Here is a 55,951-nt window from a genome sequence, read left to right as displayed (position 1 = left end):
TCAATTTGCATGCGGTACGCGGTGTGCCGCTTCTGGTCCGGAACCGCACCGCCCGGCCTGTTGCCGGACGCGACCAAGGCTTCACCGGAGTGCCTGGTCAATTGCGAAGGCGCGCCTTTGGCCGCGAAGCGCGTGAAAGTCAACCCTTGGGCAGGTCTTTGGTGCCGGGCCGCCGCGGCCCCTTGCGCAAGGCGGACAGCACGCCGCGGAAGGTGCGCACCTCAAGATGGTTCCAGCCGGGCTTGGTGAGCAGGGTCCGCAAGGTCCGGCGCGTTGCAACGGCGCGCTTTTCGGGCAGATAATAGCCGGTTGGCGCCAACATCTCCTCCAACTGACCGATCAGGCCTTCCAGCTCTTCCTGCGGTGCCGGGGGCAGAAGCTCTTCGATTGGGGGCTGCTCCAGCGCGACATGTTTTGACCACTCATAGGCCAGCAGGATCACCGCCTGGGCAAGGTTGAGTGAGCCGAATTCCGGATTGATCGGCACCGTGACGATTGCCCTGGCCAGCGCAACATCTTCGGTCTCCAGCCCCGAGCGTTCCGGCCCGAAGATAAAGGCCGAGCGGCCCTGGTCGGTATGGACCGCGCGGGCAGTCTGCTCGGGGGTCAGAACCGGCTTTGTCACCCCGCGCTTGCGCACGGTGGTGGCATAGACATGGGCGCAGTCGGCGACTGCATCGGCCAGCGATTCGAACACCTCGGCCTTTTCCAGTACCAGGTCGGCGCCGGCAGCCGCGGGACCCGCGCTGGGATTGGGCCAGCCATCGCGCGGGGAAACCAGCCGCAGTTCGGTCAGCCCGAAATTGAGCATCGCCCGAGCCGCCTTGCCGATATTCTCACCCAGCTGCGGGCGGACGAGGACGATGATTGGTTCACTGACGGTGGCCAGATTTCGCTCATCCTGAGGAGGGGAAGAGACTGAGCTTGTCGAAGGCTCTTGCCCGTCTCGAAGGACCCGCGCTCGGCTCGCAAGCTGACGGATCACATCCCACTCACCACGGATCAAGGCCTCCTTCTTTGCCCGGGACCAGCCCTTCAACTTGCGTTCGTTGGCAAAGGCGGTGTCTCGATCGGCACAAAGATCCGACCAGACCAGCTCAACCGGTCTGCGATTGTGGGTGTAACCGGGATAGGTTCCATCATTATGCTGAGCCAGGCGGACATCGATGTCATCGGTGTGCCCGATGTAATAGCTGCCGTCGGAGCAGCGCAGCATGTAAGTCCAGAACTGCAAGGTCATCGCGTGGCAACAGGTCCTTCGAGACGCGAATGAGCCTTCGACAAGCTCAGTCTCCTTCGCTCCTCAGGATGAGCGAGCAGGGAGTTTGCATATTGGCGAGAACGACCAGTGGCAAGTAGCTATGCTTTGCCCGCATCCCTTACCGTGCTGGCGAAATCCTCGAAGTCCTTGGCTTCGGTAAAGTCGCGATAGACGCTGGCGAAGCGGATGTAGGCGACGCTGTCGAGCCCGCGCAGGCCTTCCATCACCATTTCCCCGATCCCCCGGGTAGTGACTTCGCTTTCGCCCATGGTCTCGATCTGGCGCTGCACGCCAGAAACCAGCTGATCGAGCCGCTCCTGCGCCAGACCGCGCTTGCGGCAGGCGAGGGCAACCGACTGGTCGATCTTGGAACGGTCGAAGCTTTCGCGCGTACCGTCAGACTTCACCACAGTGATTTCGCGCAGCTGGACCCGCTCGAAGGTGGTGAAGCGCGCGCCGCAGCTGTCACACTGGCGGCGGCGGCGGATCGCCGTGTTGTCTTCGGTTGGGCGCGAATCCTTTACCTGGCTGTCATCATGAGCGCAGAACGGACAACGCACTTACGGGCGGACCCGCTTGTAGAACATGATGCCTGCACCAATGACCAGACCAGCCGGAATCGACAGCACCGGAAGCAGCAAGCCTGCCGCTGCGCCGACTGCCGCCCCGGTCAGCACCGGCTTGGTCGATGGGTGCCGCATGCCTTCCTTGGCCATGCCGCTGATTTCCGCCTTGGCGTCGTCCACGAAGTTGTCGCTCATGATCAGAGTCCCGGATAGATCGGAAAGGCGGTGCACAGTTCGGCCACACGGTCGCGGACGCGCTGTTCCACCTGACCGTCGCCTTCATCGCCGTTGCGGGCCATGCCGTCAACGACCTCGGCGATCAGCTGGCCGATCACGCGGAACTCTTCCTCGCCGAACCCGCGGGTGGTTCCGGCCGGCGTGCCGAGCCGGATCCCCGAGGTGACGAAGGGCGAACGGGTATCATAGGGAATGCCGTTCTTGTTACAGGTCAGCCAGGCCCGATCGAGGCCCTTTTCGGCAGCCTTGCCGGTAACGTTTTTGGCCGAAAGGTCGACCAGCATCAGGTGATTGTCGGTCCCGCCCGAAACCACCCGCAGCCCCTGCTCGGTAACGCTGGCGGCGAGCGCCTTGGCATTGGCTACAACCTGCGCGGCATAGGCCTTGAATTCCGGCTTCAGCGCATCGCCAAAGGCCACCGCCTTGGCCGCGATAACGTGGACCAGCGGCCCGCCCTGCAGGCCGGGGAACACCGCCATGTTCATCTTCTTGGCGAGATCCTCGTCATTGGTCAGGATCACGCCAGAGCGCGGTCCGCGCAGGCTCTTGTGTGTGGTGGTGGTCACGACATGGGCGTGGGGGAAGGGCGAGGGGTGCGCGCCTCCGGCGACCAGGCCGGAGAAGTGCGAGATATCGGCCAGCAGCCAGGCGCCCACCTCGTCGGCGATTTCGCGGAAGCGCTTGAAATCCCAGTGGCGCGAATAGGCGGTGCCGCCGCAGATGATCAGCTTGGGCTTGTGCTCACGGGCGAGGGCCGCAACCTCGTCCATGTCGATCTGCTCGTCTTCCTGGCGCACGCCATAGGGGACGGGGACGAACCACTTGCCGCTCATGTTCACCGGGCTGCCGTGGGTGAGGTGCCCGCCGGCGTTGAGGTTGAGCCCCATGAACTTGTCGCCCGGGCTGAGCAGCGCCAGGAATACTGCCTGGTTCATCTGGCTGCCGGAATTGGGCTGGACATTGGCGAACTGGCAGCCGAACAGCGCCTTGGCCCGTTCGATCGCCAGGTTCTCGACCACGTCGGCATATTCGCAGCCGCCATAGTAGCGCTTGCCTGGATAGCCTTCGGCGTACTTGTTGGTGAAGACCGATCCGGTCGCCTCGAGAACGGCCAGACTGGTGATGTTCTCGCTCGCGATCAGTTCGATGTTGTGGCGCTGGCGATTGAGTTCGTTCTGGATCGCGGCATGGACCTCCGGGTCCGCCTCGGCCAGGTGAGCGGTGAAGAAACCGGCTGAACGCACCGGGGCAGTGGCAAGGGTGGTGGTCACGCGGGGGGGTGCTCCTCAGCAGGAAGGGTTGGTCAGTTTGGCGACGCGGCCAGCATGGCGGCCGCCACCGAAGGGGGTCGAAAGGAAAGCGTCGAGACAGGCCTTGGCCATGTCGCTGCCGGTCAGCCGCGCGCCCATGGCGATGACATTGGCATCGTTGTGTTCACGGGCGAGGGCGGCCGACAGCGGTTCGGACACCAGCGCGGCCCGGCAGGAGGGGTTGCGGTTGACCGCGATTGAGATCCCGATCCCGCTGCCGCACAACGCCACGCCATATTCGGCGGTCCCATCGGCGACCACTGCGGCCAGCTTGTAGCCATAATCGGGATAGTCGACCCGGTCGGCGGTTTCCGGACCCAGGTCGGCAACCTCGTGGCCCAGCCCGATCAGGTATTCGCGCAGCTCGGCCTTGAGGTCGACAGCGGCATGATCTGAGGCAATGGCGATGCGCATGGCTGGGCGGGCCCCGCTATTGGTGAGAATCGTTCGCGCCCCCCTTAGTCGCGAGGGCGCGCCAAGGCCAGCGCGGGCCACGCACTATTCGCAATCCTGATGGGAAATTGCACCGGCGGAGCGATAGACACGCTTCCACCGGTGCGATTGGGCTTATTGATCGAGGAACGAACGCATCTTCCTTGACCGGCTTGGGTGCTTGAGCTTGCGAAGCGCCTTGGCTTCGATCTGGCGGATACGTTCGCGGGTGACCGAGAACTGCTGGCCGACTTCTTCCAGCGTGTGATCGGTGTTCATGCCGATGCCGAAACGCATGCGCAGTACGCGCTCTTCGCGCGGTGTCAGACTGGCGAGCACGCGGGTGACCGTTTCCTTGAGGTTGGCCTGGATCGCCGCATCGACCGGGATCACCGCGTTCTTGTCCTCGATGAAGTCGCCGAGGTGCGAATCTTCTTCGTCCCCGATCGGGGTTTCGAGGGAGATCGGCTCCTTGGCGATCTTCATCACCTTGCGGACCTTTTCGAGCGGCATCGAGAGGCGCTCGGCCATTTCCTCAGGGGTAGGCTCGCGGCCTTGCTCGTGGAGGAACTGGCGGCTGGTGCGGACCAGCTTGTTGATCGTTTCGATCATGTGGACCGGGATGCGGATCGTGCGGGCCTGATCGGCGATCGAGCGGGTGATCGCCTGGCGGATCCACCAGGTGGCATAGGTGCTGAACTTGTAACCGCGGCGGTATTCGAACTTGTCGACCGCCTTCATCAGCCCGATGTTGCCTTCCTGGATCAGGTCGAGGAACTGCAGGCCGCGGTTGGTGTATTTCTTGGCGATCGAGATCACCAGCCGCAGGTTCGCTTCTACCATTTCCTTCTTGGCGATCCGCGCTTCGCGCTCGCCCTTCTGGACCATGTTGACGATCCGGCGGAATTCGGTGAGCGCCATGCCGGTGGCTGAAGCGATATCCGAAACCTCGGCGCGGATCCGTTCGACCGCGTCGGCTTCCTGATCCGCAAAAGCGGCCCACTTCTTGTCCTTGCTGGCCTGCGCGGCCAGCCAGGCATCGTCGAGCTCGTGCCCGACATAGCTGTCTAGGAAGTCCTTGCGGTTGACCTTGTGGCGTTCGGCCAGCCGCAGCATCTGCCCGCCCAGCGCGGTCAGGCGACGGTTGAAGGCATAGAGGTTGTCGACCAGATACTCGATCTTGGTCGCATGGAATTGCACGCTTTCTACCTGCGCAGTGAGGTCTTCGCGGAGCTGCTGGTAGTTCTTTTCCTTGGTCGGCGAGAAGGCCCCGCCGCCGGCCATCACTTCGAGCCGATCGTTCTGGATCTTTTCGAATTTCTTGAACAGCGCGGTGATTTCGGCGAACTTTTCAAGCGCGTGCGGCTTGAGCTGGGCTTCCATCTGGGCGAGCGAGAGGGTGTTGTCCTCTTCTTCTTCCTCGACCGGACGGCGGGCGCGGCGTTCAATGCCGTCCTCGTCCTCTTCGCCGTCGGCCGCTTCTTCTTCCTCGATGTCCTCTTCCTCCTTGTAGGAGGGGCCGGCGGTTGCTTCGGTGATTTCCCCGTCGCCTGCTTCCTCACCGTCTTCGGTCAGGTTTTCGGGCGCAGGCTCCTTCGAAAGCATCGCGTCGAGATCGAGGATTTCGCGCAGCTGCATTTCGCCGGCGTTGAGCGCTTCGGACCACTGGATGATCGCATGGAAGGTGATCGGGCTTTCGCACAGGCCCAGGATCATCGTGTCCCGGCCGGCTTCGATCCGCTTGGCGATGGCGATTTCGCCTTCGCGGCTGAGCAGTTCGACCGCGCCCATTTCGCGCAGGTACATCCGCACCGGATCGTCGGTGCGGTCGATCGTTTCCTTCTTCTTTATCAAGTCGGGACGCTCGGCCGCGCCCGAATCGGGCTCGTCGATCTCGTCGACTTCCTTCTCGTCCGGATCGACCGCATCCTCGTCGCTTTCGACGATGTTGACGCCCATCTCGCTGATCGCGGACATGATGTCCTCGATCTGGTCGGTGGTCATCTGGTCCTGGGGCAGGGCCTCGTTAAGCTCGTCCATTGTGATCACGCCGCGCCGCTTGGCGCGCGCGATCAGCTTCTTGATCGAGGCTTCGTTAAGGTCGATCAGCGGCGCATCGCCGCCGTCCTTTTCGCCACCCGAGATATCGTCTTCGTCCATCATTCCGCCGTCTTTTGAGTGGCCGCCCCGTCAAGGGCGGCGGTCCGCGCGCTGGCCATTTGCCGCAAGCGCGCATCGAATTCCAGTTTTCTCTTCAGCAATCGCTGCTGCTCTGCGTAGGCCCCCTCGGACAGATCGCGCTCGAACCGGGTGGTAGCCTCTGCCAGGGCCGCTTCCAGCGCCGGACGCTCGACCAGCAGGCCGATCGCCTGAGCCAAACTATCCCGGGCCAGATCCGGTTCCGCATCGTCAGCCAAAAAGCCGAAACGCAGCGAGGCATATTCCACAGGGTCCGGGACAGCGAGTCCCCGAGCTGCCAATATGGTGGACATATGCCCGGTTTCAAGCGCTTCGCCCGCATCGAGCGCATCAACCAGCGCGGCGAAACGCGGATCGGCGAGGTCGGCATGGGCCAGGGCATCGCCGTGGCGCGCCAATTCCTGCGGAAAACGCATCAATCCGGCCAGTACCGCGGCCGACAGAGCATCGCGCGAACCCGTGCTTTTGCGCAGCCGCGCCATCATTGCCGGATCGCTGCGCTGGACCGGCGCCTTGCCGCGCACGCCCGGCTTCCACTCGCGCCGTTCGCGTTGGGGAAAGGCGAAGGACGAGAACCGGTCGCTCAGTTCGCGCCGATATAGCGCCTGAATATCCCTGTCGGCGATCATCTCGACATGGGCCATCAGCCGCGCCTTCAGCCCGGCCTTGTCCTCGGGACTGGCGAGGGGGAGGGCATCGCGCTCGTGCTCCCATAGCTGGTCGAGCAGCGAGCGGGGATTGGAGAGCAGGTTTTCCAGTGCGGCCACACCGTCGCGCTTGATCAAGTCGTCGGGGTCCATGCCCGGGGGCATCCGCACGATCTTCAGGCTGTGAGCCGGGCGCAGCATTGGCAGGGCGCGGGTGATCGCGCGCATGGCGGCGCGCTGGCCGGCGGCGTCGCCGTCGAAGCACAGGATCGGGGTCTCGACCAGCCGCCACAGCATCTCGAGCTGCCGTTCGGTCAGCGCGGTGCCCATCGGCGCGACGGCTTCCTCGATCCCCGCTGCGGCGAGCGCGATCACGTCCATCTGCCCTTCGACCACCACGATCCGCCCGCTCTGGCGGCTGGCCGGCCCGGCGCGATGCAGGTTGAACAGCGTGCGGCCCTTGTCGAACAGCGGGGTATCGGGCGAGTTGAGGTACTTGGGCGCGTCCTTCTTGTCGGCATCGAGGATCCGCGCAGCGAACCCGATCACCCGGCCGCGGGCATCGTGGATCGGCATGGTCAACCGGTCGCGGAAGCGGTCGTAGGGTTCCTTAGCCCGTCCTGAACTTGTTTCAGGATCGACCGCGATGCGCATGCCGCCTTCGATCAGCATCGCCTCGGGAAACTGCTTCAGCGCGGCTTTAAGTGCCTGCCGGCCGGAGGGGGCATAGCCGAAGCCGAACCGCTCCATCGTGTGCGGATCGAACCGGCGAGAAGCGAGGTAGGCCCGCGCCTTCGCGCCTTCGGGCGTATCGAGCTGCGCGCGGTAGAAATCCTGCGCCGCCGCCAGCACCTCGTGCAGCCCGGCCTGCTGTTCAGCCTTGGCCGCCGCGCGGGGATCGGGGGCGGGGACTTCCATCCCGGCTTCGCTGGCCAGTTCCTTGACCGCATCCATGAAGGCGAGTCCGCGCTGGTCGGTCATCCAGCGGATCACATCGCCATGCGCGCCGCAGCCAAAGCAGTGATAGAAGCCCTTGCTGTCGTTGACGGTAAAACTGGGGCTCTTCTCGTTGTGGAACGGGCAACAGGCCTTGAACTCATGCCCCGCCTTGGTCAGCCGCGTGGTCCGGGAAATGACGCTGGACAGCGTCACCCGGGCACGCAGTTCATCAAGCCATTGCGGGGTGAGGGTCATGGTCTTCTATTGCGCGTGTTGGGCGATAAGTCGAGCGGTGGGCGGGGAAATCGAGGCTGATAATTGCTCTCGCAAAGGCGCAAAGGCGCTAAGATGTCGCGCAAGGTGGCGAAGCCGCATTCCCGATTTGCCGTCGCGCTTGGCCGAGCCGTTAAGATCAATCGCAAGCCTGCGGCTTGAGGAACATCGTTGCGCCTTTGCGCCTTTGCGAGAGAATATCGATCCCGAGCCTCAGCTCAGCGCCCCCTTCACCAGCCCGCTGGCCTTGCCCATGTCGATCTGGCTGCCATGCTTGGCTTTCAGCGCGCCGACGACCTTGCCCATGTCCTTCATGCCCTCGGCGCCCACTTCGGCGATGATGCTGGCGATTGCGGCCTTTACCTCGTCTTCGCCCATCTGCTGGGGCAGGAATTCCTCGATCACCGCCAGTTCGGCCTTTTCGACCTCGGCCAGTTCCTGGCGCCCGCCCTGTTCGTAAAGCGTGATCGATTCGCGGCGCTGCTTGGCCATTTTCTGGAGGACATCGACCACCAGCACGTCGTCATCGGGCACAGCGGCGGCGGTGCGCAGTTCGATATCCTTGTCCTTCAGCTTGGCCAGGATGAGGCGCACGGCGGCGAGGCGCGATTTGTCGCCGGCCTTCATCGCAGCGACCTGCGCAGACTTGATCGAGTCGCGGAGCATGGTTTTCCTTCGAATAGGTTTGCAGTTGGGGAAAGTTGGAACCTAGCCCAAAGAATCCGGTTTTCATAGGTTGACGGTGGGGGGCATGGGGTCTAGCGGCGGTGCCTTAGCGACATTGCTGGAAACCAACCAAACGGAGCGCCCCTTCATGGCCGACGCCGCCACCTCGCACGCGCAGCAACCAGCTGGCGCGACGGGAGTCCTCGTGCTCGCCGATGGGCACGTCGCCTGGGGCAAGGGCTTTGGCGCGGAAGGCGCTGCGGTGGGCGAAGTCTGTTTCAACACCTCGATGACCGGCTATGAGGAGATCATGACCGATCCCTCCTATGCCGGGCAGGTCGTCACCTTCACTTTCCCGCACATCGGCAATGTCGGCGTGAACGAGGAAGACGTTGAAAGCCACGTCGATGGCGCGATCGGCTGCGTGGTCCGCGAAGACGTTACCGCACCGAGCAACTTCCGCGCCGCCGGCACCTTTGGCGATTGGCTGGCGGCCAAGGGCAAGATCGGCCTGGCCGGGATCGACACCCGCGCGCTGACCCGCCGGATCCGCCTGTCGGGCGCACCCAACGCGGTGATTGCGCACAGTGCCGATGGCCGGTTCGACATTCCCGCACTGCTGAAGCGCGCGCAGGAATGGCCGGGGCTGGAAGGGATGGACCTCGCCCGCGTGGTCTCACGCTCGGCCCAGCAGGACTGGGAAGGCGGCACATGGGCGCTGGGCAAGGGCTATGCCCGTTCTCGCTGGAAACGCGCTCATGCTGAGCTTGTCGAAGCACCGCACGTGGTGGCGCTGGATTTCGGGGCCAAGGACAACATCTTCCGCAGCCTTGACCATGCCGGGGCGCAGGTGACCGTGGTGCCGGGCAATACCGGGCTGGACGAAGTGCTGGCGCTGAAGCCGGCGGGCGTGTTCCTCTCCAACGGTCCGGGCGATCCGGCTGCGACGGGCACCTATGCCGTGCCGGTGATCCAGGGCCTGCTCGAACGCGACATTCCGGTCTTCGGGATCTGCCTCGGCCACCAGATGCTGGCGCTCGCCGCCGGGGCCAAGACCACCAAGATGCACCAGGGCCACCGCGGCGCCAACCACCCGGTCAAGCGGCTGGAAGATGGCGTGGTGGAGATTACCAGCATGAACCACGGCTTCGCGGTCGATAATGCGAGCCTCCCCGACGGCGTGGTGGAGACCCACGTTTCGCTGTTCGACGGCAGCAACTGCGGCATCGCGATCAAGGGCAAGAAGGCCTTCGGGGTGCAGTATCACCCGGAAGCGAGCCCGGGGCCGATGGACTCGTTCTATCTGTTTGAGCGGTTTGTGGGGATGTTGGGGTGAATAGGGAGTCCAGCATTGCCGTCCGTGAACTACTGGTAGCGATGCTATATGAACAGGGACAGTCTGATCAGCGGAGTGTCGCAGTCAGCGTTCTTCGTGACTCGTTTATGTTTGGTGATGAACTAGATAGATTGATTCAAAGCTCTTTGGACTACGGGTACGTAAGACCATCGATCTATGATGATCGAAATAAGAGTATCGCAATCGGCCTTACTGAAGATGGAATACGCGAGGCAACCTTGTTAATTCGAGATGGACACAGCGTTGAGAAAAAATTGGGACCAAGGGATGCCGACTGGAGTTATTCAAAAGCAAGGGTACCGCCAGACGGGGCACAGTTCCTTGTCGATATTGGCGTCGATAGTCCACAAAGTAGCTTCCGCTGGATGGATGTTGAACCGCCACTAGACGATGAGCGTCATCCTGAACTGAAGGTCAACAGCGCATCGTGGACCGGCCTTCAAACTGAAGGGACGTTAAGCGGAGAGGCACTGGTTAGGCTGAGGATGGCCCTTTCCGTCGTCGATGATGCCGTTGAGAAATCGAACATTAGCAATCAAGAGAAATCTCAGGCGAGAGCATATGTCTTGGCAATACATGCTCTTGCTGATGCGCCAGACCCTCCTGCGGACTTGATCTGGCAGATCGTGCAAAGGGTGGCTGCCCTAGCGGGAGTCGCCGCCCTTTTTGTAGCCCTTATCGACCTCTATAAGTGACCTTACATGCCCAAATGCACTGACATATCCTCGAACCTCGTCAGCTCCCTTCCCCTTGGGGAAGGGTTGGGGATGGGGGTTCGGCGGTGAAGGGGCAGCGCTGCCAGTCCGGCGTGGTACACCCATCCCCAACCCGTTGGCGCTTCGCGCCAGCTTCGCTCCCCCTCAAGGAAAGGGGCTATGGTTGCGTCAAAGCTGGGGGCTCAAGTGCGATTTCTAGCGATCTTCAGTTCTTCGAGGATCGCGATCAGCACGCCGTCGGTGTTCTGCAGGACATCGTTGTTCCAGAAGCGGATTACCCGGTAGCCGTGCGCCTCGATCACCTGCGTGCGGGCATCGTCGGCGGGGTTGTCGGCATGCTGGCCGCCGTCGAGCTCGATGGCCAGCCTGGCGGAGCGGCAGGCGAAATCGACCACGAAGTCGCCGATCGGATATTGCCGCGTGAATTTCACCCCTTCAAGCTGACTGGCGCGCAGGTGCGTCCACAATCGCCGTTCGGCATCGGTCATGTCGCGCCGCAGCTTGCGCGCGATGCCGGTCAAGCGCTTCTCAGCCACTCAAACTCTCCTTCAAGCTCCCCTCCCCGAGGGGAGGGGTGGGGGTGGGGGCTCTCACCTTTCAAGCAAGCGCCGAACCCCCATCCCAACCCTTCCCCAGGGGGAAGGGCTTTCGCAGTTCAATTAGCAAAGTAGAGCTAAATGCCCAAACGCACTGACATCTCCTCGATCCTCGTCATCGGCGCTGGCCCGATCATCATCGGCCAGGCTTGCGAGTTTGACTATTCCGGAACCCAGGCGATCAAGGCGCTGAAGGAAGAGGGGTACCGGGTGGTCCTGGTCAACTCCAACCCCGCCACGATCATGACCGATCCGGACATGGCCGACGCGACCTATGTCGAGCCGATCACGCCCGAGATCGTTGCCCGGATCATCGAGAAGGAGCGCCCCGATGCGGTGCTGCCGACGATGGGCGGGCAGACCGCGCTGAACACCGCGCTGGCGCTGTTCAACGATGGCACGCTGGAGAAGTACGGGGTCAAGATGATCGGCGCCGATGCCGATGCGATCGACAAGGCCGAGGACCGGATGCGGTTCCGCGAAGCGATGACCAAGATCGGGCTGGAATCGGCGCGCAGCGGCATTGCCCACAACGTCGACGAGGCCTTTGCGGTGCTCGAACGCACCGGCCTGCCGGCGATCATCCGCCCCAGCTTTACCCTCGGCGGCACGGGCGGCGGCGTGGCCTACAACAAGGCCGAATTCGAGCATATCGTCCGCACCGGGCTCGATGCCTCGCCCACCACCGAAGTGCTGATCGAGGAATCGCTGCTCGGCTGGAAAGAGTACGAGATGGAGGTCGTCCGCGACCGCAACGACAACTGCATAATCATCTGCTCGATCGAGAACCTCGACCCGATGGGGGTCCATACCGGGGATTCGATCACCGTCGCCCCGGCGTTGACGCTGACCGACAAGGAATACCAGATCATGCGTAACGCATCGATCGCGGTCCTGCGGGAAATCGGCGTCGAAACAGGCGGTTCGAACGTACAGTTCGCGGTCAATCCCAAAGACGGCCGGCTGATCGTGATCGAGATGAACCCGCGTGTTTCGCGCAGTTCGGCGCTGGCATCGAAGGCCACCGGCTTTCCGATCGCCCGGGTCGCGGCCAAGCTGGCGGTCGGCTATACGCTCGACGAGATCACCAACGAGATCACCGGGGCGACCCCGGCAAGCTTCGAGCCGACGATCGACTATGTCGTCACCAAGATCCCGCGCTTCGCTTTCGAGAAGTTCAAGGGATCGGAGCCGCTGCTTTCCACCGCGATGAAATCGGTCGGCGAGGTGATGGCGATCGGCCGCAACTTCAAGGAATCGGTCCAGAAGGCGCTGCGCGGGCTGGAAACCGGGCTCGACGGGTTCAACCGCGTGCTGTGGCTGGAAGGCCGCGGGCGCGAGGCCGTGGTCGAGGCGCTGTCAAAGCAGACGCCCGACCGGATCCTGATCGTGGCCCAGGCCTTCCGCGAAGGCTTCACGATTGAGGAAGTCCAGGCGATCACCCATTTCGATCCCTGGTTCCTGCGCCACATCGCCGAGATCATCGCCGAGGAAGAGGCGATCATGGAGAACGGCCTGCCCAACGATGCGGCCGGGCTGCGGCGGCTGAAGGCGATGGGCTTTTCCGACAAGCGCCTGGCGATTTTGGCGGTACGCGGAGTCCATGTTGCCGGCGGGCTGGGCGAAACGCTGGCCGCGCGGCGCTCGGGCCTGCTCCACGATGCGCTGCGGGCGATGGCCGGGGCGACCACCGAGGAAGAGGTCCGCGCGCTGCGCACCAAACTCGGCGTCTACCCGGTATTCAAGCGGATCGACAGCTGCGCCGCCGAGTTCGAGGCGGTGACGCCGTACATGTACTCGACCTACGAAGGCCCGCTGTTCGGCGCGCCGGAGTGCGAAGCCGCGCCGAGCGACCGCCAGAAGATCGTGATCCTGGGCGGCGGAGCCAACCGGATCGGGCAGGGGATCGAGTTCGACTACTGCTGCTGCCACGCCTGCTTCGCGCTGGAAGAGGCGGGCTATGAAACCATCATGATCAACTGCAACCCGGAAACGGTCAGCACCGATTATGACACCTCCGACCGGCTCTATTTCGAGCCGCTGACCGGCGAGGACGTGCTGGAAATCCTGCGGGTAGAGCAGCAGAACGGTACTCTGGTGGGAGTGATCGTGCAGTTCGGCGGGCAGACCCCGCTCAAGCTGGCGCAGGTGCTGGAAGATGCCGGGATCCCGATCCTCGGCACCTCGCCCGATGCAATCGACCTCGCCGAAGACCGCGAACGGTTTGCCGCGCTGGTCAACAAGCTCGGCCTGAAGCAGCCCGCAAACGGCATCGCCCGTAGCCGCGACGAGGCAGTCGCGGTGGCCAATCGGATAGGCTATCCGGTGCTGATGCGGCCCAGCTATGTGCTCGGCGGTCGGGCGATGGAAATCGTCGACAGCGAGGCGCAGCTCGACAATTACATCAATACGGCGGTCTCGGTTTCGGGCGACAGCCCGGTGCTGATTGACCAGTACCTGCGCGATGCGATCGAATGCGATGTCGATGCGCTGTGCGACGGGGATCAGGTCGTGGTTGCCGGGGTGATGCAGCACATCGAGGAAGCCGGGATCCATTCCGGCGATTCCGCCTGCACCCTGCCACCTTATAGCCTCCCGGCCGAGATCATCGCCGAGATGGAGCGCCAGGCCGAGGCACTGGCGCTGGCGCTGGGCGTCAAGGGGCTGATGAACATCCAGTTTGCGGTCAAGGACGGCGAAGTCTTCCTGATCGAGGTCAACCCGCGCGCCAGCCGGACCGTGCCGTTCGTCGCCAAGGCGATCGGCCAGCCGGTGGCCAAGATCGCGGCGCGGGTGATGGCCGGGGAGAAGCTCAGCACCTTCCCGCCGTTCAAGCGCGAGTTCGATTACATGGCGGTCAAGGAAGCGGTGTTCCCGTTTGCCCGCTTCCCCGGGGTCGATCCGGTGCTTTCGCCGGAGATGAAATCGACCGGCGAGGTGATGGGGATCGACGATACCTTTGCGGTGGCCTTCGCCAAGAGCCAGCTCGGCGCCGGCACCCGCCTGCCCGATGGCGGGGTGGTGTTCGTCTCGGTCAAGGACAGTGACAAGCAGGTGATCCTGCCGGCGGTCAGCCAGCTGGTCGAACTCGGCTTCACCATTATCGCCACAGGCGGGACCCAGCGCTATCTTGAAGAGGCCGGTCTGCCGGTCGAACGGGTCAACAAGGTGGCCGAAGGCCGCCCGCATATCGTTGACCGGATCATCGATGGCGAAGTGGCGCTGATCTTCAACACCACCGAGGGCTGGCAGAGCCACAAGGACTCGCAATCGATCCGCGCTTCGGCGCTGACGGGCAAGGTTCCGTACTATACCACCGCGGCCGCTTCGGTCGCGGCGGCGCAGGCGATTGCTGCATTGCGGCACACCAGCCTTGAAGTGCGATCATTGCAGGACTATTATAGCCACTGATCAATCGCGCTTTCCCCACATCGCGACTGGACAGGCCCGTAGCCGGATGCGGCACGGGGCAGGGTTCTAGTCGCTGCGGAGGGTGCGGCAGGAGGACGAGGAACGATGGCGAGTGTCGAAAAGCTGCCGATGCTGGCGGAAGGCTATGAACGCCTGATTGCCGAGCTGAGGGCGCTGCGCGAAGAGCGGCCCAGGATCGTCGACGCGATCGAAGAAGCGCGCGCCCATGGCGATCTTTCCGAAAACGCCGAATACCATGCCGCGAAAGAGCGCCAGGGGCAGGTCGAAATGTCGATCGCCGATCTTGAGGACAAGGTCAGCCGCGCGCAGATCGTCGATCCGACTTCGCTTTCGGGAGACCGGATCATCTTCGGTGCCACCGTGACCCTGCTGGATGATGACGACAAGCCGGTGAAGTACCAGATCGTCGGCCCATACGAGGCAGACGCCCGGATCGGCCGGATCAGCTACAACTCGCCGCTGGGCAAGGCCCTGATCGGGCGCCGGGTGGAGGACGAGATCGAGGTGACGGTCCCGGCCGGAGACCGGTCCTATCTGGTCCAGAAGATCGAGTTCGTCTGACAAACAAAGGCCCCGGAAATCCGGGGCCTTTTCGTTTCAGCGCTTCAGCAGATCGGGCTGGAGCAAGCGGTGCAGGTGGACCACCACATATTTCATTTCGGCATCGTCGACTGTCCGCCGCGCGGCGCTGCGCCAGGCTTCTTCGGCGCTGGCATAGTCGGCAAACATCCCGACATAGTCCATGCTTTCAAGATCGACGAAATCCAGCGTCTGCGGGTCTTTGACGCGCCCGCCGAAAACAAGGTGAAGTTTCTGTTCGCTCATCGTTGGTAACACCTGGGAGGGAGGAAAGGCGCCGCATAATCGCGCCCATTCCCTAAGGCAAGTGCCACCTAAGTCTTAGGCAGAGCTACTTCCTGAGCCGAGCGGCCAGCTTTACCGCTTCGCCGGCCAGCCGCACCCCGGTGCTGCGAGCGTTGCGCGAGGCCGACCCAGCCATTTCACCGGCCCGGCGACGCAACGGGGCGGTGCTGTCATCCAGCCGGGTGAGGCCTTCGCGGGCGCCGTCGCTGGCGGCTTCGCGGGCATTGCGGCTGAGCGCGATGGCCAGTTCGGCCCCGGCAGCAGCCAGGCCCAGCGCGCGCGATGCGGTCTTCGATCCGGCCCGCTTGGGCAGCAAGGCACCGGCCAGCAGGCCGATCCCGGCTCCGGCGGCGACCAGCAACCAGGGATGCTCGTTCGCCAGCCCGCGCCAGTCTTCCGGCGGATAGGCATCGGCGGGGGCCCGGCGCACAGGCAAGGCGGGCAACGCGCTGCTTTCGCGCGAAAGGCGTTCCTGCGATTCCTCAATCCGGGTCCGGATCCGGTCGCGCTTTTCGTCGGTCTCGCTCACGAGTCATGCTCCAGTTGGTTCGTTTCGTCGGCACTATCGTCCTGTTCCTGAACCGGGGATTTCGCGAACCAGCCGCCGAAGCTGCGGATCAGCGGTTCGCGAAACACCCAAAGCGCGATTGCCCCGGCCGAAGCGGCAATAATGCCTTTGCTTTCTTTCGCGACATCAATCGCCAGATCGGCCGCCTTGAATACTTCGTCCTGGGCCTTGGCCTTGATCCGCTGCGGGACCGAACGGGCCGCCAGGTCTTCCTTGACCCTGGCCAGGCGCCGGTCGAACAACCCGCGCGCGGCATTGCGGTTCCCCCGATCAGCGGAAAAACGACCTTCAGCGTCGCTCACGACCCTTTCTCCGGCTCGGCCATCAGCGCGGCGGCGCGTTGCCAACGGCGCACCGCAACCCATCCGGACAATGCACCCATCGCCAGCAGCCCAAGCACCACCGCCACCGTCGCCCAGATCGCACCAAGCGCCGGGACGAGCGTGAGTATCAGCCCGAGCACCAGCGCCATCAAGGCAAAGAACAGCAGCGCCAGGGCCAGCGCCATCCATCCGGCAACGCCTTTCGCAGCCTGCCCGGCGACCATGGCGCGGCTCTTTTGATAAGCCAGTTCGGCTTCCAGCAAGGTGCGGCCATCCTCGACCAGTTGCCGCACGTCGGCAACCAGCGAGCGCTCGGCCGCATCCTCTTCGATCAGGGGTGGTGATTCATCGGCCATGACCGCGGTGGTAGCCGCGCTCAGGCTTCGTTGGAACCGCCCTTGAACAGGCGCGAAAGCAGGAAGCCGGCGACCGCCGCGATTCCCAGCGCCAGCGCCGGGCTCTTGCGCACGAATTCCTTGGCGTCGTCACCCAGCTCGTTCAGGTCCTTGGCTTCGATCTTGGCGGCGGTTTCCTGCATCGAACGGGCGGCGGTGCGGGCATAGTCGCCGTACTTGGCGCCGAGCTTCTCGTCGATCGTCCCGGCATTGTCGGCGACAATCTTGCCCAGGCTGGCAATGGCATCGCTGGTCTTGGCCTTGCCTTCCTTGGCGAGGTCGCCCGCGCGGACCTTGGCCTGATCGGCCAGATCCTTGGCTTCATCGGCCCAGTCGCCGCTTCGGGCAGTGAGCTGGTCCTTGTAGGCGCCGGCCTTGGCCTGGGCGTCCTGCGACAGCTTGTGCGCGCGGGTCTGGGCTTCGCTCGCCAGTGCCTGGGCGCCGGCCTTGGCTTCCTCGATCGCCTTGGCGAACTTGACCTTGGCTTCGCCGGTTGCCGCAGAGGCTTTGGCGGCGGGCTTTCGTGCCGCCGAAGCCTTGGTCGCAGCGGGCTTTTTCGCGGCAGTGGTCTTGACGGTTTCCTTGGTGGTCTTGGCCATGGAGTATTTCCTTATCTAGCCCCCGATGCGGGCCCTTGAACTCATGTGGTAACGCGCACGGCGATCTGCAAGTTCCCCTTATGCGTGGCAAAATGCTGCGTTGCAATGCAATGCATGTTGCCTGACCTTACGGCACTGCTAAGGAGCCTCGCGATATATCCGCCAGGAAGGTGCTGCGCCATGACCGCGATCATTGACATCCATGCCCGTGAAATCCTCGATAGCCGGGGCAACCCGACCGTCGAAGTCGACGTCCTGCTCGACGACGGTTCGTTCGGCCGCGCGGCGGTGCCTTCGGGCGCCTCGACCGGCGCCCATGAAGCGGTCGAACTGCGCGACGGCGACAAGAAGCGCTATCTCGGCAAGGGCGTGCTCAAGGCGGTCAAGGCCGTGAACAGCGAAATCAGCGATGCGCTGCTGGGCTTCGATGCGGAGGATCAACGCGATATCGACGCACTGATGATCGAACTGGACGGGACCGAGAACAAGGCCCGGCTGGGTGCGAATGCGATCCTTGGCACCTCGCTGGCAGTGGCCAAGGCTGCGGCCAATGCCCGCGGTCTGCCGCTTTACAGCTATATCGGCGGCGTCTCTGCCCACGTCCTGCCGGTGCCGATGATGAACATCATCAACGGCGGCGAGCATGCCGACAATCCGATCGACTTCCAGGAATTCATGATCATGCCGGTTGGCGCGCCGAGCCTGGCCGAAGCGGTGCGGTGGGGCAGCGAGATCTTCCACACGCTGAAGAAGGGCCTGCACGACAAGGGCCTGGCTACCGCGGTAGGCGATGAAGGCGGCTTCGCCCCGAACCTTTCCAGCACCCGCGCCGCGCTCGATTTCATCATGGGATCGATCGCCAAGGCCGGCTTCGAGGCCGGGACCGAGATCAAGCTGGCGCTCGATTGTGCCGCGACCGAATTCTTCAAGAACGGCAAGTATGAGATCAGCGGCGAAGGCCTCTCGCTCAGCCCCGTTGAAATGGCCGATTACCTCGCCGCGCTGTGCGCCGACTATCCGATCGTCTCGATCGAAGACGGCATGGGCGAAGACGATTTCGAAGGCTGGAAGGCGATCACCGACAAGATCGGTCACCAGGTCCAGCTGGTCGGCGACGATCTGTTCGTGACCAATCCCAAGCGCCTGACCATGGGCATCGAAAAGGGTCTGGCGAATTCGCTGCTGGTCAAGGTCAACCAGATCGGCTCGCTGTCGGAAACGCTCGACGCGGTCAGCATCGCCAATCGCCATGGCTATACCGCAGTGATGTCGCACCGTTCGGGCGAAACCGAGGACGCAACCATCGCCGACCTGGCGGTTGCCACCAACTGCGGCCAGATCAAGACCGGCTCGCTTGCCCGTTCGGACCGGCTGGCGAAGTACAACCAGTTGATCCGGATCGAGGAAGAGCTGGGTGATGCGGCGCGGTATGCCGGGGCAGGAGCTTTCGGCCGGCTCGCCTGAACAGGTCAACGATTTGAATTGCATGGCGCTGTAATTCGCGCATAGTTCGCCTCTGGGTCGCGACCAGGGGGAACTATGGCGACCAATACGGACAGGCGCGGGCAGGACGGCTGGCAGAACCGGTTTCTCGACCGGGTCGAGCGGTTGGGCAATGCCTTGCCCGATCCGGTTGCAATCTTCGTGGCAATCATCGTTGTGCTGATGCTGGTCTCGGCGCTCGCCGCCGCGCAGGGCTGGAGCGTGACCAACCCGGTGACCGGGGAAGTGCTTGCCGCCAGAAGCCTGTTCTCCGAAGAGCTGATGCGCCAGCTCCTGACCGAGGTTCCCAAGACCTATACCGGCTTCACGCCCTTGGGCTTCGCGCTGACGATCATGCTGGGGGCAGGGGTGGCCGAGCATTCCGGGCTGCTTCCCGCGCTGCTGCGCCGGATGATGCAAAGTGTGCCGCAGAGGCTACTGGTGCCCGCGACGATCCTGCTCGGCATGCTGACAATCCATGCCTTCGATTTCGGTTATATCGTCTTCGTGCCGCTGGCCGGGATGATGTTCGCGGCGGCGGGTCGCAATCCGCTGCTTGGCTGCATCCTGGGCTACGTCGGCTGCTGCACCGGGCTGGTCGGCAACCTCCTGCCCGGTCAGTACGACGTGCTGATTTTCGGGATAACCCAGACCGGTGCGCGGCTGCTTGATCCGCAGTGGGAGATGAACCCGTTCGGCAACTGGTGGTACATGATCGCGATCGCCGTGACCTATATCCTGATCGGCTGGTATCTGGCCGAGCGGGTGGTCGGGCCACGGCTGGGTTCGTGGCAGGGGCACGAAGACGGCAGCTATGAGCCGCCGGAGCCGCTCACCGCGATCGAGAAAAAGGCGCTGAAGCGGGCCGGCATGGTGCTGGTCCTGTTTGTGGCGACGGTGCTCGCCCTGATTTACCTCCCCGCCTATGCGCCGCTTTACGATGCCAAGGCGGAACCGGCACAGCGGATCCTGCCGTTCTACCGCGCAACCGTGCCGCTGCTGAGCGGATTGATGCTGATTGCAGGCTGGGTTTATGGCCGGACCACCGGGACGATTTCGACGCACCGCGAGGTGGTGACGATGATGGGCAAGGGTCTGGAAGGGATGATTCCCTACCTCGTGCTGGCCTTCTTCGCCGCGCATTTCGTGGCGATGTTCGGTTGGTCAAACCTTGCGCCGATCGTGGCGATCGAGGGCGCGGCCGCGTTGCGCGACCTGGATGCGCCGCCAGCGCTGCTGTTGCCGCTGCTTGCTTCGGCCTCGGCCTGGCTCGACTTCCTGATCGCGTCGGGCTCGGCCAAGTGGACCGCGATGGCCCCGGTTGCAGTGCCGATGCTGATGCTGCTGGGCGTCTCGCCGGAAATGACCACGGCAGCCTACCGGGTGGGGGATGTGGTGACCAACCTGATCTCGCCGCTCAACGCCTACTTCATTCTGGCGCTGATCTATTGCCAACGCTTCGTCCCCTCGTTCCGGCTTGGCTCGCTGCTTTCGGCGACACTGCCGATAGCGATCGCCTATTATCTGGCGGGAATGGCGCTGACCGCAGGCTGGGTGGCACTGGACCTTCCGGTGGGGCCGGGCGTTTCGGTGGGCTACCACCTGCCCGAGCGCTGAGAGCTCAGCTCTTCGGCAGGATCGGCGCGAAGATCAGGCCAAGCAGCGCGCTCACCACCCGCAGCGGCGGGTGGAACAAAGCGTTGCTGAAGCCAGTGAGGCGCCGGGCCCAGGCCGGTCCGTCCTTGCGCCAGTCGACCGGCTGCGGCGGGCCGGAGAAGCCATAATTGCCGTTCCATTTGTCCGGCTGCCACATCGGGCCGACCGGTCCTGAATTGTCAGCCACCGTGCCCATCAGCCGCGCGCCGGCCCCGCCGCCCAGCAGCAGCGGCGCGAGTGCGAACAGGATCGCCGTAAGTCCCAGCGTAACGAGATGAAGCAGGAACACGGTCGTTGCCATCCGCCCCTCCATCAGGGCCTTGGCGCCGTCGACCAGCTGGCGCGAAAAGCGTCCGCCCTTGGGCGCATAGGCTCCCCAGCGATAGGGAAAGCGCAGCCATGACGGTTCGCGAACCACCGGGTCTTTCCATGAGGTTGAAATCAGCACGTGGTTAAGCGGATCGCCCAGGTTCCAGGTCCGTCCGCGTTCGATCCGGTCGACCAGCCCCAATTCGATTCCGATATGGACGAATGGCCGCCACAGGTAGAACAGCGTGCGTTCGTGGACATGGGCATAGGTGGCATGGCCATAGAGTGAGGAATAGAGCTGGATACGGCCGGTCTCGTCGCGCTCCAGCCGGGCCATGGCATCGGGCCCGAGATGCATGTCACCATCGCGGTGTTGCGAAAGGATCACACCGCAAGGCTCCAGCGTGGCATGATCGATCCGGATCACCGCCAGTTCCCAGTCGGCCTCGTGCATGCCGCCGGGCCACAGGCTAAGTACCTGGTCGGCGCGGGTCGCCCCCAGTTCAACCGGGCGGACCCGCGCAAGGCCTGGACCGTCGTAGGGATAGAACATCCAGAACTGCAGGTCGGTTACGCCCTGATCGGGCAAATGGACCGCGCGGACATAGGCCGGGGCATGATCGGGATCCCCGCGCCGGGGATCGTCTTGCGGGGCAATGTGCGGCTCGAGCGCCGGCCCGGCGAGCTTCTCGTCAAAGCTCAGCCACAGCCGTTCGGGGTTTGCCGGATCGGCTGCGTCCGTGGGGAGCTGGGCAAGACTGGGATGCCAGATCAATGGCTGCCCAGTGGCGCCATGGATCAGATTGGCGCGGTCTAGATACCATTCAACGCTTGATGGGAAATAGGCTTCTTCCGGGTGAAAGTGAATCACCGGCGCATGACGGGCAATCAAGGCGTGCAGCAGCGTATTGGACAAAGGCTTGTCACCCGCCCAGTGTGAGGCGAGCTCGACTCCTGTTGGAGTCTCTTCTGATTCAGGCACCGGTTTGCTTCCCTTGTTCTACGAGGCGCATAGATCGCCTTGCGAACAAATACTTGCTGAAATTCGCCAAGTTAAGGTTGCTTCCAGGTTGCCAAGTAAGGTCGGGACTGATTAATCGTACGATTAAGAAGAGAACGAGGAGAGGGCATGGCCGGGTTCCCAACGCATCCAGCAGACGTTTCGCCCGCGTGGATGACGGAAATGCTGCGTTTGGCGGGCCAGATCGATGGAGCGAGTGTCAAGGGTGTACGCTGGGAACCGATCGGCACTGGACAGGTTGGAGACAGCGCCCGGTTCCATCTAGAATACGAATGCGCAGGTGCCGGGCCCGCGACTGTCGCAGGCAAGTTCCCTGCTGCCGATGCGATGAGCCGTGGCACGGCAGCTGCATTCGGACTCTACGCCAAGGAAGTTGGCTTCTACCGAGAGATCGCGCCGCAACTGGGGGTGCGCGTTCCCGGTGTCTTCGCGGCTGAGATCGCAGACGACGCCGTCGATTTCATCCTGTTGTTCGAAGACCTTGGTCCGGCCCGCGGCGGCAACCAGCTCGCTTCCTGCTCCGCCGCCGATGCCCGGGCCGGAATTCGCCAGGCTGCGGCGATCCATGCCCCGAGCTGGAACAATGAGGCACTGACCGGGATCGAATGGCTACATCCGAGGGAAGGCCACGTTGATCAGGTCAAGGCGCTTTACGGCAATGCTCAGGTGATCTTCCGTGAACGCTATGGCGAACTGCTCGAGCCCGAATTCATGGCGCTTTGCGAGGAATTGAACGAGGGCCGCGATCAATGGTTTGGTCGTCAGGGCGGGCCGAGATCGATTATCCACGGCGATTTCCGGCTCGACAATATGCTGTTCGATATCAAGGGCGGGGCAGAGGAAATCGCCGTGCTCGACTGGCAGACGGTCGCTGCCGGGAACCCCCTTCTCGATATCGGTTATTTCCTTGGCACCGGGATCGGCGACAGGCTCCGGCGTGCGCATGAGGACGAACTGCTCAATCTCTACTGCGAAGAAATGACCGGTCGCGGCGTGCCGCTCAGCCGCGACGCGATCTGGGACGATTACGTGCTGGGCGCGATCCACGGTATTTCCACCGCCGTATTCAGCGCCGCCTATGTCGAGCGTACCGAGCGCGGCGATGCCAATTTCCTCTCCATGGCCAGGGGGGGCTGCGCGCTGGCGCTGCAACACGGCAGCATGGCCAAACTGAAAGGTTGATCCGATGGTCCTGACCAGGGGCGACGACTATCCGCTGCATCAGACACCGGAACCGGTGGCCTATGCGGGGACCGACCGGAACTTCTACGATCGCTATTTCTTCAATGGCTATGCCCCCGATGGCTCAGGCTTCTTCGCTGCGGCGCTGGGGGTCTATCCGCATCTCAACATCATGGACGCGCATTTCTGCGCGATCCGCGACGGGGTGCAGTACAATCTCCATGCCAGCCGCGAGCTGGGGATGGAACGGATGGACACGGCTGTCGGGCCGATCCGGATCGAGATCATCGAGCCGCTGAAGATGCTGCGGGTGGTGGTCGATGGTGAGGGGCTGAAGGCCGACGTGACCTTCACCGGCCGGGCCTTTCCGATCGAGGAGCCGCGCTTCATCCACCGGATCGGGCCGCGCACCTTCATGGACTATACCCGGCTGACCCAGAACGGCCATTATACCGGCTGGATCGAGATCGATGGCGACCGGCAGGATTGTGCCCCTGGCACGGTCGGCACCCGCGATCGCAGCTGGGGCGTGCGCCCGGTCGGTACGCGTGACGAGCAGCCGCACGGCACCGGGGTGATCCCTGGCTTCTTCTGGCAGTGGACCCCGCTCAATTTCGCGGATCGCAGTGTGTTCTTCCACGTCAACGCGGATGCCAAGGGCAACAAGTGGAACACCCGCGCGGTCATCGCACCCGACGGCGCCGATGCCGCCGCGCTGATCGACACCGATGGTGAGATGGCATCGCCGCTCACCACGGGCACCCGCTGGCCGGAGAAGGGCACCTTGGTTATCGAAGGTCAGGACGGACCGGAGACGTTGACCTTCGAGCCGGTCGGACGGTTCCAGATGCGGGGGCTGGGCTATACTTCCCCCAAGTGGAACCATGGCCTGTGGCACGGCCCGCTGGTGGTGGAGCGCGAGGATTTCGGTCTTGAACAGTGCAACCCGGGTTCGATGGACAATTATCACGTCCAGCTGCCCTGCCGGGTGGTTTCGGACAAACATGGCGCGGGTTTTGGCGTGTTCGAGCAACTGATCATCGGGCCTTACCAGCCCTATGGCTTGAAGGAGTTCATGGACCTTGGCTGATCTGCAGAAACCATCGCGCTGGGCTGTCGCTGCCACCATTTCCGGGGGCTTGATGGTCGGGCTGCTCAGCGGCTGGTGGGCGATCACCGGCGGGATGGGCGGGCAGAACTATTCGGGCTGGTATGGAAGTTCCGTAACTGGATCGACCGATGCCGGGCCGTGGCTGCGTGCGCGCGTTGCGATCAGCGGATTGCTGGCGCTCAACAAGAGCCAGGCGATCTACTTCACCCGCAAGACCGACGATGGCGGGCAGCCGCTGCGCGAAGATTGCAACTACCGGGTCAACGGCGGAGCCATGCCGGGCCAATGGTGGTCGATCACGGTTTATGCCGCGGACAACTACCTGCCGCTCAACGATGACGATGCGCTGTCGTTCGATGCCACCGAAGTGCAGCCCGATGCCCAGGGGAAATGGACCGGCGTGCTTTCTGCAACCAAACCGGCGGAAGGGGCCTGGGCCTCAACCCGCAAGGCCGGGAATTTCGACATCACCTTGCGGATCTACCAGCCAAGCAAGTCCGCCCAGACTAATTTCGCCGCGATCCCGATGCCAACGGTGACGCGGCTTGAATGTGGAGGCAAGGCATGAAGCGTCCGGTCAAGCTCGCGCTGCTGTTCGCCGTGGCGGCGGCCGTCGGCCATGTCGGACTGGTTTACGTCACGCCGCACTTCCTGATGAATATCGCGATGAAGCGTATTTCGCAGGATGGGAAGCTGATCAACCAATTCTACTTCGGGCCGCGTACCACGCAGAATTCGCGTGGGGTGGTGCGACCGTCGCCGGATCTGGCCTATTCCAGCTGCGCCTATGACCTGTCCGGCGGGCCGCTGCTGATCGAAGCGCAGCCCAGTCCGGACAATGGCTATGTCTCGATCTCGGTCTTCGCTGCCAATACCGACAACATCGCGGTGTTCGACAGTGCGATCAACCCGCAAGGCATTCGTTTTGTCCTTGCGCGGGAAGGGCAGGCGACCCCGGCCGGTGAGAAGGTCGTGATCTCGCCATCGGACAAGGGGATTGTGCTCGATCGGCGGCTTGCGCCAAGTGCAGAGCGCTTTGCCGCAATTGATCCTGCGCGCCGCGGCGACAAGTGCCAGCCTATTTGAGCAGGGTGACGTGACCGGTTTTGGTATGCTTCATCTGGCCGCCGGTAATGGTCATCGTAACCGGACCGGCCAGATCGCAGTCGGCCGCCGAGCACACTGCTGCCCGTCCGCTGGTCTGGCGCGGGCCGGATAAGCAGGTCACTGTTGCATCGGTGATCTCAAAGAGGTCGCCGGTGCTGCTGGAGCGCAAGGTCGCCTTGTCGAAATGCTTGCCGTTGCAGACACCGCGCCATTCGACAGTAATCTTCTGGAAGGTGAATGACAGGTTGCTGACTTCATTCTGAGCGCCGGCGAAAGCCAGATCGGCCCGGCCATCGCCATCGACATCACCGACCGCGACATTGACCCCGCCAGCCGTGCGGGCGCCCTTGTTGGTCGCCAGATCCCAGCTGGTGCTGCTTGGCTTGCCCTTGCCGTCGGTCTTGCCGGTGGCCAGCCCGCTGGCGGAATCGCGCGGGGCGACGATTTTTGTGCATTGACCGGCGTTGCAGGCCCTGAACGACCAATCGTCGACCGGCATCGGCGCTGCCTTCGTTTCGCCTTTGATGCCTTCAATTTCGAGCAGATAGTCGCTCGCGGCAAGCGCTGGGGCAGCGCTGAACAATGTTCCAACGAGTACGATGATAGAGTTTGTGAGTTTCATTTGCCCTCTCCCTATTGACACGTTCAGGAATGCTGCGTTCAACCTGAGCAGAACATGCGCGTCCGGTTGCCTTCCTGCAAGGTCCAACTGGCGGTCACGCTGCGGCCAGCAGCATTGCCGCCCCACTGGCGATCAGCCCGGCTCCCAGCACCCTTGCCTTTCCGATCCGCTCATTCAGGAACAGCCAGGCGATCAGCACCCCGAACAGGATCGAGCTTTCTCGCAAGGCGGCCAGGCGCGGCACATCGCCCAATCGATAGGCCCACAGCGCCAGGCCATAAGTGACAATCGACAGCGCACCGGCGATCAGCCCCGGCTTCCACTCGCTGCGCGCCGCGGCAAGGAAACGCGGACCGCGCCACAGCGCAAATATCGCCCCGACCCCGAACCCCAGCATCAGGAATACCCAGACGATATAGCTGAGCGCAGACGGAGCAGCCCGGGCCCCCTTGGCGTCGATCACGGTATAGGCGGCAATCGTTGCACCGGTTGCAAGGGCCCAGGCCAGCGCGCGCTTGTCGGGCGTGTTCCACCAGGCGACCAACGCGGTTCCGGCGCTAACCAGGCCGATGCCCAACGCCACCGGCAGGCTGATCGGATCGCCCAGCAAAAAAACCGATGCCAGTGCTGCCAGTACCGGCGCGGTCCCGCGCATGACCGGATAGACCGCACTCATGTCCGCGCCTTCGAAGGCCTTGATCACGGTAATCAGGTAAACCAGGTGCACAGCAAACGAGGCCAGCAACCAGGTCCAGGCGCCGTGGGGCAGGGGCACCACAAATACCAGCGGCAGGATCAGGAGTGCGCTTGATCCGTCAATCAGCGCCCGGCTCGACATCTTGTCGCCACCGGATTTGAGGATCGCGTTGACCACGGCATGCGCCGCGCCCGATGCAAGCATCAGCAGTGAAGCGCTGACGATCACACCTGCGGGACAGCCTTGTTCAGCTGGGTGATCTGGTCGGGCATAAGTTCGATATCGACGGCTTCGACCAATTCATCGAGCTGGTCGGCAGTGGTCGCGCTGGCAATCGGAGCAGCGATTCCGGGCTGGTCGAGCAGCCAGGCTAACGCAACTTGCGCCACCGTCGCTTCGCATTCCTTGGCGATCCGGTCCATCACGGCGAGCAGGGCAGGGCCGTGGCCGTCATGGTATTTCCTGACCCTGTCGCCCCGGACAAAGCGCTCGAAATCGGCGGGTTTGCGGTACTTGCCGGTCAGGTAGCCGCTGGCAAGGCCGAAATACGGCAGCATCGCGATGTCACTCACCACACAGCAGTTCTGATAGCTGTCATCGAAATCGCCACGTTCCAGAAGGTTGAACTGGTTCTGCAGGACCGTGAAGCCGCGTACCCCGGCGGCCTTGGCAGCAGCGATCGCGGAACGCAGGCGATCCTCGGTGAAGTTTGACGCGCCCGCCTCGCGCACCTTGCCTTCGGCGATCAGTGCGGAAAATGCCGTGACGACTTCGTCCTGCGGGGTCTTCGGATCATCGCGGTGGGCATAGTAGAGATCGACGTAGTCGGTCTGCAGCCGCTCCAGCGAACCGGTCAGGCGGGTGCCCAGCGTGGCAGGGTTGAGGTCGCCGTGTTCCATGCCCCAGCCGGTTTTGGTAGCGATCCGCATGTCCTTGCGCACGCCGCGGTCCTTCATCCAGGCGCCGATCACCTTTTCGCTTTCGCCGCCGCTGTGGCCCGGAACCCAGGCCGAATAGACCTCGGCCGTATCGACCATTCGCCCGCCGGCCTCATAAAATGCGTCGAGGATTTCGAAGCTGGTGTCCAGGTTGGCCGTCCAGCCGAAGACATTGCCGCCCAGGACAAGTCTGAGGCCGGCAAGCGAAGGATGGCGGCTCATGCAAACTTCTCCTTCAAGGCGAGCAGTGCGAGCGCGGCCTTGGCTGCTTCGCCGCCCTTGTCCTTTTGCTTGGGATCGGCGCGGACCAGCGCTTGCTCCTCGTTCTCGACTGTCAGGATGCCGTTGCCGATGGCGATGCCGTCCATGGTCAGGGCCATGATCCCGCGGGCGCTTTCACCGGCGACGATCTCGAAGTGATAGGTCTCGCCCCGGATTACCACACCGATCGCGACGAAACCGTCATAGGCGCCGGACTGTTCGGCCAGCGCGATCGCGCCGGGAATCTCCAGCGCGCCGGGCACGGTGATGACATCGATCTGGTGCCCCGCCGCCTTCAGTGCGGCGCGCGCGCCATCGACCAGCATGTCGTTGAGGTGGTCATAAAAACGGGCTTCGACGATTAGGAAACGGGCCATGGAATTACTCCACAATCGGCTGTTCGCCGACGATGTTGATGCCGTAGCCTTCGATGGCAACGACATTGCGATGGGCATTTGTCATCAGGATCATGTTGTGAATGCCCAGGTCGGCAAGAATCTGGGCACCGATACCATAGGCCCGCAGATCCATTTCCGGACCTTTCGTGCCGCTCACTTCGGCGCTGAGCTGGTCTGGAGAGGTCGGCATGAGCAGCACAATTACGCCTGAACCATGCGCGCCGATTGCATCCATCGCGCGCTGCAGGATCCGCTTGCGCGGGCCGGGCTTGCCCAGCACGTCTGAAAATATCGAGATCGAATGCATCCGCACCAGGGTCGGTTCGGCACCATTGACCTGGCCCTTTTGCAGCACGATGTTGACCGAGCCATCGACCTTGTTGCGATAGGTCTTGGCGGTCCAATCGCCGCCATAATCCGAAGTGAAGGGCGCTTCGCTGACGCATTCGACCAGATGGTCGTTCTTGCGGCGGTATTCAATCAGGTCGCGGATCGTGCCCATCTTCAGGCCGTGGCGCCGGGCAAAGGGAACCAGATCGTCCATCCGGGCCATGGTCCCGTCCTCGTTCATGATCTCGCAGATCACGCCTGAGGGATTGAGCCCGGCCAGCCGGGAAATATCGACAGCGGCCTCGGTATGACCAGCGCGGACCAGCACCCCGCCGTCACGCGCGATCAGCGGAAAGACGTGGCCGGGGGTGACGATATCCTCGCGGCCCTTGCCGGCATCGATGGCCACCGCGACGGTCCGGGCGCGGTCTCCGGCGGAGATCCCGGTGGTCACACCTTCGCGGGCCTCGATCGAGACAGTGAAGGCGGTCTCGTGCCGGGTGCCGTTGTTGCGGCTCATCAGTTCCAGCCCGAGGTGATCGGTCCGCGCCTTGGTCAGCGTCAGGCAGATCAGCCCGCGGCCGTGGGTGGCCATGAAGTTGATCGCATCAGGTGTGGCCATCTGCGCGGGAATTACCAGATCGCCCTCGTTCTCACGGTCTTCATCATCGACCAGGATGAACATCCGGCCGTTGCGGGCCTCCTCGATGATCTCTTCAATCCCGACCAGCACCGGCTCGTCTTCGCTGTCCCACAGGAAGCGTTCGAGTTTGCGCAGGGTTTCGGTGGTCGGGTTCCAGCCCTCGTCGGTGCAGTCCCGAAGGGTATTGGCATGGAGCCCCGCCGCGCGGGCAAGGCCGGCTCGCGACATGCCGCCGTCGGTTATGAGGCGGCGGACGCGTTCGATGATGTTGGTCGACATGATTCGCCAGGTATCACATTATAATGTGATACCCAAACCTCGATCTCACATTCCTGTGAATCAGTCGCCTCGGAACACCGGCTTTCGTTTCTCCAGAAAGGCGCTGACCGCTTCCTTGTTGTCTTGGGTGGCGTGCGCAACTGCCTGCATCGCGGCTGACATTTCGAGGACCTGGCCAATGCTCATCGACTGGGCGTCCCAAATCAGGCGCTTGGCCATGCGCACCGCGAACGACGGATTGCAGGCAATTCGGGCCGCAAACTTGCGGGCAGCATCCATCAGTTCGGCATCGGGCACGACCTGGTTGACCAGCCCGATCTTCAGCGCTTCGGCGGCATCGATCGTCTCGCCGGTCAGGGTAAGCTCGGCGGCCTTGGAGAAGCCGACGATCCGCTGGATCAGCCAGGCCCCGCCATCGCCGGGGATGATCCCCAGCTTGACGAAACTCTCGGCAAACTTGGCGCTTTCCCCCGCCACGCGCAGGTCGCACATGCAGGCCAGATCCAGTCCTGCGCCGATCGCCGGGCCGTTGACTGCGGCGATCACCGGTACTTCCAGCGCGGCGAAGGCGAGCGGCAAGCGCTGAATCCCGCTTTTGTAATTGCGCCGGGTCCGTGCCGGCAGCGAAGCGTTGAGCCCGCCCGAATCCGGCAGCATCGCCTTGAGGTTGCCGCCTGCCGAAAAGGCCGAGCCCGCGCCGGTCAGGATCGCAACCCGAACTTTGGGATCGTCCTCCATCTTCGCCAGCGTATCGAGCAGCGCTTCGATCAGATCGATGTCCGAGATCGGATTGCGCAGCTCGGGCCGGTTGAGCGTGATCGTGGCGATACCATCGGTGTCGAGCGAATAGAGGACGGGGCTGTCCATGGGGCAAGTCTCCGGTTCAGATGTTGCGGGCGGCTTTGGCACGGGCCTCTCGCTTCGACAACCACCATGTCAGCAGCACGCCGGCCAGCAAAGCAGTGCCGGCGGTCAGCCAGGGGTTGGCGTTATTGATGTAGCCGTTGCGCAGGACCGTCATGTGGATCGCATAAAGCGGGAAGGACAGCGCGCCCGAAAGCACCGCCCAGCGCGGTGCGCCTTTGAGCCGCAGCCCGCCGGCTAGGAGCAAGGGGCAGAGCAGCAAGGTGAAGACCAGGTCATAACCCCAGCCCAGCGCGGCAAACGGGGTGGACATCAGCAGCGGCGCGGCGATGATCGCGGCCATGGCCGGGACTTTCAGCGGCGGCCGGTCTTGCCAGCGCCGCCACAGCACCACGCCGATCGAATAGGCCAGCAGGGCTCGGGCCAGCGCCAGCCCGAACTGCATGGAGAAGGCTCCGAAATCGGCATCGCCCTTGACACTGGCGAAATAGGCCAGCGGCTGGACCAGCAGCAAGGCCAGGCCCAGCAGCACCCCGCTCGACAACCGGCGCAGCAGCACCACGTGGGTGAAGTTGGCGGCAAGCTCGTAGAAGATCGACCAGGCCGGCAGATTGAGCGGAAACAGTTCCTGGTTGAGCGGGAAGGGGACTAGCAGAAGATTGAAAACCAGTGCCAGGGCGAAAGTGCTGGGATCGCCCGCTGCCAGCCACAGATAGGGGATCCCGACAATTCCGCCGACTGCCATGGTCAGCCAAAGCCGCCTGTAGCGCAGCGCCAGAAACCGCTCCGGACCGATCTCGCCACCCATCCGCGCTTCATAGGTCCGCGCCATGACATAGCCCGAGAGCATCATGAAAAAGTCGACCGCAAGGTAGCCCTTTGCAAACAGGTTGGGCAGGGTGGGGAACAGGTAATGGGCGTGGAAGGCGAACACGCACAGCGCCGCCAGCCCGCGCATGGCATCGAGGCCGTGGATGCGGCCGGGGCCGCTCACCCGATCAGCCGCTCGATGAACCAGAAGCTGGCAGTGATGCCAATTGCATAGGTACTGACCACGGTTGCGGGGCGCAGCTGCTTTGGGGCAAAGCGGCGCAGCGCCGTGATTGCCAGCATCACCGCCGCGACGATCACCAGTTGCCCGGCCTCGACGCCAAGGTTGAAGGTCAGCAGCGCGGTCGGCACGTCGCTCTCGGGCAGGCCGATCTCGCGCAGCGCTCCGGCAAAGCCGAAGCCGTGGATCAGACCGAACAGGAAGGCGACGATCCATGGTGCGCGTTCGGCCAGATTGGGCGCCTCCGGGTTCTGTTTCACGATCTCCACCGCCAGAAACACGATCGATAGCGCGATCAGCGCCTCGACCGGGGCCTGGGCCAGCCCGACGAGCCCGAGGGTCGAGCCGACCAGCGTGATCGAGTGCGCCACGGTAAAGGCGGTCGCGGCTTTGACTACCATGCCGAACCGGCCGATCAGCAGCACCAGCGCGATCACGAACAACAGGTGGTCATAGCCTTCGAGGATATGGATGATCCCCAGCACGAAGTAACTGCGCGCCACTTCCCAGCCATCGGGAACCAGCGCGATCTCGACCATCGCCTTGTCCTGCGTCAGCCGCGCGGCCTGGACCGGACGGCCCAGCGGCGCGACCCGGAGGAGCGCATCGGTGAAGGCGGCGTCCATGCCAGCGAGGCCGACCCGCGATCCGGCGAGATCCTTGCTGCAGGTGAGCCGGCTTTCTGCGACCAGCACCAGTCCTTCGACCCGCGCCTGTGGCGGGGACTGGGTGCAGAAATCGGGGAAGGCCGGCCTAGTGCGGGTGGCGAGACCGCCGAGCACCGGCGCCTTCCAGACCAGCTTCCAGTGCTGCGCATCCTGCTGGCTGAATTCGAGGTAGCCTGGCCGCAGTTCGTCGGCATGGGCGGGAAGGGCCAGCAGCGCCGCGAACAAGGCCAGGACGAGGCGCAGCAGCCGCGTCACTTGGGCAGCTCGATCACCACGTCATAGCCCTTCAGCATCCGCGCATAGGCTTCGGCCTGGGCCCGGGCGGTGGCTGCGGCGCGCCAGTCGTTCTCAACCCGCTGGCGGACCTTGGACAGCACCGGCTGCTGCGACGCGCCGCGCGCGCTGACCTTTACCAGGTGCAGCCCGAGCCCCGAGGCAATCGGACCAGTCCATTGCCCCGGTGCGACATTACGCAGGCCAAGGGTGAACTCGTCGCCAAACGCGCTCGATATCTCGTGGCCGCTCGCCTTGTCGAAGCGCGCGGGGATGGGGATGGGCGGTCCGGAAACCGCCTCGCCCTTGCGCAACCGCGCCAGCTGAACTTCGGCCATGCTGCGGTTCTGCGGCGTATCGGCACCGATATAAACCTGTTCGAAGCTTGTCTGCGGATCCTCGGCATAGCGGGCCGGGTCCTTGTCGATCAGCGCCTGCAGTTCGGCATCGCTGGGGGTCTTGGTTTCGGCATCGGCGACCGCCATCGCCTCCATCTTGCGCCGCATCCGCCGGACGACGACTTCATCGCCTTCGTCAAGACCAAGGCTGAGCGCTTCGCGGTAATAGACCTGGTCGGCTACCCAATCACGGATCAGTCCGTCGGTCTCGTCCTTGGTCGGCATCCGCCGGAAACTGTCATAGAACCGGCCGACCAGCGCGCCGACCACCCGTTCGTCGACCACGATCCGCCGCTCGCCCAGATCGGGCGCGCGGCCGGACAGCAGCGTGAAAACGAGCGCGCCGGCGATCAGGAAATGCACCAGCGGCTCGCGCAGGAGCCGCCGGGCCGAATCTTTTAAAGCCATGTCAGGCGGGGTTGTACCAGATCGCCGAGGTATAGGCGCGTTCCTGATGCTTGAGCGGAATTTCCGGCGGCAGGGTCAGCTTGTACTTGACCATGTCGTAGGTCATCCAGGTCGGCGTCGGGATCTGCAACACCCGGACGTAGTAGAACGCCCGCTGCTTGGGATCGAACTCGGGATCGGTCCAGACGGTGGCCAGGCTCGGTGCGCCGATGGTGTTCTGGTAGGTCGCGGTTGTCACGTCGACCGTATCGCCAACCGCCGGGACCTTACCGCCTGCGGCAACGCGTTTGTCCATGTCGGACCAGACGACGTCGAAGACCTTCTCGTGGGCCTGCCCGGCGACATCGACCCAGCCCTTGATCACCTGAACCCGGTCCAGATTCCCGTCCTGCGGGTCCTTCAGTGCCGAGATCAGAAAGGCTGGCTTGCCCGATCCAGCCTTGAGCTCGCCGCCCATCGGCACGCCGCGGGCATAGCCGGCCTTGACCCAGTCTCCTTTGAGATCGTCAGCCTTGAAGTCCCAGCCGCCGAACATCCGCACGGTCATCCGCGGGCCGGTGGTGGCATAGACTTCGCGCCGCATCATCGCATCGAAAATCGCCTCGCGGGTGTTGCTGGTGGCCCAGACCGCGGCATAGCCGCTGGCCAGGCTTTGCCAGTTCATTCGCCCGGAATTGACACCCGGGACGAATCCGGCTGTCGCCCGCTTGGGGGATGGTTCAACCCCCGCGTGCTTGCCGAAGAAGTTGTTCTCTTCGGGGGTGGACAGCGAAGTGTGACTATCGGTCGATCCGATCACCCCGAACTTGTAGGGGTTCACCCCGGTGCGCTGTTCGATCAGCAGCCCGCGTTTCAGGGCTTCGCGGGCATAGGAGCCGGGCAGGTCGCTCTGCTTGGTCTTGATGTTGCCAAGCAGATTGGCCTGGTCCCAGCCGGACGTTCCATAACCGGCGAATTCGTCGTTGGGCGACATGAACGGATGGGCTTCGCTGTCACCCTTGATCTGGGTGATTTCGGCGATCGGTTCGTGCAGCGCGCGGCGGCGGGCATATTCGGCGGTGATCGGGCCCCCATTGGGCTCGGTCATCATCCACATCAGCCCGTTCGAGAGGTTGCCGTTGTGCGGGATCGCCAGCACCTTGCCGCCGGTCTCCTTTTCATAGGTTTCCATCTTGGTCCAAAGATCGTCCGGCCACAACGTGCCTTCGGGATCCCAGGGCATGATTTTGCCGACCCGGTCCTTGCCATCGCGGAAGATCACGTTGCGGTGAAGGTTATTGCCGGTCTGCATCAAGGTATATTCAAAGCCCATGAAGGCGGTGAACTTGCCCGGCTCATTGTAGTCCTCGACGGTGTCGAGATGCGAATCCCACAGCTTGCGCATCCGCTCCTTACCGCGAACCGGATCGTTGAGGGCGGGGGGGAAGGTACCTCCAGCGCGTGCAGCCAGCATTTCGCCAACCGCCTTCATCGATCCTTCGGGACCCTCGTGCATCATGTCGTACCAGCGCAGCGCGGTAGGGTCCTTGATCATGATCCGTGGGGCTTCGTAAAGCGCCTTGGTTGCACCGATGTTTTCGGCATGGTCGCTGATCACCAGGAAGTCGAGTGGGCGGGCCAGCTTGGCCTTCACTCCGGTGGTTGATTCCACCTCTTCGCCCCGGGCAAAACGCAGTGCCGCTTCGGGATCGAGCCGGTTACCGAACCCGAAGGCGTCGACCGAGTTGCTGGTGTGGAGGTGCGTATCTCCCCAGAATACCTGCTCGGGATAAGCAGTGTTCTTCACCTCGGCCTTACCGCCCCCTGCCTGGCCCAGCTTGTCGCAGCCGGTAACAAGAGCGGTGGAGGCCAGCAGCAGCGCTGCACTGACAATCGCTTTGCGCATGGGTCTGTCTCCTAGGCGGGGTTGTACCAGATCGGCGAGGTGTAGCCGCGTTCCTGCTGTTTGAGCGGGATCTTGGGATCGAGCGTCAGCTTGAAGCGGACCATATCGTAGTTGACCCAGCTTGGCGTCGGGATCTCGAGAACGCGGACGTAGTAGAACGCACGCTGCTTCGGATCGAATTCGGGATCGCTCCAGACCGTGGCCAGGCTCGGCGCGCCGATGCTGTTCTGGTAAGTTGCGGTCGCGGTATCGACCGTATCGCCGACTGCCGGGACCTTGCCGCCCACTGCCGCGCGCTTGTCCATGTCCGACCAGACGACATCGAAGATCTTTTCCTGCGCCTGGCCGCTGGCATCGACCCAGCCCTTGACCACCTGGACCCGGTCAAGGTTGGCACCCTGCGGGTCCTTCAGCGCTGAGATCACGAAGCTCGGCACGCCACTGCCGGCCTTCAGCGTACCGCCCATCGGCACGCCGCGCTGGTAGCCCGCCTTGACCCAGTCACTCTTCAGGTCGTCAGCCTTGAAATCCCAGCCGCCGAACACCCGCAGCACCATCCGCGGGCCGGTGGTGGCGTAGACCTCCTTGCGCATCATCGCATCGAAGATCGCCGCGCGGGTGTTGGCCGTTGCCCAGACCGCAGCATAGCCGCTGGAGAGGTAGTTCCAGCCCTGGCGCTCGTCATGCCGGCCAAGCCCCTGGGACCGCGTTACCCGCTTGTCGGATGGTTCTGCGCCCGGGTGCTTGCCGAAGAAGTTGTCGTCATCGGCCGTCGACAGCGAGGTATGCGAGTCGGTCGAGCCGATCACGCCGTATTTGTAAGGGTTCTCGCCGGTTCGCTGCTGGATCAGCAAGCCGCGCTTCAGCGCCTCACGAACGTAGGAGCCCGGCTGCATATCGGGCGTGGTCTTTTCCGAGAAATCGAGGTTGCCCAGTTCCCAGCCGGCATCGCCATAGCTGGCGAATTCATCATTGGGCGACATGAACGGATGGCTTTCGCTGTCGCCCTTGATCTGGGTAATTTCGACGATCGGTTCACGTGCGGCGCGGCGGCGGGCATATTCGGCGCTCATCGGACCGCCCGACGGATCGGTCAGCATGAACATCTCGCCATTGGAGAGGTTCGAATTGTGCGGAATGGTCAGCGCCTTGCCGCCGGTTTTCTTTTCGTAAGCGTCCAGATAGTCCCACAGGCCATCAGGGACGATCGTGTTGTTCGATGCGATCGGCAAGACCTGTGCCACACGGTTACCGCCATCGCGGAAGATCACGTTGCGGTGCAGATTGTTGCCCCGGTTCATCAGGGTATATTCGAAACCGAGGAAGGCAGTGAAATTACCGGGATCGTTATAGCGCTCCACCGTTGCAATGTGCGCGCGCCAGTTGTTCTTGAGCCGCTCTGCCGCGCCTTCGGGATTGAGCAGTTCGGGGGGCAGGTTGTTCTTGGCCTTGGCATCGATGATCTCGCCCACGGCCTTGATCGACTGCTCGGGGCTTTCGTGCATCATGTCATACCAGCGCAGCATAGTGGGATGAGTGATGAAGCTGCGCGGGGCGTTGTAGAGATCCTTGATCGAGGCGAAACCGTCAGAGTGATCGGTGATCACCAGGAAATCGAGCGGGCGGGCCAGCTTGGCCTTGATTCCGGTGGACGAGGTTACTTCCTCACCCTTGGCAAAGCGCAGCGCGGCTTCGGGCTCCAGGCGGTTGCCGAAGCCAAAGGCATCGGGCGAGTTGGCGGTGTGAAGGTGGGTATCGCCCCAATAGACCCGCTCCGGATAGGGTGCTTCCTTGACCTCGCTCTGGCCGGTGACGACCTGCTTGACCTGGTCGCAGCCGCCGATCAACGCACTCGTAGCCAGCAGCATCGCCGCCAGCGCAGTTGTTTTGCGCATCCTCCAACCCCTCATCCCGTTTTCATTGGCAACTTGCCACGCTGTAAGCACAGGTCAAGCGGGGAGAGCGCGATTCTCCGCGATTGTGTGGTTGGGTCAGCCGAACGGCCGGATCGGCGCGGCCATCGAGGTGCGCCGGGCAGGGGTTGGCAGCAAGACCATCCGTCCGCGCTTCGCGCTCCATGTGAATTCTCCGGGACAGGCTTCGGCCCCCGTGCCGCCGCACTCGGTCCCGTGGAAATCGAAAACAAAGACAATCCGGCCGGCGCGCTTTTCGATCTCCAGTCCGCGCATCTGGCGGTCGAATACCCGCACCGGCATGCCGCTCTTGCGGCCGAGCCAGAGCTGGTAGCGACACCCGCCCGTACCGCACCAGGCCGGACCAAAGGTGTTCCAGGAGACTTGCCAGTCCTGAATACCGTCTGCGTTGATATCGACCGGTTCAATCGCCGCATTGATATCCGCCGGGCTGTGACGGTTGAAATCGTCCTGCAATTGCCGGGCCAGAACCTTGGCGATCTTTGCCTTGGGGCCGGCTGTTTCCCTCGCAAGGGTGGGGGCGGCGATCAGCGATACGGCGGTGAATGCAAACAAAAGGCGGGCGCGCATGGGAATCCTCGATAGTTGAGGTTCCCTACCTAGAATGAAATGCCGCCCTGTCGCTTGCGAAAATGCGACACGCCCGGATCAGGCCATACCGAGCTTGTCGACCGCTGCGCGGGCGATCGGGACAAGGCCATCGCGGCTCCCCGACAGGATCGCAGCTTTCATCCGGGGATCCCAGAAATCGCGCAGGTGCTGAAGCGTCAGCTCGGTCGCTTGCACCTCGCCCTGGGGGGCGAGGTTGCGGGCGATCTGGTTGGCCATGTAGGTCAAACGGTCGAGATCCATGGTCTTACTCCGCCGGGACCCGCGCCACGCGGCGGCTCTTCTCCGACCAGCTGGCATAGGTTTCCTGCCATTCGGTCGGGCCGTTGCTCGGCAGGACCTGCACCGCGGTGACCTTGTATTCTGGGCAGTTGGTGGCCCAGTCGGAATAGTCGGTGGTGACGACGTTGGCTTGGGTCGCGGGGTGGTGGAATGTGGTATAGACCACACCCGGCGCGACCCGGTCAGTGACTTCGGCGCGCAAGGTGGTTTCACCGGTGCGGCTGGCGAGGCGGACCCAGTCCCCATCCTTGACCCCGCGGTTTTCGGCGTCGAGCGGGTGGATTTCGAGCACGTCTTCCTCATGCCAGACATTGTTCTGGGTGCGCCGGGTCTGCGCACCGACGTTGTACTGGCTGAGCACGCGGCCGGTGGTCAGCAGCAGCGGATAGCGCGGGCCGGTCTTTTCGTCGGTCGGCACATAGTCGGTGACAATAAACTTGCCCTTGCCGCGCACGAAGCCGCCCACGTGCATGATCGGGCTGCCATCGGGATTGGCGTCATTGACCGGCCATTGCAGCGATCCTTCGGCATCGAGCCGGGCATGCGAAACGCCTGCGAATGTCGGGGTCAGGCGGGCAATCTCGTCCATGATCTCGGCCGGATTGGCATAGTTCCAGCCCAGGCCCATCGCCTTGGCCAGTTCCTGCGTCACTTCCCAGTCGGCATAACCGTTGGCGGGTTCCATCACCTTGCGGACCATCTGGATCCGGCGCTCGGCGTTGGTGAAGGTCCCGTCCTTTTCGAGGAAGGTCGAACCCGGAAGGAAGACGTGCGCGTAGTTGGCGGTTTCGTTGAGGAACAGGTCATGGACAATGACCAGCTCCATCGCCTTGAGCCCGGCGGCAACGTGATGGGTGTTGGGGTCGCTCTGCAGGATATCCTCACCCTGCACGTAGAGCGCCCGGAACGAGCCATCGAGCGCGGCATCGAGCATATTGGGAATGCGCAGGCCCGGTTCGGGATCAAGATCGACCCCCCAATCGGCCTCGAACTGCTCGCGCACGGCCGATTCGGAGATATGGCGATAGCCCGGCAATTCGTGCGGGAAGCTGCCCATGTCACAGGCGCCCTGGACATTGTTCTGTCCGCGCAGCGGGTTCACGCCCACACCGCGGCGGCCGATATTGCCGGTGACCATCGCGAGGTTGGCAATCGCCATCACGGTCGAGCTGCCTTGCGAATGCTCGGTTACGCCAAGGCCGTAATAGATCGCGCCATTGCCGCCGGTCGCGAACAGGCGAGCGGCGGCGCGCAGTTCTGCGGCCGGAACGCGGGTGACGGGTTCGAGCGTCTCTGGGCTGTGGCGCTCGTCCGAAACGAACCGCGCCCAGTCGTTGTATTCGTCGATCTCGCAGCGTTCCTGAATGAACGCTTCGGCGGCCAGGCCTTCGGTAACGATCACATGCGCCATCGCGGTCATCACCGCGACATTGGTGCCGGGCTGGAGCGCGAGGTGATGCGCGGCTTCGATATGCGGGCTGCGGACGATGTCTGTGCGGCGCGGATCGATCACGATCAGCTTGGCACCTTCGCGCAGCCGCCGCTTCAGCCGGCTGGCGAACACGGGATGCCCATCAGTGGGGTTGGCACCGATGATCATTACCACATCGGCGTCCATCACGCTGTCGAAATCCTGCGTCCCGGCGCTGGTGCCGAAAGTCTTCGACAGGCCGTAGCCAGTCGGCGAGTGGCAGACGCGGGCGCAGGTATCGACATTGTTCGAGCCAAAGCCGGCCCGGACCAGCTTCTGGACCAGGTAGGTCTCCTCGTTGGTGCAGCGGCTGGAGGTGATCCCGCCGAGCGCGCGCGGGCCGTGCTGCGCCTTGATCGCGTTGAGCTTGGTCGCGGTGTAGCTGAGTGCCTCTTCCCAGCTCACTTCGCGCCAGGGTTCATCCACGCTGTCGCGGATCATCGGGTTCAGGATCCGATCCTGGTGATTGGCATAGCCCCAGGCGAAGCGGCCCTTGACGCAGGAATGCCCGCGATTGGCCTTGCCGTCCTTCCACGGCACCATGCGGACCAGCTGTTCGCCCTTCATCTCGGCGCGGAAGGTGCAGCCGACGCCGCAATAGGCGCAGGTTGTGATTACGGACCGTTCCGGCTTGCCCAGTTCCTTGACGCTCTTTTCCATCAGCGCCGAAGTGGGGCAGGCTTGGACGCAGGCACCGCAGCTGACGCAGTCGCTCGACAGGAACGAGTCCTCGGCCTGCCCGGCGCGAACCTTGCTCTCGAACCCACGTCCTTCGATGGTCAGCGCGAGCGTCCCCTGCACTTCGTCACAGGCGCGTACGCAGCGCGAGCAGGCGATGCACTTGTCGGGCTCGAACGCGAAGTAGGGGTTCGAGACGTCGTCGGCCTGGCCCATGTGGTTCGCGCCGTCATAGCCATAACGCACATCGCGCAAGCCGACTTCGGCGGCGGTATCCTGCAGTTCGCAGTCGTTGTTGGCGCTGCAGGTCAGGCAGTCGAGCGGGTGGTCCGAGATGTAGAGTTCCATCACCCCCTTGCGCAGGCGGGCGAGCTTCTCGGTCTGGGTGTGGACCACCATGCCCGGCGCCACCGGAGTGGTGCAGCTGGCGGGCGTGCCCCGCATCCCGTCAACCTCGACCAAGCACATCCGGCACGATCCGAACGCCTTGACACTGTCGGTCGCGCAAAGGCTGGGGATCGAGCCGCCGCATTCGCTGGCGGCACGCATCACGCTTGTGCCGGCCGGGACGGTCACGTCGCGACCATCGATCGTCAGGGTGACAAGAGTGTCGCTGCGGACCTCTGGCGTGCCGAAATCGACTTGCCGTTCATAGCCCATGACGCTTCTCCGCTTCGGCCAGGTCTGCTGGCGTATTGATGTTCAGGGTGGCGCGGCCCAGTTCGACCGGGCGCGCTTCGATTGCTTCGGCGAACTGGCGCATCGAATGCTTGCCATCGCCGTGAAGGATTTTTTCCAGCGGCTTGATCGCGCTGACCGGCCACAGGCCGACTACCGGCTGATCGGCCAGATAGGCCGGCGCTGGGGAGAGCAGCGCGGGCAGGTTCTCAGGCAGGTCGACCGAGTCCACCCCGCAGGTTAGGACCAGCTCATAGCCTTCGTCGCGGGCATCATAGAGCGCGGCTGCGATCCCGCCGAGCGGGCCCATCCCGGCGCGGGGGCGATCGGGCAAGGTCGGGGCAGGGGCCTCTTCGCGGCCCACCACCACCACCTTCTCGCACCAGCCCGAGAGCATGTCGACCGCGCAGATCAGCAGGCTTTCGCCGCCCAGTTCGGCCAGCGCCTTGTCGCTGCCGAAGCGGGACGATTGCCCGCCAGCCAGGACCGCGCCGAGGATCATGCTTTGGCGCTCTTGTTGCGCAGGGGCTTCGACAGGCTCAGCCTGAGCGGGTGTGGTGTTTGAGGCATTTCCCCAACCCCGCTCTGGCTGAGCCTGTCGAAGCCCGCACGCGACCTCACGAAAAATCCTCCGGCCAGTGCTTCAGCGCCGAACGCACCGGATAGGGCGTGAACCCGCCGAGTGCGCAGAGCGAGCCGAACTGCATCGTCTCGCAAAGGTCTTCGAGCAGCTGCAGTTCTTCCTCGCGGCTGCGCCCGGCCTTGCGGGCATTGTGCATCTGCGGCAGCGCCTCGACCGCATCGGCGGTAACCTTGCCACCTTCGCGGATCCGGTCGATCAGTTCGACCCCGCGAGTCGATCCGATCCGGCACGGGGTGCACTTGCCGCAGCTTTCGGCCGCGCAGAACTGGAAGGCAAACCGCGCCATCGCGCCCATGTCAGTGCTGTCGTCGAATACGGTGATCCCGCCGTGCCCAATCAGCGCATCGGCGCCGGCATAGGCTTCGTAGTCGAACGGCAGGTGGAATTGCGCTGGCGGGATATAGGCGCCCAGCGGTCCGCCGACCTGGACCGCCTTTACCGGGCGGCCCGATGCGGTGCCGCCACCGATTTCGTTGACCAGCTCGTCCAGGCTGATCCCGAACGCAGTCTCGTAAAGCCCGCCGTGCTTGATGTTACCGGCCAGCTGGATCGGCATGGTCCCCTTCGAACGCTCGATCCCGAGCCGGGCGTAAAGCGCGGAGCCGCCGTCGGAGAGGATGTGCGGCACGGCGGCCAGGGTCAGCACGTTGTTGACCACGGTCGGGCAGCCGAACAGACCTTCCAGCGCGGGGAGCGGCGGCTTGGCCCGGACTTCGCCGCGCTTGCCCTCGATCGAGTTGAGCAGCGAGGTTTCCTCGCCGCAGACATAGGCCCCAGCGCCAACCCGAACCTCAAGCTGGAACGGGGCGATGTGCTGCTGCGCCAGCTTGATCGCGGCATTGAGCTTGGCGATCGCGTGCGGATATTCGCTGCGGACGTAGATATAACCCTGGCCCGCACCGACTGCGTAGGCGGCTATCGCCATGCCCTCGATCAGCTGGAACGGATCGCCTTCCATCAGCATCCGGTCGGCAAAGGTCCCGCTGTCGCCCTCGTCGGCGTTGCAGACCACGTACTTTTCAACCCCCGGCGCATCGGCCACGGTCTTCCACTTGATCCCCGCCGGGAAGCCCGCCCCGCCGCGGCCGCGCAGGCCGGAAGACAGCACTTCGGCGACAACATCGGCGGGTGCCATGGCGCGGGCGCGGGTCAGGCCGTGCCAGCCGCCGCTGGACTGGTAGTCCTCAAGGCTGAGCGGGCGGGTCTTGCCGGCGCGGGCGAAGGTCAGGCGCTGCTGGCTGGCGATCCAGGGATGATCGGCGATAATGCCGATGGCCTTGGCTGAGGAGCCATCGAGAATGGCCACGACGTCGTCCGGGGTAGCCGGCCCGAAACCTTTGCCGTCAATCTCGACCAGCGGTTCAAGCCAGTGCATACCCCAGCTCGATACGCGCTCGACTTTGCGGCCGGCTTTGGCGAAGGCCTCGGCCAGCGCATCGGCTCCCAGCGCAATCGCCTGGGCGTCATCGGGAATGCGCACTGTCGTCATGCCGACTTCACCAGTTCCACCAGCCGGGCTTCATCGAGAGCGGAATAGAGCTTTTCCCCGATCCGGGCGTTGGGGCCCATTGCACAGAGTCCGAGACAGTAAACCTCGCGCAGGTTGACCCGTTCCCCGGCTGCCGCTTCCGCCGCCGGCACCAGCGCTTCGACGCCTCGGGCCTTGCAGGCTTCGGCGCGGCACAGTTCCACCTTGGGGCGCGGGTCGGGGGCGGGGGTGAAGTCGTGATAGAAGCTCACCACCCCGTGCACCTCGGCGCGGCTGAGGTTGAGCGCCTTGGCAATGGCGAGCTCCGCAGCGGCGTCGATGCAGCCATAAGCGTGCTGCACGTCGTGAAGGATCGGCAGCAAGGCGCCTTTGCGCCCCGCATGCGCGGCGATGATCTGGTCTAGTTCGGTCCCACCCATGGCGCGGGCATGCGCGAGGAGGCCACAACCGTCAAATCGATAGATTTGAAGGTTGATAGAAAAAATCTATCATGTCGGCAGGGTCGATTTGCTGCGCCACGGTCAACCCGGCCCGCGCCATCGAACCCAGCGGATCGCGGTTGACCACCACCAGCCCAAGCCGCCGCAGCGGGGCTTCGGGTTCGATCCGGATGAACTTGCACCAGTCGACCCCGGCCAGCGGCCCAGCATAGGCATCGGGCACGATCGAGGCGAAATGGCCTGAGCGGACCAGTGCCAGCAGCGAAACGTAATTGTCCGCGATGGAACGCGGGCTGACCGACAGGCCATGCCGTGCGAACTGGGCGTCGAGGATCCGGCGATACTGCATGCCCTGGTGCAGCAGGCACAGCGGCATGGCCGCAACTTCCTGCCAGCCAATCGATTCCGCATCGTCGAACCCGGTCCCGCGCCGCACGATCAGCCGGTACTGCTCGTTGTGGAGCGGGGCGCTCAACATGTTGGTCGGCGGCTCGTGATCGAGATAGGTCAGCCCGGCATCGACCTCATTGGCGTGCAGCGCATGCTCGATCTCGCGCGATGTTCCGGCGGTGATGTTCAGCGTCAGCCCGGGGTGGCTTTGCAGCAAGGCGTCGCCGAACGGACCGACCAGAGGCTGCGCCGAAGGGATTACGAACAGACGGAATTCGCCGCTAAGCGCGGTGGGATTGGTGGCGGCGGCCTGACCGAGGCCCCGGACCGCACCCAGCGCCTGCTCGGCCCAGGGCAAGATCGCTTCGCCATGCTCGGTCAGGCCGATGAAGCGTCGGTCGCGTTCGACCAGCCGCTTGCCGAGCTCATGCTCCAGCGCAGCCAGCCCCGCCGACAAGGTTGGCTGCGACACGCCGCATTCGCTCGCGGCCTGGGCGAAATGCCGGGTCCGCGCCAGTGCGACGAAATAGCGCAGGTGCTGCAATTGCATCGCGGGCCTCCCGTTAAGAGGCTGCGTCTATCATATCACTCAGTCGGCGCGAAGCCGTTCCGCGTGCCAGGCGACGTGATCGGCCATGAAGCTGGAGATGAAATAGTACGAATGGTCATAGCCCGGCTGCATCCGGATCGTCGCCGGGATCCCGGCCTTCTTCGCGGCCATGACCAGCAGCCCGGTCTTGAGCTGTTCGTGCAGGAAGTTGTCGGCATCGCCCTGATCGACCAGCAGGTCAGGCAGGCGGGCGCCGTCCTCGATCAGTGCGCAGGCATCATACTCGCGCCAGCTGGCCTTGTCCGGCCCGAGATAGCCGCCCAGCGCCTTTTCGCCCCACGGGCAGTTGAGCGGGCTGACAATCGGCGAAAACGCGGTGGTCGAGCGGAACCGACCGGGATTGCGCAAGCTGATCGTCAGCGCGCCGTGTCCGCCCATTGAATGGCCGGTGATCCCCTGGCGGTCCATGTCGAGCGGAAATTCGGCCGCGACCAGCGCCGGCAGTTCCTGCTCGATATAGCTGCGCATCCGGAAGTTCGTCGCCCAGGGTTCTTGCGTGGCATCGACATAGAAACCGGCGCCCTTGCCGAAGTCATAGCCCTCGTCATCGGGCACATCGTTACCGCGCGGGCTGGTATCGGGCGCGATGAAGGCGATCCCGTGCTCGGCGCAAGCCGCGCGGAACTCGCCCTTTTCGGTGACATTGGCGTGGGTGCAGGTCAGCCCGGAGAGATACCACAGCACTGGCAGCTTTGCCCCCGGCGCATGATCGGGCACGAAGACCGAAAAGGTCATCGGCGTGCCGGTGCTCTCGCTGTGATGCGTGTAAACACCCTGGGTGCCGCCGTGGCTGCGGTTTGCGCTGATCTGTTCCATGGCCGCGCCTTTGCCCATGGCGGGACGGTCAAGGCAAATGCTTTTTGTGAATGTGGGAAATGGGCCAAGCGGAACCATGGCTGCGGCCACGTCAAGGGCGAAGGCTGCAAATCAAAAATTGAGGGTGGGGAAGGAGTGGTGGACGCACTAGGGCTCGAACCTAGGACCCGCTGATTAAGAGTCAGCTGCTCTACCAACTGAGCTATGCGTCCACTTTCCTGCGTTACCGCTGGACCCGATTCGCTCGGGAGCGCCCCCTATAGCGATTGATCTGCGCGATGGAAGGGGTTTCTTTGCGCCATCATGTAGAGAGCGATCCGCTCCGCCGGCTCCAGCGTTCAACCGCCATGATCGTGCCGATGCAGGCCATGTTGGTCATCAAGGCAGAGCCGCCGTGGCTGATCCAGGGCAGCGGGATGCCGACCACCGGGGCCAGGCCCATCACCATCAGCATGTTGATCGCCATGTAGAAGAACACGGTGAAGGTCATACCCGCTGCGAGCAGGCTGGAAAAGCGATCGGGGGCATTGCGCGCCACCTTGAGGCCCCAGCGGAATGTCCACAAAAACACCGCGATTACGAACAGCCCGCCCAGCACGCCCCATTCTTCGGCCATAGTGGCAAAGGCGAAGTCCGTTTGGGCTTCGGGCAAATATTCAAGGTGGCTCTGGCTGCCATTGCCGAACCCCTTGCCCCAGAACCCGCCCGAGCCAATTGCGATTTTTGATTGGGTGATGTGATAGCCGGTCCCGAGCAGGTCTTCCTCGGGATTGAGGAAGGTCAACACACGCTTGCGCTGATAGTCGTGCAGCAGGGTGAAGAAAGCGATTGGGGCAAGCGCAGCTCCGGCAAGCCCGGCACCAACAAACCACCGCATCGGCAGGCCGGCAAGGAACACCACTACGGCCGCGCCGGCGGCAACCGACAGGCCGGTGCCAAGATCCGGCTGGATGATAACGAGCAGGGTCGGAACAACGATCAAGGCGCCAGCGGGCAGCAAAGCACGCCAGTTCTTGGTCATGGCCGGGGGAAGGGTATCGAAGAAATAGGCCAGGGTCAGAACGATTCCGGGTTTCATCAGTTCCGATGGCTGGAGCTGCATGAAGCCGATATCAATCCAGCGCTGGCTACCGCCCCTGACCGCGCCGAACAGGTCAACGATCAACAGCAAGGTCACCAGAATGGCATAGGACGGATAGGCCAGCGCCTTGAAAAACTCGCGCGGCAGGCGCGAGATCACGAAGGCCATGACCAGGAATACCGCGAAATGGATCGTGTGGAGCAGGGCCCAAGGCTGAAGGTTCCCGCTCGCCGCTGAATAGAGCACCACCGAGCCAAAGGTATTGAGCACGAACAGCGGGATGATGACCTCCCAGGACTCGCGCTTGATCGCTTCGGGGATGATCCGGCGTGTCATGGTTGCGGGGCCTGGCTGGGAACAGAGCTGGGTGTTTGCGCGGGGCTGGGCGGGGCGGCGTTGGCAACTTCGGCCGGCTCTTCGGCCCGCGTGGTGGCGGGGGCATTGGACGGCGTCTCGATCGGGGCCTGCGCCTCGTCCGCCTTCTTGATCGCGTTCTTCACCGCTTCATCGTCGCCGACCTTGGGCGCAGAGGTGCCGTACTGCGAGACGAACGAGCGATATTTGGAAGCCATCCGCTCTGCCGGCGTGCCGCCCCAGCTGCTTTCCAACTGGTGCAGCCGCTCCAGCGCGGTAGCGGGGTCGAACAAAAAGGTCATCACGTCCTTGGCGATTGGCGCGGCCGCGCGGGCCCCGAAGGTTCCGTGTTCGACCACGACTGACATGGCATAACGCGGAGCATCGGCCGGCGCATAGCAGACGAACAGCGCGTGGTCGCGGCCCTTCCAGTCACCAAAGTGGCCGCGAGTGACCAGGGCCTTGACCTGGGCGGTCCCGGTCTTGCCGGCCATCTTGATCCCGCCGATGTCGATCCGGCTTCCGGTGCCTGTGCCCGATCCATTGACCACGTCGAACATGCCGTCATGGGTCACTTGCAGCATCTCTGGTGTGAACGGCAGGTCGGGCCCAGGCGGCAGCTTCTTGCCGAACAGCAAAGAGGGGGTGAGGTTCTTGCCCGATGCAATCCGTGCGGTCATCACCGCCAATTGCAGCGGTGAGACCGAGACATAGCCCTGGCCGATCGAAGCATTGAGCGAGTCCGCCGCGCTCCATTCCTGCTTGTAGCGGCGCATTTTCCAGGCGGCGTCCGGGATCGTACCATAGCGCTGGTTGGTGCCGGGCAGATCGAACTCCTGGCCCAGGCCGAGCATCTTGGCGACGGGGGCGATCGCATCATAGCCCACGCGGTGCGCCATCGACCAGAAATAGGTGTTGCAGCTGTGCTCGATCGCTTGGCGCATATCGACCGATCCATGCACTGCGTCGCAGCGAAAATAGCGGCTGCCAAGCCGGTAGCCACCCGGACAGCCAACCCGTTCATCGGGATCGACCCCGTGCAGCTGCAAGGCCAGAGTAGCCATGGGTTTCATCGTCGATCCAGGCGGATAGAGTCCGCGCACCGCCTTGTTAAGCAAGGGGATATGATCGTCCTCGTTCAGCATCTTCCACTGCAGGCGGCCAATCCCGCCGGCGAAGCCGTTGGGATCGAAGGCCGGCATCGATGTCAGCGCGACGATTTCACCGGTCAGGCAATCGATTACTACCACGGCCGCAGATTCAAGGCCGATCCGACGCGAGGCATAGTCTTGCAAGGGGCCATCGATGGTCAGTCGGATCGACTTGCCGGGAACGTCATCGCGACGCTCAAGATCCCGAACGAACTTGCCCGAGGCCGTTACTTCAACCCGCTGTGCCCCAGGTTGGCCGCGCAGCAATCCTTCGTAGTACTTTTCAAGTCCATCCTTGCCGATCTTGAAGCCGGGAGTGACCAGCAGCGGATTGCGCTCCTTTTCATATTCCTTGGCAGTGGCCGGGCCGACATATCCGACCAGATGCGCCACCGAAGGTCCGGTCGGGTACCAGCGCGTAAAGCCCTGGTGCGCCACTACTCCGGTCATTTCCGGCAGGCGGACCAGCACCTTGTCGAAGTCCTTTGACTCGAGCCCCGAGATAACTTCGATCGGTTGATAGCCGTGGGCCTTGTCCAGCTTGTCCTGCAGGTCCTGGATCTGGACCGGGTCGAATCCGAGCAGGCTGCCAAGGGTAGCGACAGTCCGGTCCTTGTCGACCAGCCGCTCGGGAATGATATCGATCCGGAATTCGACCCGGTTGGAGGCAAGCTGCGCTCCGCGCCGATCGAGGATTGCGCCGCGGCGGGGCGGGATCAGGGTCAGGTTGACGCGATTGCTTTCCGATGCCGTCGTATATTTCTCATTTTGGACCAGCGCGATCCAGCCAATCCGCGCCGCCAGCAGCACGCCAACCGCGGTCTGCAGGCCGCCAATCAGGAACGAGCGCCGCTCAAAACTGTTTTTCAGCGTTCCCGAGCTGACATGCGACGATTCGCCCAGCATGCTTAGAACTTCCGGATCGGAATCAGGCGAAACCGGTCAAATGCCCCCACCAGTCTTGCCGCTATCGGGTAGACCAGGATCGACAGGACGATTTGGGGCAGCATGTGCAGCAAGCTTGAATTTCCTCCGGCCAGATCAGCCAGTTGAGCCGCAAGCACGATGTAGAGCGTGACAATTCCGCTGGCGGCGAGCCAGTTGAGTTCAACTCCGCGCCAGGGAAAGCGAACTTCAAGAAGGTCGAGCGCGATCATCGAAGCGGACCACAGCAGCACCGCCGAGCCGAACGGCTGCCCCGAATAGAGATCGTCGAACAGGCCGAGCGGCAGCCCGGCCCAGACCGGAAACAGCCCCGGGCGCAGCTGCTGCCAGGCAACCAGCAGGATGAAGCCAAACGGGGGCACCAGCGCCGCCGAGCTGACGATCGGAAAGACCGGGCTGAGCGAACCAAGCATGACCAGCAGCCAGGGCAAGGCGATTGCCAGCGTTGGCGATGGTGCGCGGTTGATCCGCGGCTTGCCGAAATCCCGCAGCGTATCGGTCAGAGGCTCGGCCAGGGGAAGCGGCATCAGCGTGCCTCCGGCTGGGCTTCGGCTGGGGCAGCCAATTCGTCGTAGAGAGGCTCGACCGCGACAAATTCAGTCATCCCAGGATCGCTTAGCGGACGGGCAATTGCGCCATCGGGAAGCAGGGAAATAACAACCGCAACGGCTTCGTTGGGGCGGAACAGTCCGCCGGACCCCGACGTGACGATCGCATCACCCTTGCGCAGCGGATTTATTCCGGTGGCCGCCAGCCGAACCTTCAACGTGCCATCGCCTTGGCCCGTGGCATAAGCCTGGACCCCATCCTGCGCACGCCGAACAGGGATCGTGCTTTCGCTATCGGTGATCAGCAGGACGCGAGCCGTGACCGGGCCAACTTCGAGCACGCGCCCGACCAGCCCTTGCGGCGAGCGCACTGCCATGCCGATCTTTATGCCCTGGCGTGAACCTGCGCCGAGCGTTGCAAACCGGCGCGTCGACGACGAGGTCGATCCGATCAGCCGGGTTACGGTCACCGGGCGGGGATCGCTTTCGGTCAGGCCCAGAAGGGCTTTTAGCCGTGCGTTCTCTTCCTTGACCGCAGCTTGTTCGGCCAATTGCACGCGGGCTTCGGCTACTTCGCGCTCTAGCTTGGCAACGCGGCTGCCGCGGGTGAAGTAGCCGCCGATGATCGAAAGCCAACCCTGACCGTCGCTGCGCAGTTTTGCCCCGGCCTGGCCGGCCGGCGCAACCGTTGCACTGGCGCTTGACCGTGCCCCGGCGAATGCGCTGCTGTCTCCCAGCGAAACCAGCAGCAACAAAACACCAATACACAGGCCGACCACGGCCGCCAGATACTGGAAGAACGTACTGTACTGCGCCCGGCGGGAATGGCCCGGGCGCCGGTTGCCTGGCGCCACCATGCGGACCTACTCCCCTTTGCCGGCTGCGCGAACCACGACCTCTGTGTCCGCTCAGGCCGTCATCAAGACGCCGCGATAGATCGGATCCTCCATTGCCCGGCCAGTGCCGAGTGCAACGCAGGACAGCGGATCTTCGGCGATGGTTACCGGCAGGCCGGTTTCCTCACGCAGGTATTCGTCAAGGCCGTGGATCAGCGCGCCGCCGCCGGTCAGGACAATGCCCTGATCGACAATATCGGCGGCGAGTTCCGGCGCGGTGTTTTCCAGCGCGATGCGGACCCCTTCGACGATCGCCCCGATCGGTTCCGACAGAGCCTCGGCGATGTTGGCCTGGGTGATCGTGATTTCCTTGGGCACCCCGTTGACCAGGTCGCGGCCCTTGATGTGGATCGTTTCGCCGATCCCGTCGGCGGGAACACTGGCGCAGCCGTGATCCTTTTTGATCCGCTCGGCCGTGGCTTCGCCGATCAGCAGGTTGTGGTGGCGGCGGACGTAGGAAACGATCGCTTCGTCCATCTTGTCCCCGCCGACGCGGACCGAAGTGGTATAGGCCAGGCCGCGCAGCGACAGCACCGCGACTTCGGTGGTGCCGCCGCCAATATCGACGACCATGCTGCCGACCGGTTCGGTCACCGGCATGTCGGCCCCGATCGCCGCAGCCATCGGCTCGAGGATCAGATAGACCGCGCTGGCCCCGGCGTTGCTGGCGGCATCGCGGATCGCGCGGCGTTCAACCGAGGTTGAACCCGAAGGGACGCAGATCACGATCTCGGGATAGCGCAGCATCGAGCGTTTGCCGCCGTGAACCTTGCGGATGAAGTGCTTGATCATCTCTTCGGCGATTTCGATGTCGGCAATCACGCCGTCACGCAGCGGGCGGATCGCTTCGATGCTGTCCGGGGTCTTGCCCATCATCATCTTGGCGTCGTCGCCGACCGCCTTGACCTTCTTGACGCCGTTGATCGTTTCGATCGCCACAACCGAGGGTTCATTGAGCACGATGCCGCGGTCCTGTACATAGACCAGCGTGTTGGCGGTTCCCAGGTCGATGGCGATGTTCTGGGTGCCGAATTTCAGGAATCGAGACAGGAACGAGCTCATTGAAATGTCCGTGTTTTTCTAGCCACTTACCGCGACTCGCGCGGCAGTGTTTGGCCGATGCGTTAGCGTGAGAGCGCACCCCCTAGCGCAAGGCTTGGCGAAAGGCCAAAAAATTGTGTCGATTGACCGCTTGAGCAGCACTCCCTGTCTCGAATTTCCGGCAATTCGCCGCTAGGCCCACAGCCATGCCCACAATCCGCCGCCTGCCCGAAGACCTCGTCAACCGCATTGCTGCGGGCGAGGTGGTCGAACGGCCGGCCTCGGCACTGAAGGAACTGGTCGAAAATGCGATCGATGCCGGGGCGGCCAACATCATGGTGCGGCTCAGCGAAGGGGGGCTGAGCGGGATCGAAGTGACCGACGATGGCTGCGGGATGACGCCAGAGGAGATGGCACTCGCGCTGGAACGGCACGCCACCTCGAAACTGCCCGACGAACACATCGAACTGGTCGCCACGCTTGGCTTCCGGGGCGAGGCCTTGCCCTCAATCGCGTCCGTCGCGCGGCTGACCCTGGAAAGCCGCCCGCGTGGTTCGGGCGAAGGCTGGCGGCGGGTGGTCGATCACGGGGGCCTGGTTGAGGAAGGCCCGGCCGCGCTGCCACCGGGCACCCGGATCCGGGTTGAGGACCTGTTCGGCAAGGTTCCCGTTCGGCGCAAGTTCCTCCGTTCGGCCCGCAGCGAATATGCTGCCTGCCTCGACGTGGTTCGGCGTCTTGCGATGGCCCGGCCCGATATCGGCTTCGTGCTGGAACATGACGGGCGGCGGGCGCTGGCTGTCCGGCCGGGCGAGGAGCTTGCGGCGCGGGTCGCGCAGATCGTTGCGCGGGAACTCGCGCAGGACGGGGTGGCGATCGATCTCCAGCGCGGTGCAGCGCGGCTGACCGGGGTGGCTGGCCTTCCGACCTTCAACCGCGGGGTGGCCGATCACCAGTACCTGTTCGTCAATGGCCGCCCGGTGAAAGACCGGCTGCTGGTCGGTGCAGTACGGGGCGCCTATGCCGACATGCTGGCGCGCGATCGGCACGCGGTGCTGGCGCTGTTCCTCGAGGTTCCGTCCGAAGAGGTCGACGTCAACGTCCACCCGGCCAAGACCGAAGTCCGCTTCCGCGATCCCGCTTTCGTCCGCGGGTTCATCGTTTCGGGGCTGCGCCATGCGCTCGATAGCGAAGGGCAGCGCAGCGCGCAGGCACCATCGGCTGCGGCGATGGGCAGCTGGCAAAGCGAGCCGATCGTGCCGGAACCCGCGCCGGCGTTGTCCTCATTGTTCGCGCGTGAGTATTCCAGCCCCGGCGTGCGCGATGCCGGTCAGGTCTGGCGCAGCTATGAGGCCGAGCAACTCGCGCCGCTATCCGGACGCGCCGAAGCCGCAACCGAAGCGCCGCAGGCCAGTCATCCGCTTGGCATTGCGCGTGGACAGGTCGCGAACACCTATATCGTCGCCGAGGCAGAGGACGGACTGGTGATCGTCGACCAGCACGCCGCGCATGAGCGCCTGGTACTCGAACGGCTCAAGGCCGCCGGCGCGCAAGGCGCGGTCGCGGCGAGCCAGGCCCTGCTGATCCCCGAGGTGGTCGAGCTGGACGAGCCCGATTGCGATCGGGTCGAAAGCGCAGCGGAGGCGTTGGCCGGGTTCGGTCTGGCGCTGGAGCGGTTCGGCCCGTCCGCGCTTCTGGTCCGCGCGGTTCCTGGCGCGCTCGGCAAGGGCAATGTCCAGGCGCTGGTCCGCGACATTGCCGATGATCTGGCCCAGAACGGAACCGCGCTGCTGCTCGGCGAACGGATCGATCATGTGCTCGCCACGATGGCCTGCCATGGGAGCGTTAGGGCCGGTCGTGCGTTGTCGGTGGCGGAGATGAATGCCCTGCTGCGCGAAATGGAAGTTACCCCCCGGTCGGGCCAGTGCAACCACGGCCGCCCGACCTGGGTCAAGCTGGCGCACGGCGACATCGAGAAGCTGTTCGGCAGGCGCTAGAGCGAAGTGCGCAAAATCTGAACCTCAAAGTCCTTCCCCTCAGGGGAGGAGAGCGATTCATGCCAATCGCGCACCGCTCTCGCTGCTCACCACATGCTGCGGTGATATTCGAACAGGCGTTCGATCTGCGCAAATATCTCAAAGCGCAAAAGCCACAGCGTGATCACGATTCCCACGATAATCAGCTGCTTGCGCCGTGCCTTGCCGGCCAGCAGCTTTCCGCCCGGCAGCCTGAGCGGGGTCTTGAGCCGGTCGAGCAGGAGCACCGGATAGAGATACAAGGCCAGCCATGGCACGCCGATCATGGCGACATACCACCATTTCGATTTGAGCCCGAGCAAGGCCATCAATACTGAACCAAAGATCGCAAGCGGAACGAGGCCGACGATCACAAGTGGCAGCGATTCGTACTCATCGCTGTGCTGCCGGGCCTCGCCGCGGAGCTTCTGGCGATGCTCTTCCGCCGCCCTTGCTTCAGCAAGCTCGGCTTCTTCGTCGGTCATTCCGGATTGCGGACCCGGATCAGGCCGATCGACCTGAAGCTCATCACCACCTGATCGTCCTGGTTGAACACCTGCACGATCGAGCGGAAGCTGCCCATTTCCGGGCGTGAGCGGCTGCGGGTCTTGTCGAGCAGTTCGGTTTCGATCCGCAGCACGTCGCCGGGATAGACCGGGCGATGCCAGCGCAGTTCGTCCTGGCCGGGCGAGCCGAGCCCGGCCTGCTTGCGCTCGGTGATGTTGTCGACCAGCATCCGCATGGTCATCGCACAGGTGTGCCAGCCGCTGGCCGATATCCGCCCGAAATGGGTCTGGGCAGCGGCCTCATCGGAAAGGTGGAAGGGCTGGGGATCGTACTTCTTCGCGAATTCGATCACTTCCTCGCGGGTGACTTCATAGCGTCCGAATGACGCCTTGGCCCCCGGCTCCAGGTCCTCGAAATAGACCAGCCCTTCCTCTCCCATCGTCAGTTCCCCAGGCTTATCCGTGCAAACAGCGTATAGCCCCATGGGTTGTCGCCATAGGCCGCGTCAAGCGCTGCCGGCTTGGCATAGGCGGCGAGCGAACCGCCCAGCGCCAGTTCAAACGGACCCATCGGGATCCGCCGGGCATAACCGGCCTGAAACTTGGTGACACGGAACTTCACGTCGTGCAGCGGATCGTGGTGATCGGGGAACAGCTCGTCGTTGGCGACATTCTCGATCCGGCCGAACAGGCTGTTGTGCCGGTCCAGATCCCAGTTCACTTCGCCCAGAAAGGCGCTGAGCGCCTCGCCAGGAACCCGCTTCTTGGCCGAAAAAGCCGCCATGGCGGAGAGGCCGCGGCCATTGGCATAGTGCGCCGAGGCGGTGAAGCGGTGCTCGTCCTCGCCCGGATGCACCGCCTCGGGCTCCTTGATCTCGCCATAGCTGGCCTGGATCGCCCAGTTGGGGGTAGGGGTCAGCGTAGCGCGGACCGACCAGCTGTCGAGCTTGGGTGTCTCGATATTCCAGCGCTGCTCATCGGGTTCGGCCCCGCGAAAGGCGCTGGCCTCGATCTGCCACTTTAGCGCGGCAAAGCCCAGGGTGACCACGCCGTAGGTGATGTGAGTCGAATCGAACCAGTGGTGCGTGATCGGCGGTTCGGGATTATAGCGGGCGGAGCCGCGGTGCATGAAGGCCGAGGGCCCGAGCGCTGGTTCGCCGACCGGGCCGCCATAGACGAACACCGTTCCGCTTCCGGCATTGATATCGACCCGCGCCGCCAGCTCCATGAACAGGTCATGTGGATGCTGGCGATCAACCAGCGGCAGGCCGCCCGCTGTCTCTCCAGTGGCGAACAGGTTGGGATAGCCCGCCGCTTCCATCGCCGGTTCCAGGCTCAACGACGATTTAAGCTGAACCCTGCCCCAGCTTGTGTCGCGCGTCGCCGAAAGCATCGCCATGGTGGTGACGTAGGTCTTGCTGTCCCCGCGCTGGCCCTTGTGATCGGTGTACTGCAGCGACGCGGTGCCGTGCGCCATCAGCATCCAGTTACCGGACATGATATGCAGACCGCGCATCGGTCCCTCCCTTCCGGGGAGGCGAGCTGTACCGGAGCCTTCGCTGGAAGCCGGCGTAGAACGAACGTATTCTTGTGGTGGCTCGCCGGTTTCCGCCTCGTCCATCCGGGAATGATCCATCTTCGAATGATCGACCGGTGGCGTCGTCGCAGGCGCTGCAGGTTGCGGCATGTCGTGTCCGGCGTGCCCGGAATGATCCTGCGCCAGCGCGGGCGAGGAAATGGCGGTAGCGCCCAGCAGAGCCGGGATAATCAGGCGTTTCATGATGATTTCCAGAAATGAGGTGAACCAAGTGGCAACGCTCAGGCTGCCGACTGCGTTCCTCAGGCCTTGGGTGGTGGCGTATCCGGTCCGGCGCGGGTCTGCGGCATTTGCACTGAAAACGGGACTGTCGGCTGTGCCTCTACGGGAATTGGAGCGGCAAGGCTCGGCACCATCCCGTCATACCGGGCAATGCAGCCGATGCATTCGTGCTTTTGCCCGTGATCCTGTTGCGGTGCCTGTTTGGCGGGCTGGTGGCAATTGTGGTCTGCCTGCGCCTTGGCACTGGGCATCTGTGCCATCGCATGGCCCGTTGGCATCGCCAGCGCGGGCAGCGCGAGGCAAATCGCCAAAAGGGAGAGAAACAGGCGGCGCAGCATCGCCGGGAACATAGGCCCTGTCTTCCCGGGCTGCAATGCCGGGTCAGCCGGTCAGCTCGCGCCGCAGCCAGCAGTTCACGTTGAAGCGCGAATCCGCGAACCGGCCCGAGGGACAAGAAACCCGCGAAACCGAATGCGGCAGAAATGAGGGAAACACGGCGAGCCGGTCATGGCGCGGGTGGATCGCGGTGCCCGGGAGGCCGGCAATTCCGTCGATCACCAGATCGCCGCCGGAGTAACCGGCCGGTTCGCGATTG

At 63.7% G+C, this 55,951-nt stretch carries 55 protein-coding genes and 1 tRNA gene (1 of these 56 cut by a window edge); 11 read left to right on the top strand and 45 right to left on the bottom strand.

Annotation, left to right across the window (positions count from 1 at the left end):
* Positions 1–139: 139 nt before the first annotated feature.
* From B2V17_RS12470 to B2V17_RS12435, 8 genes are all read right to left on the bottom strand, one after another.
* Complete coding sequence (locus B2V17_RS12470; protein WP_292998228.1) at positions 140–1,234, bottom strand: TrmJ/YjtD family RNA methyltransferase; 1,095 nt, start codon at positions 1,232–1,234, stop codon at positions 140–142.
* Between the two features lie 125 nt (positions 1,235–1,359).
* The gene (nrdR, locus tag B2V17_RS12465; RefSeq protein WP_292998153.1) at positions 1,360–1,821 is read right to left on the bottom strand and encodes a transcriptional regulator NrdR; all 462 of its coding nucleotides are present in this window, start codon (positions 1,819–1,821) and stop codon (positions 1,360–1,362) included.
* Positions 1,822–2,022 carry a hypothetical protein gene (locus B2V17_RS12460; protein ID WP_292998151.1) on the bottom strand — a complete coding sequence of 67 codons (201 nt, stop codon included), beginning with the start codon at positions 2,020–2,022 and terminating at the stop codon, positions 1,822–1,824.
* Between the two features lie 2 nt (positions 2,023–2,024).
* Positions 2,025–3,335, bottom strand: coding sequence for a serine hydroxymethyltransferase (gene glyA / locus B2V17_RS12455; protein WP_292998149.1), 1,311 nt, complete (start codon positions 3,333–3,335; stop codon positions 2,025–2,027).
* A 15-nt stretch (positions 3,336–3,350) separates the two neighbouring features.
* Positions 3,351–3,788: a ribose 5-phosphate isomerase B gene (gene rpiB, locus B2V17_RS12450; protein ID WP_292998147.1), complete on the bottom strand. Its 438-nt coding sequence runs from the start codon at positions 3,786–3,788 to the stop codon at positions 3,351–3,353.
* 153 nt (positions 3,789–3,941) lie between these two features.
* Complete coding sequence (rpoD, locus tag B2V17_RS12445; protein ID WP_292998145.1) at positions 3,942–5,969, bottom strand: RNA polymerase sigma factor RpoD; 2,028 nt, start codon at positions 5,967–5,969, stop codon at positions 3,942–3,944.
* Complete coding sequence (gene dnaG / locus B2V17_RS12440) at positions 5,966–7,846, bottom strand: DNA primase (RefSeq protein WP_292998143.1); 1,881 nt, start codon at positions 7,844–7,846, stop codon at positions 5,966–5,968. Before dnaG ends, rpoD begins: the two co-directional genes overlap by 4 nt.
* A gap of 231 nt (positions 7,847–8,077) precedes the next feature.
* Positions 8,078–8,530: a GatB/YqeY domain-containing protein gene (locus tag B2V17_RS12435; protein WP_292998141.1), complete on the bottom strand. Its 453-nt coding sequence runs from the start codon at positions 8,528–8,530 to the stop codon at positions 8,078–8,080.
* Between the two features lie 148 nt (positions 8,531–8,678).
* On the opposite strand from B2V17_RS12435, the gene carA reads away from it, so the two are divergent.
* On the top strand, positions 8,679–9,866 hold the full coding sequence (gene carA / locus B2V17_RS12430) for a glutamine-hydrolyzing carbamoyl-phosphate synthase small subunit (RefSeq protein WP_292998139.1): 1,188 nt from the start codon (positions 8,679–8,681) through the stop codon (positions 9,864–9,866).
* Between the two features lie 41 nt (positions 9,867–9,907).
* Positions 9,908–10,582, top strand: coding sequence for a hypothetical protein (locus tag B2V17_RS12425; protein WP_292998137.1), 675 nt, complete (start codon positions 9,908–9,910; stop codon positions 10,580–10,582).
* Between the two features lie 203 nt (positions 10,583–10,785).
* Here B2V17_RS12425 and B2V17_RS12420 read toward each other — a convergent pair whose 3' ends face one another.
* A complete protein-coding gene (locus B2V17_RS12420; RefSeq protein ID WP_292998135.1) occupies positions 10,786–11,139 on the bottom strand; it encodes an endonuclease domain-containing protein in 354 nt (117 codons plus the stop codon).
* 141 nt (positions 11,140–11,280) lie between these two features.
* Between B2V17_RS12420 and carB the strand changes: the two genes are divergently transcribed.
* Positions 11,281–14,610, top strand: a complete 3,330-nt coding sequence (gene carB, locus B2V17_RS12415; protein ID WP_292998133.1) for a carbamoyl-phosphate synthase large subunit — start codon at positions 11,281–11,283, stop codon at positions 14,608–14,610.
* 105 nt (positions 14,611–14,715) lie between these two features.
* Positions 14,716–15,192, top strand: a complete 477-nt coding sequence (gene greA / locus B2V17_RS12410; protein WP_292998131.1) for a transcription elongation factor GreA — start codon at positions 14,716–14,718, stop codon at positions 15,190–15,192.
* 36 nt (positions 15,193–15,228) lie between these two features.
* On the opposite strand, the gene B2V17_RS12405 is transcribed toward greA, so the two are convergent.
* The 5 genes from B2V17_RS12405 to B2V17_RS12385 all read right to left on the bottom strand — a co-directional run bounded on the left by B2V17_RS12405 (position 15,229) and on the right by B2V17_RS12385 (position 17,380).
* Complete coding sequence (locus B2V17_RS12405; RefSeq protein ID WP_292998129.1) at positions 15,229–15,456, bottom strand: DUF4170 domain-containing protein; 228 nt, start codon at positions 15,454–15,456, stop codon at positions 15,229–15,231.
* 85 nt (positions 15,457–15,541) lie between these two features.
* Entirely contained in the window at positions 15,542–16,024 is a 483-nt protein-coding gene (locus B2V17_RS12400; protein ID WP_292998127.1) for a DUF883 C-terminal domain-containing protein, read from the bottom strand.
* Positions 16,021–16,365: a hypothetical protein gene (locus tag B2V17_RS12395; RefSeq protein WP_292998125.1), complete on the bottom strand. Its 345-nt coding sequence runs from the start codon at positions 16,363–16,365 to the stop codon at positions 16,021–16,023. Before B2V17_RS12395 ends, B2V17_RS12400 begins: the two co-directional genes overlap by 4 nt.
* Complete coding sequence (locus tag B2V17_RS12390; RefSeq protein ID WP_292998123.1) at positions 16,362–16,742, bottom strand: phage holin family protein; 381 nt, start codon at positions 16,740–16,742, stop codon at positions 16,362–16,364. Before B2V17_RS12390 ends, B2V17_RS12395 begins: the two co-directional genes overlap by 4 nt.
* 20 nt (positions 16,743–16,762) lie before the next feature.
* Positions 16,763–17,380: a hypothetical protein gene (locus B2V17_RS12385; protein ID WP_292998121.1), complete on the bottom strand. Its 618-nt coding sequence runs from the start codon at positions 17,378–17,380 to the stop codon at positions 16,763–16,765.
* Positions 17,381–17,560: 180 nt separating this feature from the next.
* On the opposite strand from B2V17_RS12385, the gene eno reads away from it, so the two are divergent.
* Together eno and B2V17_RS12375 are read left to right on the top strand one after the other, a co-directional pair.
* Positions 17,561–18,844, top strand: coding sequence for a phosphopyruvate hydratase (gene eno / locus B2V17_RS12380; RefSeq protein WP_292998119.1), 1,284 nt, complete (start codon positions 17,561–17,563; stop codon positions 18,842–18,844).
* A 75-nt stretch (positions 18,845–18,919) separates the two neighbouring features.
* Entirely contained in the window at positions 18,920–20,479 is a 1,560-nt protein-coding gene (locus tag B2V17_RS12375; RefSeq protein ID WP_292998117.1) for an AbgT family transporter, read from the top strand.
* 4 nt (positions 20,480–20,483) lie between these two features.
* Here the strand turns inward: B2V17_RS12375 and B2V17_RS12370 are convergent, their stop codons facing one another.
* Positions 20,484–21,809, bottom strand: a complete 1,326-nt coding sequence (locus B2V17_RS12370) for a Vps62-related protein (RefSeq protein ID WP_292998115.1) — start codon at positions 21,807–21,809, stop codon at positions 20,484–20,486.
* A gap of 147 nt (positions 21,810–21,956) precedes the next feature.
* Between B2V17_RS12370 and B2V17_RS12365 the strand changes: the two genes are divergently transcribed.
* The 4 genes from B2V17_RS12365 to B2V17_RS12350 are packed head-to-tail and all read left to right on the top strand — an operon-like array spanning position 21,957 to position 25,227.
* Entirely contained in the window at positions 21,957–23,030 is a 1,074-nt protein-coding gene (locus tag B2V17_RS12365) for a phosphotransferase (protein WP_292998113.1), read from the top strand.
* 4 nt (positions 23,031–23,034) lie between these two features.
* Positions 23,035–24,120 (top strand): hypothetical protein, encoded by a 1,086-nt coding sequence (locus B2V17_RS12360; RefSeq protein ID WP_292998111.1) that lies wholly within the window; start codon positions 23,035–23,037, stop codon positions 24,118–24,120.
* On the top strand, positions 24,113–24,709 hold the full coding sequence (locus B2V17_RS12355) for a DUF1214 domain-containing protein (RefSeq protein WP_292998109.1): 597 nt from the start codon (positions 24,113–24,115) through the stop codon (positions 24,707–24,709). Before B2V17_RS12360 ends, B2V17_RS12355 begins: the two co-directional genes overlap by 8 nt.
* Positions 24,706–25,227, top strand: a complete 522-nt coding sequence (locus tag B2V17_RS12350; RefSeq protein ID WP_292998107.1) for a DUF1254 domain-containing protein — start codon at positions 24,706–24,708, stop codon at positions 25,225–25,227. The genes B2V17_RS12355 and B2V17_RS12350 overlap by 4 nt, the downstream gene beginning before the upstream one ends.
* Here the strand turns inward: B2V17_RS12350 and B2V17_RS12345 are convergent.
* From B2V17_RS12345 to B2V17_RS12225, 25 genes are all read right to left on the bottom strand, one after another.
* Positions 25,220–25,870: an FG-GAP repeat domain-containing protein gene (locus B2V17_RS12345; RefSeq protein ID WP_292998105.1), complete on the bottom strand. Its 651-nt coding sequence runs from the start codon at positions 25,868–25,870 to the stop codon at positions 25,220–25,222. The two genes, B2V17_RS12350 and B2V17_RS12345, sit on opposite strands and share 8 nt — an antisense overlap.
* 94 nt (positions 25,871–25,964) lie before the next feature.
* A complete protein-coding gene (locus tag B2V17_RS12340) occupies positions 25,965–26,795 on the bottom strand; it encodes a DMT family transporter (RefSeq protein WP_292998103.1) in 831 nt (276 codons plus the stop codon).
* On the bottom strand, positions 26,792–27,727 hold the full coding sequence (locus B2V17_RS12335) for an aldo/keto reductase (protein ID WP_292998101.1): 936 nt from the start codon (positions 27,725–27,727) through the stop codon (positions 26,792–26,794). The genes B2V17_RS12340 and B2V17_RS12335 overlap by 4 nt, the downstream gene beginning before the upstream one ends.
* On the bottom strand, positions 27,724–28,143 hold the full coding sequence (gene ribH / locus B2V17_RS12330; RefSeq protein WP_292998099.1) for a 6,7-dimethyl-8-ribityllumazine synthase: 420 nt from the start codon (positions 28,141–28,143) through the stop codon (positions 27,724–27,726). Before ribH ends, B2V17_RS12335 begins: the two co-directional genes overlap by 4 nt.
* 4 nt (positions 28,144–28,147) lie before the next feature.
* Positions 28,148–29,416: a 3,4-dihydroxy-2-butanone-4-phosphate synthase gene (ribB, locus tag B2V17_RS12325; protein ID WP_292998097.1), complete on the bottom strand. Its 1,269-nt coding sequence runs from the start codon at positions 29,414–29,416 to the stop codon at positions 28,148–28,150.
* A 60-nt stretch (positions 29,417–29,476) separates the two neighbouring features.
* Positions 29,477–30,283 carry a crotonase/enoyl-CoA hydratase family protein gene (locus tag B2V17_RS12320; RefSeq protein WP_292998095.1) on the bottom strand — a complete coding sequence of 269 codons (807 nt, stop codon included), beginning with the start codon at positions 30,281–30,283 and terminating at the stop codon, positions 29,477–29,479.
* 16 nt (positions 30,284–30,299) lie between these two features.
* A complete protein-coding gene (locus B2V17_RS12315) occupies positions 30,300–31,274 on the bottom strand; it encodes an acyltransferase family protein (RefSeq protein ID WP_292998093.1) in 975 nt (324 codons plus the stop codon).
* Positions 31,271–32,254 (bottom strand): HupE/UreJ family protein, encoded by a 984-nt coding sequence (locus tag B2V17_RS12310; RefSeq protein WP_292998091.1) that lies wholly within the window; start codon positions 32,252–32,254, stop codon positions 31,271–31,273. Before B2V17_RS12310 ends, B2V17_RS12315 begins: the two co-directional genes overlap by 4 nt.
* Complete coding sequence (locus B2V17_RS12305; RefSeq protein WP_292998089.1) at positions 32,251–33,078, bottom strand: peptidylprolyl isomerase; 828 nt, start codon at positions 33,076–33,078, stop codon at positions 32,251–32,253. Before B2V17_RS12305 ends, B2V17_RS12310 begins: the two co-directional genes overlap by 4 nt.
* A 1-nt stretch (position 33,079) precedes the next feature.
* The gene (locus tag B2V17_RS12300; RefSeq protein ID WP_292998087.1) at positions 33,080–34,963 is read right to left on the bottom strand and encodes a DUF3604 domain-containing protein; all 1,884 of its coding nucleotides are present in this window, start codon (positions 34,961–34,963) and stop codon (positions 33,080–33,082) included.
* Positions 34,964–34,974: 11 nt separating this feature from the next.
* Positions 34,975–36,858 (bottom strand): DUF3604 domain-containing protein, encoded by a 1,884-nt coding sequence (locus tag B2V17_RS12295; RefSeq protein WP_292998085.1) that lies wholly within the window; start codon positions 36,856–36,858, stop codon positions 34,975–34,977.
* A 96-nt stretch (positions 36,859–36,954) separates the two neighbouring features.
* A complete protein-coding gene (locus tag B2V17_RS12290) occupies positions 36,955–37,467 on the bottom strand; it encodes a hypothetical protein (RefSeq protein ID WP_292998083.1) in 513 nt (170 codons plus the stop codon).
* 78 nt (positions 37,468–37,545) lie between these two features.
* Positions 37,546–37,749, bottom strand: coding sequence for a formate dehydrogenase subunit delta (locus B2V17_RS12285; RefSeq protein WP_292998081.1), 204 nt, complete (start codon positions 37,747–37,749; stop codon positions 37,546–37,548).
* 4 nt (positions 37,750–37,753) lie between these two features.
* On the bottom strand, positions 37,754–40,597 hold the full coding sequence (gene fdhF / locus B2V17_RS12280; protein ID WP_292998079.1) for a formate dehydrogenase subunit alpha: 2,844 nt from the start codon (positions 40,595–40,597) through the stop codon (positions 37,754–37,756).
* The gene (mobA, locus tag B2V17_RS12275) at positions 40,587–41,117 is read right to left on the bottom strand and encodes a molybdenum cofactor guanylyltransferase (protein WP_292998077.1); all 531 of its coding nucleotides are present in this window, start codon (positions 41,115–41,117) and stop codon (positions 40,587–40,589) included. Before mobA ends, fdhF begins: the two co-directional genes overlap by 11 nt.
* A 115-nt stretch (positions 41,118–41,232) precedes the next feature.
* A complete protein-coding gene (locus B2V17_RS12270) occupies positions 41,233–42,747 on the bottom strand; it encodes an NADH-ubiquinone oxidoreductase-F iron-sulfur binding region domain-containing protein (RefSeq protein WP_292998075.1) in 1,515 nt (504 codons plus the stop codon).
* Complete coding sequence (locus B2V17_RS12265; RefSeq protein ID WP_292998073.1) at positions 42,744–43,166, bottom strand: NAD(P)H-dependent oxidoreductase subunit E; 423 nt, start codon at positions 43,164–43,166, stop codon at positions 42,744–42,746. Before B2V17_RS12265 ends, B2V17_RS12270 begins: the two co-directional genes overlap by 4 nt.
* A 31-nt stretch (positions 43,167–43,197) precedes the next feature.
* A complete protein-coding gene (locus B2V17_RS12260; protein WP_292998071.1) occupies positions 43,198–44,127 on the bottom strand; it encodes a LysR family transcriptional regulator in 930 nt (309 codons plus the stop codon).
* A 39-nt stretch (positions 44,128–44,166) separates the two neighbouring features.
* Positions 44,167–45,003 carry an S-formylglutathione hydrolase gene (gene fghA, locus B2V17_RS12255; RefSeq protein ID WP_292998069.1) on the bottom strand — a complete coding sequence of 279 codons (837 nt, stop codon included), beginning with the start codon at positions 45,001–45,003 and terminating at the stop codon, positions 44,167–44,169.
* 136 nt (positions 45,004–45,139) lie between these two features.
* Positions 45,140–45,215 (bottom strand) — tRNA-Lys (locus B2V17_RS12250).
* 89 nt (positions 45,216–45,304) lie between these two features.
* Positions 45,305–46,420 carry a rod shape-determining protein RodA gene (gene rodA / locus B2V17_RS12245; protein ID WP_292998067.1) on the bottom strand — a complete coding sequence of 372 codons (1,116 nt, stop codon included), beginning with the start codon at positions 46,418–46,420 and terminating at the stop codon, positions 45,305–45,307.
* Complete coding sequence (gene mrdA, locus B2V17_RS12240) at positions 46,417–48,495, bottom strand: penicillin-binding protein 2 (protein WP_292998065.1); 2,079 nt, start codon at positions 48,493–48,495, stop codon at positions 46,417–46,419. Before mrdA ends, rodA begins: the two co-directional genes overlap by 4 nt.
* A gap of 2 nt (positions 48,496–48,497) precedes the next feature.
* On the bottom strand, positions 48,498–49,061 hold the full coding sequence (locus B2V17_RS12235) for a rod shape-determining protein MreD (protein ID WP_292998063.1): 564 nt from the start codon (positions 49,059–49,061) through the stop codon (positions 48,498–48,500).
* On the bottom strand, positions 49,061–49,939 hold the full coding sequence (gene mreC / locus B2V17_RS12230; RefSeq protein WP_292998061.1) for a rod shape-determining protein MreC: 879 nt from the start codon (positions 49,937–49,939) through the stop codon (positions 49,061–49,063). The genes B2V17_RS12235 and mreC overlap by 1 nt, the downstream gene beginning before the upstream one ends.
* Positions 49,940–49,990: 51 nt before the next feature.
* Positions 49,991–51,040, bottom strand: a complete 1,050-nt coding sequence (locus B2V17_RS12225) for a rod shape-determining protein (protein ID WP_292998059.1) — start codon at positions 51,038–51,040, stop codon at positions 49,991–49,993.
* A 185-nt stretch (positions 51,041–51,225) separates the two neighbouring features.
* Here B2V17_RS12225 and mutL point away from each other — a divergent pair, with 185 nt between their 5' ends.
* Positions 51,226–53,013 (top strand): DNA mismatch repair endonuclease MutL, encoded by a 1,788-nt coding sequence (gene mutL / locus B2V17_RS12220; RefSeq protein WP_292998057.1) that lies wholly within the window; start codon positions 51,226–51,228, stop codon positions 53,011–53,013.
* Between the two features lie 86 nt (positions 53,014–53,099).
* Here mutL and B2V17_RS12215 read toward each other — a convergent pair whose 3' ends face one another.
* The 5 genes in view from B2V17_RS12215 to B2V17_RS12195 are tightly spaced (at most 59 nt apart) and all read right to left on the bottom strand, a layout consistent with a single transcriptional unit that may run on beyond the window.
* Positions 53,100–53,516 (bottom strand): hypothetical protein, encoded by a 417-nt coding sequence (locus tag B2V17_RS12215; protein WP_292998055.1) that lies wholly within the window; start codon positions 53,514–53,516, stop codon positions 53,100–53,102.
* Positions 53,513–53,962, bottom strand: coding sequence for a MaoC family dehydratase (locus tag B2V17_RS12210; RefSeq protein ID WP_292998226.1), 450 nt, complete (start codon positions 53,960–53,962; stop codon positions 53,513–53,515). The genes B2V17_RS12215 and B2V17_RS12210 overlap by 4 nt, the downstream gene beginning before the upstream one ends.
* A 17-nt stretch (positions 53,963–53,979) precedes the next feature.
* Positions 53,980–55,317 (bottom strand): hypothetical protein, encoded by a 1,338-nt coding sequence (locus B2V17_RS12205; protein ID WP_292998053.1) that lies wholly within the window; start codon positions 55,315–55,317, stop codon positions 53,980–53,982.
* Between the two features lie 59 nt (positions 55,318–55,376).
* The gene (locus tag B2V17_RS12200; protein WP_292998051.1) at positions 55,377–55,694 is read right to left on the bottom strand and encodes a hypothetical protein; all 318 of its coding nucleotides are present in this window, start codon (positions 55,692–55,694) and stop codon (positions 55,377–55,379) included.
* 43 nt (positions 55,695–55,737) lie between these two features.
* A protein-coding gene (locus tag B2V17_RS12195) for a 2OG-Fe(II) oxygenase (RefSeq protein WP_292998049.1) crosses the window boundary here: on the bottom strand, positions 55,738–55,951 show its 3' end. The gene runs 371 nt beyond the window's last position; 214 of the gene's 585 nt are visible here — the last part of the coding sequence; its start codon lies off the right edge, out of view; its stop codon occupies positions 55,738–55,740.

Origin of the sequence: Novosphingobium sp. UBA6272 (assembly GCF_002440635.1) — a bacterium.
Taxonomy (GTDB): Bacteria; Pseudomonadota; Alphaproteobacteria; order Sphingomonadales; family Sphingomonadaceae; genus Novosphingobium.
Note: the sequence above shows the minus strand (reverse complement) of the source record. Positions and strands in the feature narration are given on the sequence as shown.

What these genes read in the sequence shown, in the direction of transcription:
- B2V17_RS12460 (WP_292998151.1), bottom strand. Translation starts at nt 2,022, where the DNA reads ATGAGCGACAACTTCGTGGACGACGCCAAGGCGGAAATCAGCGGCATG.
- rpiB (WP_292998147.1), bottom strand. Translation starts at nt 3,788, where the DNA reads ATGCGCATCGCCATTGCCTCAGATCATGCCGCTGTCGACCTCAAGGCC.
- rpoD (WP_292998145.1), bottom strand. Translation starts at nt 5,969, where the DNA reads ATGATGGACGAAGACGATATCTCGGGTGGCGAAAAGGACGGCGGCGAT.
- dnaG (WP_292998143.1), bottom strand. Translation starts at nt 7,846, where the DNA reads ATGACCCTCACCCCGCAATGGCTTGATGAACTGCGTGCCCGGGTGACG.
- B2V17_RS12435 (WP_292998141.1), bottom strand. Translation starts at nt 8,530, where the DNA reads ATGCTCCGCGACTCGATCAAGTCTGCGCAGGTCGCTGCGATGAAGGCC.
- carA (WP_292998139.1), top strand. Translation starts at nt 8,679, where the DNA reads ATGGCCGACGCCGCCACCTCGCACGCGCAGCAACCAGCTGGCGCGACG.
- B2V17_RS12425 (WP_292998137.1), top strand. Translation starts at nt 9,908, where the DNA reads ATGCTATATGAACAGGGACAGTCTGATCAGCGGAGTGTCGCAGTCAGC.
- carB (WP_292998133.1), top strand. Translation starts at nt 11,281, where the DNA reads ATGCCCAAACGCACTGACATCTCCTCGATCCTCGTCATCGGCGCTGGC.
- greA (WP_292998131.1), top strand. Translation starts at nt 14,716, where the DNA reads ATGGCGAGTGTCGAAAAGCTGCCGATGCTGGCGGAAGGCTATGAACGC.
- B2V17_RS12405 (WP_292998129.1), bottom strand. Translation starts at nt 15,456, where the DNA reads ATGAGCGAACAGAAACTTCACCTTGTTTTCGGCGGGCGCGTCAAAGAC.
- B2V17_RS12390 (WP_292998123.1), bottom strand. Translation starts at nt 16,742, where the DNA reads ATGGCCGATGAATCACCACCCCTGATCGAAGAGGATGCGGCCGAGCGC.
- B2V17_RS12385 (WP_292998121.1), bottom strand. Translation starts at nt 17,380, where the DNA reads ATGGCCAAGACCACCAAGGAAACCGTCAAGACCACTGCCGCGAAAAAG.
- eno (WP_292998119.1), top strand. Translation starts at nt 17,561, where the DNA reads ATGACCGCGATCATTGACATCCATGCCCGTGAAATCCTCGATAGCCGG.
- B2V17_RS12375 (WP_292998117.1), top strand. Translation starts at nt 18,920, where the DNA reads ATGGCGACCAATACGGACAGGCGCGGGCAGGACGGCTGGCAGAACCGG.
- B2V17_RS12365 (WP_292998113.1), top strand. Translation starts at nt 21,957, where the DNA reads ATGGCCGGGTTCCCAACGCATCCAGCAGACGTTTCGCCCGCGTGGATG.
- B2V17_RS12360 (WP_292998111.1), top strand. Translation starts at nt 23,035, where the DNA reads ATGGTCCTGACCAGGGGCGACGACTATCCGCTGCATCAGACACCGGAA.
- B2V17_RS12350 (WP_292998107.1), top strand. Translation starts at nt 24,706, where the DNA reads ATGAAGCGTCCGGTCAAGCTCGCGCTGCTGTTCGCCGTGGCGGCGGCC.
- B2V17_RS12345 (WP_292998105.1), bottom strand. Translation starts at nt 25,870, where the DNA reads ATGAAACTCACAAACTCTATCATCGTACTCGTTGGAACATTGTTCAGC.
- B2V17_RS12335 (WP_292998101.1), bottom strand. Translation starts at nt 27,727, where the DNA reads ATGAGCCGCCATCCTTCGCTTGCCGGCCTCAGACTTGTCCTGGGCGGC.
- ribH (WP_292998099.1), bottom strand. Translation starts at nt 28,143, where the DNA reads ATGGCCCGTTTCCTAATCGTCGAAGCCCGTTTTTATGACCACCTCAAC.
- ribB (WP_292998097.1), bottom strand. Translation starts at nt 29,416, where the DNA reads ATGTCGACCAACATCATCGAACGCGTCCGCCGCCTCATAACCGACGGC.
- B2V17_RS12320 (WP_292998095.1), bottom strand. Translation starts at nt 30,283, where the DNA reads ATGGACAGCCCCGTCCTCTATTCGCTCGACACCGATGGTATCGCCACG.
- B2V17_RS12305 (WP_292998089.1), bottom strand. Translation starts at nt 33,078, where the DNA reads ATGGCTTTAAAAGATTCGGCCCGGCGGCTCCTGCGCGAGCCGCTGGTG.
- B2V17_RS12300 (WP_292998087.1), bottom strand. Translation starts at nt 34,963, where the DNA reads ATGCGCAAAGCGATTGTCAGTGCAGCGCTGCTGCTGGCCTCCACCGCT.
- B2V17_RS12295 (WP_292998085.1), bottom strand. Translation starts at nt 36,858, where the DNA reads ATGCGCAAAACAACTGCGCTGGCGGCGATGCTGCTGGCTACGAGTGCG.
- B2V17_RS12290 (WP_292998083.1), bottom strand. Translation starts at nt 37,467, where the DNA reads ATGCGCGCCCGCCTTTTGTTTGCATTCACCGCCGTATCGCTGATCGCC.
- B2V17_RS12285 (WP_292998081.1), bottom strand. Translation starts at nt 37,749, where the DNA reads ATGGATCTCGACCGTTTGACCTACATGGCCAACCAGATCGCCCGCAAC.
- fdhF (WP_292998079.1), bottom strand. Translation starts at nt 40,597, where the DNA reads ATGGGCTATGAACGGCAAGTCGATTTCGGCACGCCAGAGGTCCGCAGC.
- mobA (WP_292998077.1), bottom strand. Translation starts at nt 41,117, where the DNA reads ATGATCCTCGGCGCGGTCCTGGCTGGCGGGCAATCGTCCCGCTTCGGC.
- B2V17_RS12270 (WP_292998075.1), bottom strand. Translation starts at nt 42,747, where the DNA reads ATGACGACAGTGCGCATTCCCGATGACGCCCAGGCGATTGCGCTGGGA.
- B2V17_RS12265 (WP_292998073.1), bottom strand. Translation starts at nt 43,166, where the DNA reads ATGGGTGGGACCGAACTAGACCAGATCATCGCCGCGCATGCGGGGCGC.
- B2V17_RS12260 (WP_292998071.1), bottom strand. Translation starts at nt 44,127, where the DNA reads ATGCAATTGCAGCACCTGCGCTATTTCGTCGCACTGGCGCGGACCCGG.
- fghA (WP_292998069.1), bottom strand. Translation starts at nt 45,003, where the DNA reads ATGGAACAGATCAGCGCAAACCGCAGCCACGGCGGCACCCAGGGTGTT.
- rodA (WP_292998067.1), bottom strand. Translation starts at nt 46,420, where the DNA reads ATGACACGCCGGATCATCCCCGAAGCGATCAAGCGCGAGTCCTGGGAG.
- mrdA (WP_292998065.1), bottom strand. Translation starts at nt 48,495, where the DNA reads ATGCTGGGCGAATCGTCGCATGTCAGCTCGGGAACGCTGAAAAACAGT.
- B2V17_RS12235 (WP_292998063.1), bottom strand. Translation starts at nt 49,061, where the DNA reads ATGCCGCTTCCCCTGGCCGAGCCTCTGACCGATACGCTGCGGGATTTC.
- mreC (WP_292998061.1), bottom strand. Translation starts at nt 49,939, where the DNA reads ATGGTGGCGCCAGGCAACCGGCGCCCGGGCCATTCCCGCCGGGCGCAG.
- B2V17_RS12225 (WP_292998059.1), bottom strand. Translation starts at nt 51,040, where the DNA reads ATGAGCTCGTTCCTGTCTCGATTCCTGAAATTCGGCACCCAGAACATC.
- mutL (WP_292998057.1), top strand. Translation starts at nt 51,226, where the DNA reads ATGCCCACAATCCGCCGCCTGCCCGAAGACCTCGTCAACCGCATTGCT.
- B2V17_RS12215 (WP_292998055.1), bottom strand. Translation starts at nt 53,516, where the DNA reads ATGACCGACGAAGAAGCCGAGCTTGCTGAAGCAAGGGCGGCGGAAGAG.
- B2V17_RS12205 (WP_292998053.1), bottom strand. Translation starts at nt 55,317, where the DNA reads ATGAAACGCCTGATTATCCCGGCTCTGCTGGGCGCTACCGCCATTTCC.
- B2V17_RS12200 (WP_292998051.1), bottom strand. Translation starts at nt 55,694, where the DNA reads ATGCTGCGCCGCCTGTTTCTCTCCCTTTTGGCGATTTGCCTCGCGCTG.